Origin of the sequence: Streptomyces sp. NPDC020807, assembly GCF_040641575.1 — a bacterium.
Classification (GTDB): domain Bacteria; phylum Actinomycetota; class Actinomycetes; order Streptomycetales; family Streptomycetaceae; genus Streptomyces.
Window position 1 is genome coordinate 452890 of the sequence record NZ_JBFADU010000001.1, and the last position, 54595, is coordinate 507484.

The 54595-nt window shown below is 70.8% G+C and carries 59 protein-coding genes, 1 tRNA gene and 2 pseudogenes (2 of these 62 running past the window's edge); 35 read left to right on the forward strand and 27 right to left on the reverse strand.

Annotated elements, in window-relative coordinates:
* The 4 genes from AB0G79_RS02175 to AB0G79_RS02190 form a co-directional block, all read right to left on the reverse strand.
* A protein-coding gene (locus AB0G79_RS02175) for a hypothetical protein (RefSeq protein ID WP_360798689.1) crosses the window boundary here: on the reverse strand, positions 1-211 show its start. It extends 230 nt beyond the left edge of the window; the window shows 211 of its 441 coding nt (coding positions 1-211); it begins with the start codon at positions 209-211; its stop codon lies beyond the left edge, outside the window.
* A gap of 350 nt (positions 212-561) precedes the next feature.
* Positions 562-1122, reverse strand: a complete 561-nt coding sequence (locus AB0G79_RS02180; RefSeq protein WP_360798692.1) for a DUF5994 family protein — start codon at positions 1120-1122, stop codon at positions 562-564.
* 188 nt (positions 1123-1310) lie between these two features.
* Positions 1311-2522: a PP2C family protein-serine/threonine phosphatase gene (locus AB0G79_RS02185; RefSeq protein WP_360798695.1), complete on the reverse strand. Its 1212-nt coding sequence runs from the start codon at positions 2520-2522 to the stop codon at positions 1311-1313.
* Positions 2523-2658: 136 nt separating this feature from the next.
* Positions 2659-2931 (reverse strand): hypothetical protein, encoded by a 273-nt coding sequence (locus AB0G79_RS02190; protein WP_200424869.1) that lies wholly within the window; start codon positions 2929-2931, stop codon positions 2659-2661.
* A 227-nt stretch (positions 2932-3158) separates the two neighbouring features.
* Here AB0G79_RS02190 and AB0G79_RS02195 point away from each other — a divergent pair, with 227 nt between their 5' ends.
* Together AB0G79_RS02195 and AB0G79_RS02200 are read left to right on the forward strand one after the other, a co-directional pair.
* Positions 3159-3683: a DUF5994 family protein gene (locus tag AB0G79_RS02195; RefSeq protein WP_360798698.1), complete on the forward strand. Its 525-nt coding sequence runs from the start codon at positions 3159-3161 to the stop codon at positions 3681-3683.
* Positions 3684-3923: 240 nt separating this feature from the next.
* A complete protein-coding gene (locus AB0G79_RS02200) occupies positions 3924-4265 on the forward strand; it encodes a hypothetical protein (RefSeq protein WP_360798701.1) in 342 nt (113 codons plus the stop codon).
* Between the two features lie 313 nt (positions 4266-4578).
* On the opposite strand, the gene AB0G79_RS02205 is transcribed toward AB0G79_RS02200, so the two are convergent.
* Entirely contained in the window at positions 4579-4800 is a 222-nt protein-coding gene (locus AB0G79_RS02205) for a hypothetical protein (protein ID WP_360798704.1), read from the reverse strand.
* Between the two features lie 449 nt (positions 4801-5249).
* Here AB0G79_RS02205 and AB0G79_RS02210 point away from each other — a divergent pair, with 449 nt between their 5' ends.
* On the forward strand, positions 5250-5906 hold the full coding sequence (locus AB0G79_RS02210; protein ID WP_360798707.1) for a hemolysin III family protein: 657 nt from the start codon (positions 5250-5252) through the stop codon (positions 5904-5906).
* A 207-nt stretch (positions 5907-6113) separates the two neighbouring features.
* Here AB0G79_RS02210 and AB0G79_RS02215 read toward each other — a convergent pair whose 3' ends face one another.
* Positions 6114-6452 (reverse strand): MerR family transcriptional regulator, encoded by a 339-nt coding sequence (locus AB0G79_RS02215; RefSeq protein ID WP_360798710.1) that lies wholly within the window; start codon positions 6450-6452, stop codon positions 6114-6116.
* A gap of 924 nt (positions 6453-7376) precedes the next feature.
* Here AB0G79_RS02215 and AB0G79_RS02220 point away from each other — a divergent pair.
* Both AB0G79_RS02220 and AB0G79_RS02225 read left to right on the forward strand, forming a co-directional pair.
* Positions 7377-7766, forward strand: a complete 390-nt coding sequence (locus AB0G79_RS02220) for an ATP-binding protein (protein WP_360798713.1) — start codon at positions 7377-7379, stop codon at positions 7764-7766.
* 474 nt (positions 7767-8240) lie between these two features.
* Positions 8241-8600 carry a hypothetical protein gene (locus AB0G79_RS02225; RefSeq protein ID WP_360798716.1) on the forward strand — a complete coding sequence of 120 codons (360 nt, stop codon included), beginning with the start codon at positions 8241-8243 and terminating at the stop codon, positions 8598-8600.
* A 729-nt stretch (positions 8601-9329) separates the two neighbouring features.
* On the opposite strand, the gene AB0G79_RS02230 is transcribed toward AB0G79_RS02225, so the two are convergent.
* From AB0G79_RS02230 to AB0G79_RS02245, 4 genes are all read right to left on the reverse strand, one after another.
* Entirely contained in the window at positions 9330-9638 is a 309-nt protein-coding gene (locus tag AB0G79_RS02230; protein ID WP_360798719.1) for an SCO5918 family protein, read from the reverse strand.
* Positions 9639-9686: 48 nt separating this feature from the next.
* Positions 9687-10091, reverse strand: a complete 405-nt coding sequence (locus AB0G79_RS02235) for a CBS domain-containing protein (protein ID WP_360798722.1) — start codon at positions 10089-10091, stop codon at positions 9687-9689.
* A 46-nt stretch (positions 10092-10137) separates the two neighbouring features.
* Positions 10138-11658: a DEAD/DEAH box helicase gene (locus tag AB0G79_RS02240; RefSeq protein WP_360798725.1), complete on the reverse strand. Its 1521-nt coding sequence runs from the start codon at positions 11656-11658 to the stop codon at positions 10138-10140.
* Positions 11659-11968: 310 nt separating this feature from the next.
* The gene (locus AB0G79_RS02245) at positions 11969-12172 is read right to left on the reverse strand and encodes a cold-shock protein (RefSeq protein WP_200430022.1); all 204 of its coding nucleotides are present in this window, start codon (positions 12170-12172) and stop codon (positions 11969-11971) included.
* Positions 12173-12888: 716 nt separating this feature from the next.
* On the opposite strand from AB0G79_RS02245, the gene AB0G79_RS02250 reads away from it, so the two are divergent.
* A complete protein-coding gene (locus tag AB0G79_RS02250) occupies positions 12889-13449 on the forward strand; it encodes an N-acetyltransferase (RefSeq protein WP_360798728.1) in 561 nt (186 codons plus the stop codon).
* 44 nt (positions 13450-13493) lie between these two features.
* Here AB0G79_RS02250 and AB0G79_RS02255 read toward each other — a convergent pair whose 3' ends face one another.
* Together AB0G79_RS02255 and AB0G79_RS02260 are read right to left on the reverse strand one after the other, a co-directional pair.
* Positions 13494-14207: a DHHA1 domain-containing protein gene (locus AB0G79_RS02255; RefSeq protein WP_360798731.1), complete on the reverse strand. Its 714-nt coding sequence runs from the start codon at positions 14205-14207 to the stop codon at positions 13494-13496.
* Positions 14207-14716 (reverse strand): annotated as a pseudogene (locus AB0G79_RS02260) (hypothetical protein); the annotation flags it as partial. The gene AB0G79_RS02255 and the pseudogene AB0G79_RS02260, both read right to left, overlap by 1 nt.
* Before the next feature lie 581 nt (positions 14717-15297).
* Here AB0G79_RS02260 and AB0G79_RS02265 point away from each other — a divergent pair.
* Positions 15298-15720 (forward strand): STAS domain-containing protein, encoded by a 423-nt coding sequence (locus tag AB0G79_RS02265; RefSeq protein ID WP_360798734.1) that lies wholly within the window; start codon positions 15298-15300, stop codon positions 15718-15720.
* A gap of 457 nt (positions 15721-16177) precedes the next feature.
* Here AB0G79_RS02265 and AB0G79_RS02270 read toward each other — a convergent pair whose 3' ends face one another.
* The 5 genes from AB0G79_RS02270 to AB0G79_RS02290 form a co-directional block, all read right to left on the reverse strand.
* Positions 16178-16450, reverse strand: a complete 273-nt coding sequence (locus AB0G79_RS02270) for a hypothetical protein (protein WP_360798737.1) — start codon at positions 16448-16450, stop codon at positions 16178-16180.
* A 37-nt stretch (positions 16451-16487) separates the two neighbouring features.
* Positions 16488-16754 carry a hypothetical protein gene (locus AB0G79_RS02275; RefSeq protein ID WP_360798740.1) on the reverse strand — a complete coding sequence of 89 codons (267 nt, stop codon included), beginning with the start codon at positions 16752-16754 and terminating at the stop codon, positions 16488-16490.
* A gap of 105 nt (positions 16755-16859) precedes the next feature.
* The gene (locus tag AB0G79_RS02280; RefSeq protein ID WP_319009454.1) at positions 16860-17069 is read right to left on the reverse strand and encodes a hypothetical protein; all 210 of its coding nucleotides are present in this window, start codon (positions 17067-17069) and stop codon (positions 16860-16862) included.
* 4 nt (positions 17070-17073) lie between these two features.
* Positions 17074-17628, reverse strand: a complete 555-nt coding sequence (locus AB0G79_RS02285) for a DUF5994 family protein (protein WP_360798743.1) — start codon at positions 17626-17628, stop codon at positions 17074-17076.
* Between the two features lie 217 nt (positions 17629-17845).
* On the reverse strand, positions 17846-19051 hold the full coding sequence (locus tag AB0G79_RS02290; protein WP_360798746.1) for a PP2C family protein-serine/threonine phosphatase: 1206 nt from the start codon (positions 19049-19051) through the stop codon (positions 17846-17848).
* A gap of 653 nt (positions 19052-19704) precedes the next feature.
* On the opposite strand from AB0G79_RS02290, the gene AB0G79_RS02295 reads away from it, so the two are divergent.
* From AB0G79_RS02295 to AB0G79_RS02315, 5 genes and pseudogenes are all read left to right on the forward strand, one after another.
* Complete coding sequence (locus AB0G79_RS02295) at positions 19705-20214, forward strand: DUF5994 family protein (protein ID WP_360798749.1); 510 nt, start codon at positions 19705-19707, stop codon at positions 20212-20214.
* Positions 20211-20405, forward strand: a pseudogene (locus tag AB0G79_RS02300) (PRC-barrel domain containing protein); the annotation flags it as partial. The gene AB0G79_RS02295 and the pseudogene AB0G79_RS02300, both read left to right, overlap by 4 nt.
* A 325-nt stretch (positions 20406-20730) precedes the next feature.
* A complete protein-coding gene (locus tag AB0G79_RS02305; protein ID WP_360798752.1) occupies positions 20731-21237 on the forward strand; it encodes a hypothetical protein in 507 nt (168 codons plus the stop codon).
* Positions 21238-21323: 86 nt separating this feature from the next.
* Complete coding sequence (locus tag AB0G79_RS02310; RefSeq protein ID WP_240495383.1) at positions 21324-21623, forward strand: tail fiber domain-containing protein; 300 nt, start codon at positions 21324-21326, stop codon at positions 21621-21623.
* Positions 21620-22297: a 2OG-Fe(II) oxygenase gene (locus AB0G79_RS02315; RefSeq protein ID WP_360798755.1), complete on the forward strand. Its 678-nt coding sequence runs from the start codon at positions 21620-21622 to the stop codon at positions 22295-22297. Before AB0G79_RS02310 ends, AB0G79_RS02315 begins: the two co-directional genes overlap by 4 nt.
* A gap of 59 nt (positions 22298-22356) precedes the next feature.
* Here the strand turns inward: AB0G79_RS02315 and AB0G79_RS02320 are convergent.
* Positions 22357-22427: transfer RNA gene (locus AB0G79_RS02320), tRNA-Gly, on the reverse strand.
* Between the two features lie 163 nt (positions 22428-22590).
* On the opposite strand from AB0G79_RS02320, the gene AB0G79_RS02325 reads away from it, so the two are divergent.
* The 3 genes from AB0G79_RS02325 (at position 22591) to AB0G79_RS02335 (ending at position 23924) form a co-directional block, all read left to right on the forward strand.
* Positions 22591-22770: a hypothetical protein gene (locus tag AB0G79_RS02325; RefSeq protein ID WP_360798758.1), complete on the forward strand. Its 180-nt coding sequence runs from the start codon at positions 22591-22593 to the stop codon at positions 22768-22770.
* A gap of 68 nt (positions 22771-22838) precedes the next feature.
* Positions 22839-23414 (forward strand): dCTP deaminase, encoded by a 576-nt coding sequence (gene dcd / locus AB0G79_RS02330; protein WP_360798761.1) that lies wholly within the window; start codon positions 22839-22841, stop codon positions 23412-23414.
* 12 nt (positions 23415-23426) lie between these two features.
* Entirely contained in the window at positions 23427-23924 is a 498-nt protein-coding gene (locus AB0G79_RS02335) for a phosphoribosyltransferase (RefSeq protein WP_360798764.1), read from the forward strand.
* A gap of 79 nt (positions 23925-24003) precedes the next feature.
* Here AB0G79_RS02335 and AB0G79_RS02340 read toward each other — a convergent pair whose 3' ends face one another.
* Both AB0G79_RS02340 and AB0G79_RS02345 read right to left on the reverse strand, forming a co-directional pair.
* Entirely contained in the window at positions 24004-26631 is a 2628-nt protein-coding gene (locus AB0G79_RS02340; RefSeq protein ID WP_360798767.1) for a GH25 family lysozyme, read from the reverse strand.
* A complete protein-coding gene (locus AB0G79_RS02345; RefSeq protein WP_360798769.1) occupies positions 26628-27170 on the reverse strand; it encodes a hypothetical protein in 543 nt (180 codons plus the stop codon). Before AB0G79_RS02345 ends, AB0G79_RS02340 begins: the two co-directional genes overlap by 4 nt.
* Positions 27171-27379: 209 nt before the next feature.
* On the opposite strand from AB0G79_RS02345, the gene AB0G79_RS02350 reads away from it, so the two are divergent.
* The 3 genes from AB0G79_RS02350 to AB0G79_RS02360 all read left to right on the forward strand — a co-directional run bounded on the left by AB0G79_RS02350 (position 27380) and on the right by AB0G79_RS02360 (position 30752).
* A complete protein-coding gene (locus AB0G79_RS02350) occupies positions 27380-28513 on the forward strand; it encodes a peptidoglycan DD-metalloendopeptidase family protein (protein WP_360798772.1) in 1134 nt (377 codons plus the stop codon).
* 197 nt (positions 28514-28710) lie between these two features.
* Positions 28711-29976 carry an ATP-binding protein gene (locus tag AB0G79_RS02355; RefSeq protein ID WP_360798775.1) on the forward strand — a complete coding sequence of 422 codons (1266 nt, stop codon included), beginning with the start codon at positions 28711-28713 and terminating at the stop codon, positions 29974-29976.
* A 35-nt stretch (positions 29977-30011) separates the two neighbouring features.
* Entirely contained in the window at positions 30012-30752 is a 741-nt protein-coding gene (locus tag AB0G79_RS02360; protein ID WP_360798778.1) for a LuxR C-terminal-related transcriptional regulator, read from the forward strand.
* 6 nt (positions 30753-30758) lie between these two features.
* On the opposite strand, the gene AB0G79_RS02365 is transcribed toward AB0G79_RS02360, so the two are convergent.
* Positions 30759-31625 (reverse strand): Yip1 family protein, encoded by an 867-nt coding sequence (locus tag AB0G79_RS02365; protein ID WP_360798781.1) that lies wholly within the window; start codon positions 31623-31625, stop codon positions 30759-30761.
* Positions 31626-31799: 174 nt separating this feature from the next.
* On the opposite strand from AB0G79_RS02365, the gene AB0G79_RS02370 reads away from it, so the two are divergent.
* The gene (locus AB0G79_RS02370) at positions 31800-32372 is read left to right on the forward strand and encodes a hypothetical protein (protein WP_360798784.1); all 573 of its coding nucleotides are present in this window, start codon (positions 31800-31802) and stop codon (positions 32370-32372) included.
* Between the two features lie 83 nt (positions 32373-32455).
* Here AB0G79_RS02370 and AB0G79_RS02375 read toward each other — a convergent pair whose 3' ends face one another.
* Both AB0G79_RS02375 and AB0G79_RS02380 read right to left on the reverse strand, forming a co-directional pair.
* Positions 32456-34714, reverse strand: a complete 2259-nt coding sequence (locus tag AB0G79_RS02375; protein WP_360798787.1) for a heterodisulfide reductase-related iron-sulfur binding cluster — start codon at positions 34712-34714, stop codon at positions 32456-32458.
* A 150-nt stretch (positions 34715-34864) separates the two neighbouring features.
* Positions 34865-35344, reverse strand: coding sequence for a sugar transferase (locus tag AB0G79_RS02380; protein WP_360798790.1), 480 nt, complete (start codon positions 35342-35344; stop codon positions 34865-34867).
* Positions 35345-35647: 303 nt separating this feature from the next.
* On the opposite strand from AB0G79_RS02380, the gene dnaK reads away from it, so the two are divergent.
* The 4 genes from dnaK to AB0G79_RS02400 are packed head-to-tail and all read left to right on the forward strand — an operon-like array spanning position 35648 to position 39797.
* Positions 35648-37489 carry a molecular chaperone DnaK gene (gene dnaK, locus AB0G79_RS02385; protein ID WP_360798793.1) on the forward strand — a complete coding sequence of 614 codons (1842 nt, stop codon included), beginning with the start codon at positions 35648-35650 and terminating at the stop codon, positions 37487-37489.
* A complete protein-coding gene (gene grpE, locus AB0G79_RS02390; RefSeq protein WP_360798796.1) occupies positions 37489-38142 on the forward strand; it encodes a nucleotide exchange factor GrpE in 654 nt (217 codons plus the stop codon). The genes dnaK and grpE overlap by 1 nt, the downstream gene beginning before the upstream one ends.
* A 28-nt stretch (positions 38143-38170) precedes the next feature.
* A complete protein-coding gene (dnaJ, locus tag AB0G79_RS02395) occupies positions 38171-39346 on the forward strand; it encodes a molecular chaperone DnaJ (protein ID WP_360798799.1) in 1176 nt (391 codons plus the stop codon).
* Between the two features lie 4 nt (positions 39347-39350).
* On the forward strand, positions 39351-39797 hold the full coding sequence (locus AB0G79_RS02400; RefSeq protein ID WP_360798802.1) for a helix-turn-helix domain-containing protein: 447 nt from the start codon (positions 39351-39353) through the stop codon (positions 39795-39797).
* 67 nt (positions 39798-39864) lie between these two features.
* On the opposite strand, the gene AB0G79_RS02405 is transcribed toward AB0G79_RS02400, so the two are convergent.
* Together AB0G79_RS02405 and AB0G79_RS02410 are read right to left on the reverse strand one after the other, a co-directional pair.
* Positions 39865-40335 carry a hypothetical protein gene (locus tag AB0G79_RS02405; RefSeq protein WP_360798805.1) on the reverse strand — a complete coding sequence of 157 codons (471 nt, stop codon included), beginning with the start codon at positions 40333-40335 and terminating at the stop codon, positions 39865-39867.
* Positions 40336-40338: 3 nt separating this feature from the next.
* A complete protein-coding gene (locus tag AB0G79_RS02410) occupies positions 40339-41346 on the reverse strand; it encodes a helix-turn-helix transcriptional regulator (RefSeq protein WP_360798808.1) in 1008 nt (335 codons plus the stop codon).
* 184 nt (positions 41347-41530) lie between these two features.
* Here AB0G79_RS02410 and AB0G79_RS02415 point away from each other — a divergent pair, with 184 nt between their 5' ends.
* Positions 41531-41689: a hypothetical protein gene (locus tag AB0G79_RS02415; protein ID WP_360798811.1), complete on the forward strand. Its 159-nt coding sequence runs from the start codon at positions 41531-41533 to the stop codon at positions 41687-41689.
* Positions 41690-41692: 3 nt separating this feature from the next.
* Positions 41693-42013, forward strand: a complete 321-nt coding sequence (locus AB0G79_RS02420; RefSeq protein ID WP_360798814.1) for a (2Fe-2S)-binding protein — start codon at positions 41693-41695, stop codon at positions 42011-42013.
* Between the two features lie 110 nt (positions 42014-42123).
* Here the strand turns inward: AB0G79_RS02420 and AB0G79_RS02425 are convergent, their stop codons facing one another.
* Positions 42124-42528 (reverse strand): TIGR03618 family F420-dependent PPOX class oxidoreductase, encoded by a 405-nt coding sequence (locus tag AB0G79_RS02425; protein ID WP_360798817.1) that lies wholly within the window; start codon positions 42526-42528, stop codon positions 42124-42126.
* 115 nt (positions 42529-42643) lie between these two features.
* Between AB0G79_RS02425 and clpB the strand changes: the two genes are divergently transcribed.
* Together clpB and AB0G79_RS02435 are read left to right on the forward strand one after the other, a co-directional pair.
* A complete protein-coding gene (clpB, locus tag AB0G79_RS02430) occupies positions 42644-45229 on the forward strand; it encodes an ATP-dependent chaperone ClpB (protein WP_360798820.1) in 2586 nt (861 codons plus the stop codon).
* 120 nt (positions 45230-45349) lie between these two features.
* Positions 45350-45883 carry a YbjN domain-containing protein gene (locus AB0G79_RS02435; RefSeq protein WP_360798822.1) on the forward strand — a complete coding sequence of 178 codons (534 nt, stop codon included), beginning with the start codon at positions 45350-45352 and terminating at the stop codon, positions 45881-45883.
* Positions 45884-45976: 93 nt separating this feature from the next.
* Here AB0G79_RS02435 and AB0G79_RS02440 read toward each other — a convergent pair whose 3' ends face one another.
* Entirely contained in the window at positions 45977-47158 is a 1182-nt protein-coding gene (locus AB0G79_RS02440; protein ID WP_360798825.1) for a pyridoxal phosphate-dependent aminotransferase, read from the reverse strand.
* Positions 47159-47342: 184 nt separating this feature from the next.
* Between AB0G79_RS02440 and AB0G79_RS02445 the strand changes: the two genes are divergently transcribed.
* The 8 genes from AB0G79_RS02445 to AB0G79_RS02480 all read left to right on the forward strand — a co-directional run.
* Positions 47343-47510, forward strand: coding sequence for a hypothetical protein (locus AB0G79_RS02445; RefSeq protein WP_360798828.1), 168 nt, complete (start codon positions 47343-47345; stop codon positions 47508-47510).
* Between the two features lie 258 nt (positions 47511-47768).
* On the forward strand, positions 47769-48287 hold the full coding sequence (locus tag AB0G79_RS02450; RefSeq protein ID WP_360798831.1) for a DUF2617 family protein: 519 nt from the start codon (positions 47769-47771) through the stop codon (positions 48285-48287).
* A gap of 75 nt (positions 48288-48362) precedes the next feature.
* Positions 48363-50054 carry a polyamine aminopropyltransferase gene (locus AB0G79_RS02455; RefSeq protein WP_360798834.1) on the forward strand — a complete coding sequence of 564 codons (1692 nt, stop codon included), beginning with the start codon at positions 48363-48365 and terminating at the stop codon, positions 50052-50054.
* A gap of 79 nt (positions 50055-50133) precedes the next feature.
* Positions 50134-51036 (forward strand): SRPBCC domain-containing protein, encoded by a 903-nt coding sequence (locus tag AB0G79_RS02460; protein WP_360798837.1) that lies wholly within the window; start codon positions 50134-50136, stop codon positions 51034-51036.
* A gap of 35 nt (positions 51037-51071) precedes the next feature.
* Positions 51072-51857, forward strand: coding sequence for an aldose 1-epimerase (locus AB0G79_RS02465; RefSeq protein WP_360799174.1), 786 nt, complete (start codon positions 51072-51074; stop codon positions 51855-51857).
* A 36-nt stretch (positions 51858-51893) separates the two neighbouring features.
* Positions 51894-52433: an orotate phosphoribosyltransferase gene (gene pyrE, locus AB0G79_RS02470; protein ID WP_360798840.1), complete on the forward strand. Its 540-nt coding sequence runs from the start codon at positions 51894-51896 to the stop codon at positions 52431-52433.
* Positions 52434-52654: 221 nt separating this feature from the next.
* Positions 52655-53677 carry a class II fructose-bisphosphate aldolase gene (fbaA, locus tag AB0G79_RS02475; RefSeq protein ID WP_360798843.1) on the forward strand — a complete coding sequence of 341 codons (1023 nt, stop codon included), beginning with the start codon at positions 52655-52657 and terminating at the stop codon, positions 53675-53677.
* 66 nt (positions 53678-53743) lie between these two features.
* Positions 53744-54595: the 5' portion of a MalY/PatB family protein gene (locus AB0G79_RS02480; protein ID WP_360798846.1), read on the forward strand. Its footprint extends 375 nt past the window's final position; 852 of the gene's 1227 nt are visible here — the first part of the coding sequence; it begins with the start codon at positions 53744-53746; its stop codon lies beyond the right edge, outside the window.

Sequence of the window (54595 nt, forward strand, 5' to 3'; positions counted from 1 at the left end):
CGAGATCACCGTCGGGCCTGCCTTCGTGGAGGAAGCCCGCGATCTCGATCAGCAGGTTCGCGTTCCCGTTGATGGAGTCCGTGTTGTAGTCGAGCGTTCCGCCCGTGGTGGCACCGCCCCGATCCACGGGAAGCTGGTTGAGCCGCATGGCGGTCGGGCCGCCTAAAGACACATCGGCCTTCGCCCGGGCCCATTCGTCATCGAACGACACGCGTCCCCCTGCGGTTGTCGGTCTCTTGTACGAGTGACCGGCGAGGCTACCAAGGATCGCGGCCAGACCGTGGTGCGGAGGTGGCGCAGGGCGCCCTGAGAGGTCTGGACAACGACGAAGCCCCAGGTCTCTGACCTGGGGCTTCGTAAGAAGAGCGGATGACGGGAATCGAACCCGCGCCATAAGCTTGGGAATCACCGGCGCCGTCTCGATCATCTAGCGCCTGACCTGGGGAAACGCGCCCTTGCGGCGGCTTTCCGCCGGCCCGGTGGGCACCCGTTTCGACCGCTGTTCACCGCCACCAAGGGCACGGATGGGGCACGGGATCGGAGGGCGGGCCGCAGCAGGTGTCATCTCCGCACGCCGTGGGGCAGGTAGATCATGCGTGCCCCGACGACGGGGTGGGGGCGGAGCCGGGGCTGCGGGGAGGCGCCACCGTCCGTCTCCCAGGCGTCCTCACGGACCCCTGCCTCCCGCAGGAGACGACCTGTCTCGTGCTCCTCGGACATCAGGGAGCCGGTGGTGTGGATGTTGCCAGGGGCGGACGCGGCGGCCATCAGGCGCGCGGCGGAGGAGGGTTCGGTTTCCGGGGGGACCACGAGCAGGTCGCAGCGGCCGAGGTTGTACGAGAGCAGGATCATCGTGTCGGGGGCCTGGCCGGCGAACCAGCCCACGTGCACGGCGTAGCCGCCGACGGGGACCTTGCGCAGGGCGACCGGCCAGGGGGCCGGGTTCGCGGTGATGCGCGTGACGCGTCCGAAGCGGTCCCGCAAAGCCTCGACCAGGGGAAGCAGCTCGGTGGCGAGCTCGCGGGAATACGGCCACCAGGCGCCGTCCAGCAGTCCGGCCATGGAGGTGTTCGGGGTCAGGGCCAGGCGGGCCTGGCGGGTGGGAGCGGTGGTGCTGGTCATGAGACCGGGACCCGTCCCCGGGGCGCCCGGGGCGCCCCGGCCTAGTGAGCGCCGGGAACGACGTCCGCGTGAGAGCGGGTGTACGAGGTGCTCCCGGTACCTCCAACGTACTCCGCGCCGGAGCCGGACGGGGCGGCGGACCGGGCCGCTCTTTCGGCGGGCGGGGCCGCCGGAGAGCCGGGTCCCCGTCACCCGCGTCCGCGCCACTCGACGAGGACGAGGGTGGCGTCGTCGGTGGTGGCCCCGCCGCGGGCCCTTCTGAGCGTGTGGGAGAGGTCGCGTGCCACGGCCCGTACGTTCCGGTCGGCCCGGTCCAGTCGGTGGACCCGGTCGATCAGCTGGTCCTCGCCGAACTCCTCCTGTCCGCTCTCGTGTTCCTCGATCAGGCCGTCGGTGAAGCAGAGGATCCGGTCCCCGGGTTCGAGCGCCACCTCGCTGACCTGCGGCTGGTCTCCGCCGAAGCCGACGGGGAGGGTGGTGGGGCTGTCGAGGCGGCGTACGACGCGGTGCTCGCGGATCAGCATGGGGGCGGGATGTCCGGCGTTGACCCACTGGAGGCGGCCGGTGCCGGTGTCGAGCCGCAGCATCTGGGCGGTGACGAAGTGGTCGGGGGCGAACTGCTCGGCGACGGCCCGGTCCATGAAGAGGTAGATCTCGGAGAGTTCGACGCTGGTGCGGCGGGCGTGCCGGTACGCGCCGATGGTGACGGTCGCCATGGTCGCCGCGTCCAGGCCGTGGCCCATGGCGTCGATCACGGCGAGGTGGAGGACGTCGCCGTTCAGGGCGTAGTCGAAGCTGTCGCCGGCCACGTCGTAGGCGGGTTCCAGGACTCCGGCGACCGCGACGCGGGGCATCGTCATGGCCAGCGGTGGCAGGAGCGACCACTGGATCTCGGCGGCGACGCTCATCGCTTCGCCCCGGCGGGTGCGGAAGAAGAGGTCGGTGTAGCCGTTCTTGGTCCGGATGGCGTCGGCGGCCAGGGCCGCGAGCCTGCGCAGGAGGCGGCGGGCGTCGTCGTCGACCGCGTCCAGCGTGACGGCCAGGACACCGGCCTGGTCGCCCCCGTCCAGCAGCGGGACGTGGACCCGCACCCCCTCGACCACCGGCACCTCGACCGGACGCGAGGTGAGGAAGCAGCGACCGGCCGCCGAACCGTCGATGGGCAGGGGCCCGCCGTCCTCCAGCCCGTCCCCGGCCAGGGGGACCAGATTCTGCTGCCCGTAGTCCTGGAGCAGGATCCGCACCTCGCGGCCCCCGATCCGTGCGATCGCGTCGGCGAGGGCCGATCCGACCCGGTCGGGCGGCAACGCGTGGGCGTGGTCCAGGAGCCCGCCCAGCAGCATCTCCCCGAAGCTCTCCGAGCGGTCGGGGTGCCCGTCCTCGTGTGGTCCGACGGTCATCCGGGGGGGCCTCCAGGCGGGCGGGGCAACGCCCTCGTCCGGTGCCGGCGGGCCGATCCGTCGACATCGCGGTGCGACTTCCAGGATGCTCCGCGGCGACCGGGGCCGCCACGCACGCCGTAGGCTCCGCCCCTGGTCAGGATTCCTGGGAGTGGGGCCCCGTGCCGCTCGGGGGCCTGCTGGTGGCCAGCCAGGAACGGGCCGGTTCGGCGGTGCGGGCGGTGTCGACGGTGAGGTGGAGGCGGGTCCCTCCGCCGGGGGCGGGGTAGCTGCGCTGCTCCTCACCGGCGAAGCAGTGACGGAGGACATCGGCCACCATCCGGGCGGCGTCCGGGGTGGCGGCGACGATGCGGACTTCGGCGTACCCGGGCGGCGGCAGGGCTTCGGCTTCCGGCTCGTTGCGGTCCAAGGCGGCACCGTCCTTTCCCGTCGAAGGCAGGGCTGGTCAGGTCCCCGTACGTCCACGGTACGTCCGAAGACCCGCACCGACCGGTCCCCCGGCGGGGAGCGGCGCGTCCGTGGGTCCTCCCGGAGTACGGTGAAAGAACGGGGCCGTCGCCCCGCTCACCGGCCCGGCGTCCGCCGTGGCACCGGTCCGGGCGGCATCGGCGCCACCCGTGGACGGGCGGACCGGCCATGACCGACGCATACACCCCCTCCCCGCTGCGGCGCCTCCTGCCGTACGAGATCCACCGGGCCGTAGGACCCGGCACCGCGCTGCTCCGGCTGGAGACGACAGGGTCCCGACAGAGCCTCCTCGACGGCGCGTGGTGGCCGCGCTCGCGCGACGTCGAGCGGGAGGTCCCCCCGCTGATCACCGCCCTGACAGAACACCTCGGGCCCGTCACCCGAGTCGGCCTGGACGCCTCCGCCTGGAACGGCATCCCCACTCGCCTGACCGTCGACGACCGGGTCGTGCACCTCGACTCCTTCCCCGTCGGCGACGACACCATCCTGATCACCCGCGGCGACAACGACCACTTCTCCCTCATGGTCGTCCCGCCCGACACGACACCCGAGGCCGCCCGCACGGCCATGGCCCGCGCCGTCCACGCCGACAATGTCACCCAGGCCGCCGAGATCCTCCTCGCCGAACTCCCCCACACCGCGGCCCGGTCGGCCGGCACCGCCCCGGACAACAAACAAGCTCCAGGTCGCTGACCTGGGGTTTTGCTGTGGAGCCGATGGCGGGAATCGAACCTGAGCCAAAAGCTTAGGAATCAGCGACGCCCGGCTCGATCATCTGGGGTCTGACCTGTGGAAACGTCTTTAGTACGGCGTTGCTCGCCGATCCCGGGACACCCGTGTTGACCGCTGTTCGCCGCCCTGAAGGGCACGGATGGGGCACGCTGCCAGAGCCTGGAAGCGATCTACGTCGGCACCAGCACTGACAAGCCGGCCATGGCCGCGATCCCGGTCGGTTCTGCCATGCGCCGCTGTCTGGTGTTCGTTCGCTTGGACGGCGCGACGGTGAGACCGGGGCAGCTGGCCGCCCCCGAGCTTCCCGTCCGACCGGGGAGATGCCCCTCGTGTCGCTGTTTCCCGGCCCTGATCATCGTCGCGATCGCGCTCGGCATCATCGGTGCCGGCGTCGACGGGCTCCTCTTCCTGCTCTTCATCGGCATCATGCTGTTCGTGGCCGACCTCATCCATGCCGCCATGCGCATGCGCCGCTCACCGCCGCCTCGTCTGGTGACGCATCAGAGTCCGGGCCCGCACGGAGCCGCTCGGCGCACGCCGTAGATGGAGACGGAAACGGATACGCCTCGTCGCCCGACGCCGAAGCCGTCGTCACGGGTGGGGGCTAGCCTGCCTCGCGTCGAGCCGCACTCGTGCCAGAGGCGGACACTTGCGCGTCCTCGTCAAACAGGAAGGCTTCGATCTCCCCGAAGTCGGGCTCCTGGAAGAGATGTGTGGTGGGGTGCGGCGATGCTGCGGCGGCGCAGGGGGACGTCTCCACCGGAGCGGAGAACGGCGAGGTCAGGTCGATGAGAGGGGTCTTCTTTCTTGCGGGTCCGTGAGCGGATCTGGTGTGCCGTGACCGGGTACGGCGGTCCTACAGCTTGCTCATCTTGGCGTACGGACTCAGGATCCGCTCTTGCGTCGAACCGAAATCCACGAGCGCCGCTATCCCGCCCTCGATGCCGGTGACCCGGCCGAGGCCGTGCACGTCGTGTGTGACCTGGTCGCCTACGGCGAACTGCTTGGGGGGCGGCGTAACCGGGGCCTTGAAGGGGCTGGTGGGCAAGAAGCGCTTCGGTGCACTGGGCTTTGTCATTGCTGCCAGTATGCGCCCACGCGCATCAGTTGTGGCTGTTCATGTCCGCAGCACGTGGTAGCCGAGAAGGGGCTCGCCGAAAGGGTCCGCACAGGGCCCGTGCTGAGTGGGCTGCGCCGGTGGCGGACATGACGTCCGTGACGGGTCCGTGCCAGGAGGTGAGCTGCTCAAAGGACGGACAGGTGCCGGCAGTGCTCGGTGGCTCGTCGAATCCCCGACTTCCACGGACCCAGTCCTTTGCAGGCAGCCAGGACCGGAATCGCGACGCGACCGGACGGACCCTGTGCGATGAGGTGGGCCCCTGGTAGCCCCTTCGGGCCGATTTCTAGCATGTGCCCATGGTTGCGAGAGAAACTCCGCGGTCCATTTCAGGACGGGATGCAGTGTCCCGAGACGGCGCCGACGTCACCTGTCCTGCCTCCCCGCCGACGGGAGAAGGAAGGGAGTCCGTGGTGGAGCGGGCGGCCGACCTGGTGGAACCGATCAAGCCGAGACTACGGGGCTGGCTCCACGCCGGCATGGTGCCCGCGTCGCTGGCGGCGGGCATCGTCCTCATCTGCCTGGCAGGAACACCGCAGGCCGTGCTCGCGTGCACCGTGTACTCCGTCACGGCCTGGCTGCTGTTCGGGACCAGCGCCGTCTACCATCTCGGCACCTGGGGAACACTCGGTGAGGCCATTCTGCGCCGCCTCGACCACGCCAACATCTTCCTGATCATCGCCGGCACGTGCACCCCGCTGGCCGTGCTCCTGCTCGCCCGCGACCAGTGGTCCTTCCTGCTGTGGATCGTGTGGACGGGCGCTCTGGTCGGTATCGCCTTCCGCGTCCTGTGGGTCGGAGCGCCCCGCTGGCTGTACACCCCCTCCTACCTGGCCCTGGGCTGGGCGCCCGTGCGCTACCTGCCCGACTTCCTCCACAACGGCGGGGTGGCCGTCGTCTCCCTGATCGTGGCCGGCGGGCTTCTCTACAGCGCGGGGGCGGTCGTCTACGCCCTCCAGCGCCCCGACCCCTCGCCCCGCTGGTTCGGCTTCCACGAGGTCTTCCACGCGCTGACCGTCGCGGCCTTCACCGCCCACTACACCGCGATCTTCCTTGCCGCCTACTGACCACGATGAGCGGGGCGTCATGGTTGAGTGATCCGAGGTCCTCGCGGTGTGAGCACCCCCTCCTGTCTGCCGGGAAGGAGGCGGCAGGCCCTGCCTGCCCCGGTCACGCTCGCGGTGTGCCTCACTCCTGGAGACCGACCGACTCGTCCTGCGGGTGTTCACGGCGCCGGCGCATCGTCGGCCGGTGTCGACGGCGGTCGAACCCCCTCAAGCCACGGCCGATGGGTGGGCCGTTTCGGTGGCGCGGCGGTATTCGGCGTTGATGCGCTGGGCTTCTTCGAGCTGGTCCTCGAGGACGATGATGCGGCAGGCGGCCTCGATCGGGGTTCCCTGGTCGACGAGTTCCCGGGCGCGGGCGGCGATGCGCAGCTGGTAGCGGGAGTAGCGGCGGTGGCCGCCCTCGGAGCGCAGCGGGGTGATCAGCCGGTGCTCACCCAGGGCCCGCAGGAAGGCGGGGGTGGTGCCGAGCATTTCGGCGGCCCGGCCCATCGTGTAGGCGGGGTAGTCGTCGTCGTCGAGTCGGTCGTACGAGTCATCTGCTGTCATCTGCACCTCTCTCTGGAACGCGTGGAGGGGCCCTGGTGCCGTACTGGCACCAGGGCCCCGAAGGAACTTCTACACCACATGCCGACCCTGATATCGCGTCGGCCTTCTGTGTCCGCGTACCCGACCTGTCTGCTGCCGGGGCTGCGGGGATCGAGGTTGCTTGACCGGAGACCACCTCACTATCGATGTCCTGCGGTACCCGGACTCAAGACTTCCGTCCGGGCGATCCTGATGGTGCTTCGTTCCTCCGTTCATCCCTCGGTGATCAACTACCTACCACTGGGGTACTGCGTACTGCTGGTACTGCTCTACTGCGGGTACTGCTGGTGATGCGAACTGCTCAGTGGCCTGTGACGGCGCCACTCTTCGGCAGCCAGCCCCGTTTGCCCGTCCTGCGTCTGCTCTGGCTTGGAACCCCACTGCCGAACTTCCCGGTGCGCGCGCCCGCAGCCGACGCCTTCACCAGGGGTACCGCTCCATTACTTCACTGCTGGGAACTGCACACTCACGGGTACCGCACATGCCATGACCGCGGTCCCGCGCGGCGGCCCCTGATCACTGCGGGCCACCCGGTCCGGCCGCCAGTCCCGTCGCCGTCCTGCAACAACCCTGGCTTCGAAACTCCGCCGCCGCACCGTCCTGCGAACTGCAACTACCTGTACTGCGGGTACTGCTTGCCGGCAGTTCGTCTCTGCCAGGCCCTGCTGTCCTTCTCGGCTACGGAAGAAACCATAGCGACGCCACTACCCAATGTCTACTCTGGCCAATGTAGATTTTCGTGTGCTCGGCAGCGAGGTAATCGGCTTCGGAGAGTGACGCAGGTCGGGCGCAGAGCGGTCGCGCCTGGTTGCCAGCCGCTTCTGGGGGCAGATGCGGCGGGCGGGGAGGAACGGGCATGCGTGATCGGCTGACCAGAGGAATCCGATGGAAACGATGAGCGTCGACATCGCGATCGACCACCCTTCGGGTTCCATCGCTTGGGCGCGTGACAGGGCCCGGTCCTTCCTCGACGGGCTCATGCCGGCGCTCGCGTCCGAGGCCGCCGACACCGTGGTCCTGGTGGTCTCGGAACTCGTCACCAATGCCCTGCGGCACGGCGGCGGCATCTGCGTACTGGACTTGGCCGCCCGTCCGGACGGCATCGAGGTGGCCGTGCACGACCCCAGCCCCCATGCCCCGCGCATGCGTACCCCCGACCTCAAGGGCGGAACTGGAGGCTTCGGGTGGCCCATGGTCAACCGGCTCGCCACAGCGACCTCGGTGACTTCCCGGGCCTCTGGAGGAAAGACCGTAAGCGCCTCCTCCCCGCGGTAGACCGCCCCCTCTCTTCTGGTCTGGTGCAGCCTGGTGCAGGGACCGGCGTCAGTGCGGCGCAGCCGGAGAGGGAGGCGAAGGTGTCGGGGCCGGCGACGGACGGGGGAACCGTCGCGGGCACGGGGCGCAGGTCAGGAGCTTGAAGGCCATGACGTCCGTGCGTCGTCCCGGGACGGAGTGCATCAGGAACGGCCGCTGTCGTGCCGAGGCGGCAGCGTTCAGGAGACGCTGTACGGGCCGGGAGCGTTCGACGGACCTGAGCCTGCGTTCCTGCCTGGGCACCGGTCGCGGTCGGCGAGGAAGCCGGAGTCGCACAAGACGACCTGGGTGGTTTCCAGGACGGAGCCGGTGCAGCTGTCGCCGGCGGCCGGGTCCCGTAGAGCTGCCTCTGAAGGGAAAGCGGTGGCGGCCCTTCTCTCCGGAAGGCATGACCCGTGGAGAGGACGGGACGAGCCGTGAATAGTATCGGCTCTCATGGCGAAGCTTGACGAGCTGCTCGTGGACGTTGCCACCCTGGTGGAGTCCGGGCAGAGCAATCAGATGTCCTTGACGGTGGTCGCCGGTGGCACGGTCATCACCGGCCGACTGGCGCCCGAAGCGGTATGGAGGCAGCGGGTCTCGGAGGTGCTGGCGGACTCCGATCGCCTGGGAGAGTTCTCCGCCGTCTTCACCGCACCCACCCGGAAGGACGGACTGCCCACCCATCTGCACTTCCACCTGGCGCGGATCCTGCAGGGCACGGTGGGGATCCCGGAGACGGGCGGGATGTACCGCGTCTCGATCGCGGACGTGAGCGCCTGGACCGTGGGCGACTTCAGCTACTCCGATCACTGACCCCGTACCGCTTCATGAACCACCTGCCGGGATCTGGCGAGCGCTGTTCCTGGAGCGCCGGCTCACCCGGCTCGACGTCCACGTCGATGCCCTTCGTCTGGTCCCGCCCCTCGACAAGGACGTTGTTCCCTGTTGCGGGCACCGTAGGAGGCCGGCCCGGGACGCTCGGGGTGACCCTCCGACCGATGCTCATTCCGCAGCCTCCCAGGATCAGACTCTGTCTGGTTGCACGCCTGTTCACCGTGCGCGCCTGATCCCCTGCTGTGTCCCAGGGGTGAAGAATCGCCCCAATGACCCATGCGGATGATTATTGGACGTCCTCCGGCCGCGACGCGCAGGCGGGCAGCGGCAAGCGCAGGGCTGCACCACGCCTCCCGGAACAAGCAAGGCGACAGTTCTTCCGCGGACCGGCACACGCCCGGGGCCAGACCTCTGTGGAAGCGGCGGATCATGACACGCCCCTGTACGCGCGGCTCGCCGAGGAATGGGCTGGTCGGGGCGCCACCGTGCCCTGCCGTCCCGACCCGCTGTGGCAGCGTCTGGCTTCTTCTGAACACCTCAGGCAGGAGACGGACCGCACCTTGCGCCAGCTCCACCTGGCAAGTGAGCCCGGCGCTCGACCGCCGAGCCATTTCTGAAACCCATGCCACGAGGGAGGGGCCTGATTGGCACATGTGCCGGTCAGACCCCTCCCTCGTCAAGCGGGTGCCGGCACCCGCTGATCCCCGGTCAGACGGCCGGGGAGCCGAGCATCGCGGAAGCATGCCGACGGGGGTCGAGGCTGTGGGCGGGCGCGGTGTTCTGGGGGAGGCTGCGGCAGGTGAAGCCGAGCTTGGCCATGGCGCGGAGGACTTCACCGGCGGTGAAGTCGCGGCGGTCCTGGCGGGTGATGACCTGGCCGACCTGCTTGGCGGGGTAGGTGCGGCGGCCGATGATCACGGACTCGCCAACGGCCGGCTCGGGCTTGATGCCCTGCATGGACTGCAGGACGCCGCTCTTGGTGAGGTCGAAGGGGAAGCGGGCGATGACACAGCGCATGATGCCTCACAGGAATGGGGAGGGACGGTTGAGCCGTGGCGAGGCGGTTCAGCGAGCCAGGGCGAGGACGCCCAGGGCGCAACCTTGTTCGTCGACGACGGGCAGCGCGTCGAGCCGGCGGCGGCGCATCGCGTGTTCGGCTTCGGCCGTCGGGGTCAGGGGCGAGGTGAACAGCCCCCGGTCACCGGGTACGGCGCGCAACCGGATCTGGTCGTCGTAGGCGGCGCTGTCGCAGACGGCGATGAGCTGGGCCCGGGTGACCAGCCCGGTGCACAGGCCGTCCTCGTCGCAGACGATGAGATGCCCGGTGCGCGCACTGGCCATCACGGCCAGGGCCACTTCGACCGTCATGTCATCGCAGACCTGTGGTCCGGCCACCTCCATGACCTCGTGGACCGTCTGAGGTCTAGAACTGGTACTCGATGAGCCGGGCTGCATCCGGACCAGCGTCACAATATGCCTCCTGCAGAGATGGGCGAATTTCCGGATCACATGGTTCTCAGGCCGCCGCCACGGGGGAGGCGGGCCGACGGGCGCCGCCTCGCCGGGCGGCCGAGGCGGAGCTGCGCCGGCCACGGGACGAGGATGTGCTGCGCTTGGGGCGCTCGGGCGCCGGTGCCGTGATGGTGACCGGGATGCCGGAGGGTGCCTGGGCGCCGGTGATCCGGATCAGCTCTGCCTCACCCGAGCGGACCTGGCTGGTCTCGGGCACGATGCCCGCGTCCTGCATGAGGCGGGTCATGCCACGGCGCTGCTGGGGCGTGACGAGGGTGACGACGCTGCCGGACTCGCCTGCACGCGCGGTGCGGCCGCCGCGGTGGAGGTAATCCTTGTGGTCGGTGGGCGGGTCCACGTTGACGACGAGGTCGAGCTGGTCGACGTGGATTCCGCGGGCCGCCACGTTCGTGGCGACCAGCACGGTCACGTGTCCGGCCTTGAACCAGGCCAGGGTACGGGTGCGCTGCGACTGCGTCTTCCCGCCGTGCAGGGCGGCGGCCCGCACGCCGCTGCGGAGGAGGTCCTCGGTGAGCCGGTCCACGGCGTGCTTGGTGTCCAGGAACATGATCACCCGGCCGTCACGCGCCGCGATCTCGGTGGTCAACCGCTGCTTGTCGGCGCCGTGCACGTGCAGGACGTGGTGCTCCATCGTCGTGACCGCGCCCTGGGAGGGGTCGACGGAGTGGACGACGGGGTCGGTGAGGTAGCGGCGGACCAGGAGGTCGACGTTGCGGTCCAGGGTCGCGGAGAAGAGCATCCGCTGGCCCTCGGGCCTGACCTGGTTCAGCAGCGCGGTGACTTGGGGCATGAAGCCCATGTCGGCCATCTGGTCGGCCTCGTCCAGGACGGTGATCGCGACCTGGTTCAGCCGGCAGTCCCCGCGGTCGATGAGGTCCTTGAGGCGTCCGGGGGTGGCCACGACGACCTCGGAGCCACTCCGCAGCGCGTGCGCCTGCCGGCCGATCGGCATGCCGCCGACGACGGTGGCCAGGCGCAGCTTCACGGCGCGGGCGTACGGGGTGAGGGCGTCGGTGACCTGCTGGGCGAGCTCCCGGGTGGGGACCAGCACCAGCGCGAGCGGCTGACGAGACTCGGCGAGCTGTCCGGCGGTGCGGGCCAGCAGGGCCAGGCCGAAGGCGAGGGTCTTGCCGGAGCCCGTCCGGCCGCGGCCCAGGACGTCACGGCCCGCCAGGGAGTTCGGCAGCGTCGCGCCCTGAATGGGGAAGGGGATGGAGACGCCCTGCGTGGTGAGCGCGTCCAGCAGGTTCTTCGGCATGTCGAGATCGGCGAACGCCTCGACGGCGGGCAGCGCTGGAGTGATCGTCTTCGGCAGGGCGAACTCGCCCTGTACCGGGGCGGGCCGCCGACCCTGACCTCCCGAGCGGCGGGGAGCACCCGAGCGGCTCGGGGCGGACGACACACCGAAGCGGCTGCCCCGGGTCGAACCGGAGGTGGAGCGGAACGCGGGAGCGCCGGTGCGGCGGGTGCGGGAAGAGCGGTTGTTCGTACGTGTGGGGTTCATTCAGAACCTTCCTTGATACGGCACGCATCAAGGAGTTCCGCAGCGTAAGGGCAGCACGCGGAATCACAGGTACGGACCGAATGTAATTCGAGAAGCGAAAGCGAACGTGGCGCACGGAAAACTCGTGGCGACGCGGCTGAAAAGGGGATGCGCGCGGAACTTTGTTCGGGGCGTCGAGGGGTAGGGCTCTGAAGAGCGGGTCACGTACCTTTAGGTGGCTTTCCGGCAGGAGGAATCACTGCGGAAATGCATGCAGCTGGGGCCCGCACCCCGAGGGATGCGGGCCCCAGCTGCAAGATGTGCGTCAGCGTCAGACGGTGACGATGTTCTCGGCCGTCGGGCCCTTCTGGCCCTGCGCGATGTCGAAGGTGACCTTCTGGCCCTCCTGCAGCTCGCGGAAGCCCTGGGCGGCGATGTTCGAGAAGTGGGCGAACACGTCAGCGCCGCCACCGTCCTGCTCGATGAAGCCGAAACCCTTTTCCGCGTTGAACCACTTTACGGTGCCAGCAGCCATGTCGTATCTCCTTGGGGCAGTACAGCGGCACCCGTACCCTACGGACGCCGTGTCGCCGCGATGATGCCCTGCCCGGAAAATGACCGGAAATATAAAGCGCTTCCGAGCGGCGCGCGGCCGTCGGGAGCGCTCGAAGTTTTTTTGGGTACCAAAACTGCAACTGAGATAGACAGTAGCACGTCCTCGTAGTCTTTGGGCGTCGAATATTTCTCCCGTGCGTCGCTGGGAAAAACCCTCTCCGCGAGGGACGTTGAAATCTCAGGTCGCGAACACAGGTATTCGTGTACTCCGAGTACGGCGTTTCGGAAGAGAGGCGGCCGGCGGTCGGATGGTGACCGGCTTGTCCAGGGTCGTCGTGGCGCTGACGAGTCTCGGGCGGGGAGAGGCCGCCGGCGAGGGTCGAGCGCGGCGCACACGCATGGGCAGGACCTCGCGAGCCGTGGTGTCGTTGCCCTGACGCCTGGTCTTGAAGCTTCCTCGCTGGCCGACGACTCGATCCCGCTCCGGGCGAGGGCACGGGTGGCACGGGGGTGATGCGGTCAATGACATGGGCGTTCTGCCCTGGACCGTACGGCACATGGTCTACCTCTTCGCGTGGGCATCCCAGCGGCCAGCGTAGTGAAGTGGGCCGGGTGAGCTGGGCAATGATGTGTCTGTCGGCGACGTACCCGCAGTTCAGCAGGTGGTGCAGCCTTGTCCGGTCGATACTTGATCACGTGGATAGAACACCGGTGGGCGGGCGAACGCGGCGCGGCAGCCGTGAGCCGATCGTGCTTCGGTTGTTCGCCGAGGGCGACTCGATTGCAGACCTGACGAGCCTGCTTCACCGCGCCTATTCGGGCCATGCGGCCGAAGGCCGAGTCTTCTTCGCCTCGTACCAGTCGGTGGAAGACACGGCCTACAGGCTGGGCAGGGGCGAGTGCTGGCTGGCTCTGCAAGCGGGTGGGCTCGTGGGCACCGTGACGGTGGCGGCTCTCCATGAGGTCCCGAAGGGGTATCCGGATCCGGCGGGGTCGGGGTCGTTCTGGCAGCTGGCCGTGGACCCTTCCTACCGGGGGACGGGGCTGGGGCAGAGGCTGCTCGCCTTGGCGGAGGAACGCATTGCCGCGCTCGGGTCCTCGCGGGTGGTGATCGATACGTCCGTCGAGGCGGTGGACCTGGTCGGCTGGTATCGCAGGCGTGGCTACGTGCCCGTCGGGTCCTGGCGGTGGGCCGTGACGAACTACGAGAGCGTGGTGCTCCTGAAGGAGCTGGGGCCGGGCGTACCCGGTCTGTGATGTGGATGGCTGGTGCCGCTTGCGGCGGCACCAGCCCCCGGACGTTACGGGGCGAGGACTCGGGTAGCGTCCTGGGCGGCGAGCGTGAGGGCCTCGTCGAGGGCTTCGGTTCGGCGGCCTCCGGCGCTGGCGATCGGGCCCTTGCCGCCGGCTCCGCCGCCGACCGCACGTGCGGCCGGGATGAGGATGTGGCTGGCGTCCGTGCCGGTGTCGTGGAGGCTGCGGGTGACGGCGGCGGCCAGGAGGGCCTTGCCGTCGTGCTCGGTGCCGAGGACGACGACGGCGTGATCGGCGTCGAGGAGGCCGGCGGTGTGCTGGGCGAGCGTTCGGAGCTCGTCCGGGCCGAGGCCGGTCACCTTTTCGGTGATGACCCGACCGCCGACGACCGCGCGGGCGGAGGCGGCGAGCTGCTGGGCGCGGTCTTGCAGCTCGGCCTCGCGGAGGCGGCTGAGTTCTCGTTCGGCGGTGGCGAGGGTGTCGAGGCGCTTGCGGAGGGTGTCGGGGGCGTCCTGGGGGCGGGTGCCGAGGAGGGTGGAGAGTTCTTCGAGGAGGCGACGTTCGGTGTCGTAGTGGTCGAGGGCGTCGCGGCCGGTGAGGGCTTCGATGCGGCGGAGGTTGGAGCCGATGGAGGCTTCGCCGACGATGCGGACCGGGCCCGCGTTGGAGCCGTGGCCGATGTGGGTGCCGCCGCAGAGCTCGCGGGAGAAGTCGCCGATGTCGACGATGCGGACGTGGTCGCCGTACTTCTCGCCGAACACCACAGGTCTGGAATGCCGAGGCGACGTTCGATCACAGCCGAGGCGTCGGAAAGCTCGTGCTCGGAACCGTCGATGCAGTCCTCGCCGAACTGCTCCGCCAAATAACCGTTGTTCTCGAAGTCGGTGATGATCCGTGCGAAGTCACGCCGGGCATCTCGAGCGGTGCTTCCGTCGACAGACACGCCGCGTCCATGCCGCTGAGGCCAGTACGGTCGGGGTGCGACCGCGGGCCGTATCTCCGAAGCACGGCTGACGAGCTCGGAGAACCAGGCCTCTCGGGTGTCTGCCTTGGGCCAGGCGCCCTGCGGGGAACTCCAGCCGTCATGGGGAGTCTCGGCTTCCTGGAAGTCCGTCACGGCTGTCGACCCGACCAGGGCCTCGGTGAGGAGCCATTCCACGCGTTCCTCCCAAGAGGACCGGGAGCTCTGGGGCTTCAGTATGTGTTCCCCTTCCGACACGAACAGCGATGTCGGCCACACCAGCTCGTAGTTGCTCAGATCCACGATCACGGCGTCATCATCACCCAATCGCACGTACGGCGGGGTGGGCTTCGACTCATGCGGTGGCCACCCAGCGCCCTGACTTCATGCGCCTATGGCACGCGAATGGCACGACGCCCCCGACAGGTCTAGACAACAGAGAAGGCCCAGGTCTCTGACCTGGGCCTTCTCGTAAGAGCGGATGACGGGAATCGAACCCGCGCTATAAGCTTGGGAATCACCGACGCCTCGGCCGCCAATATGGCCTCTGACCTGCGGGCAAGCATCTTCGCAGGGTGTTCCGAGGGGTTCCGCCCGCACCCCTGGTGACCGCTGTTCACCGCCGTGAAGGGCACGGATGGGGCACGCGACGGGTCTCCGGTCGAAGTCCACGGTCCATCGAGCTCTCGAGTCGGCAGGGTGCCCGGAGAGCCGCTCCCACTCGGGGCTCGGTCGCGGCGATTGCGGAGGACAGCGGTCGCATCATGGGCGTCCGCCTGCCTCGTTCGGGTGGAATCTTTCCCCCTTGTCGGGGATCGGTGCTGGTCACATGGGGTGAAAGGGTCGCGTGGCTCGTTCCCCGTCCCCGGGCGGGAGGTGTTGATGGGGACGTGAGTACTTCAAGCGCCGCACCGATACTGTCCGCCGCTCTCGCCGCCCCCGCTCGTCCCGTCGTGCACGACTCGGGCGCGGACACCGCGCCCGGTGTCATAGTCGTCGACTCCTGCACCACCCTCGGCACCACCCTGGTCCTCCGCCTCGCCGGAGAGATCGACCACTTCAGCGCCGCCCCGCTGCGGGCACTGCTGGCCTCGGCGGCCGACGACGGCTGCACCGGGCTCGTCCTGGACGCCTCCCGGGTCACCTTCTGCGACTCCGGCTTCCTGGCCGTCCTCGACTGGTGGCCCCGGCAGGGGCGCCGTCTCAGACTCGCGAACCCCTCCCGGGCCGTTCAGCACCTTCTGGACGCCGTTGTACCGGTACGACGGCAGCGGGCCCATGCAGGCTCCCTGACGGCGGCAGGCCGGTCATGACGTTCCTGCTCCTGACCTGCGTCCCGATGCTCACAGCGGTTCTCCTCGCGCACGGGGAACCGCGCGCACCACGGCACCGCCGTCCCGCCCCGCCTCCGCGACCCGCACCTCGCAGGACTCTGGTCCACTGCCGCCTGGCACCCCCGCTCCTCTGCGCCATGCAGTAGACGACGGAAGGGGTCGGGGCCCGCGACAGCGCGCGGGCCGCGACGGCGCATCTCCGGGCCGGCGCTGACTGTCGTCGCGAGGACGACGGGCGCCGACGTACCGGCCGGTGCCACGTCCGAGACGCCGGGTGCGCGGGCCTGGCGGCGGTCGTCACAACGGCCCCGGCGCATTCACTCCGTCGGGGCCGCCCTTCCGGATCGTCACACGTGAGCGTGCTCGATCCATGTTCAATCGTACGACTTCTCGGCCGGGCGGGCCGGGCGAGAGCGGGACGTCGGGGTGGTCCGGCTCACCCGCGCTCTTGTTCCTCGGTCTCCATGCGGAGGATTCCCTGGTGGGTGAGGGAGACCATCGCGGGTGTGTTGCCCGGTTCCCAGTCGACGGTGATCAGGCCCTCGCCGGTGAGGTAGGTGCAGGCGGCGGCCAGGTCTTCCTCCGGGATGCGCAGGTCGTTGCGCAGCTTCCGTCCCGTGATGCCGAGGAGGCGGTTGCCTTCGGTGGCTTCGTAGAGGGCGGTCAGGACCCGGTCGCGGTACCCCTGTCGCTGGTGGAGTGTGGCCATGACCGAGTCCTTTCGTCGTGTGAAGGTCCGATTCCGCTCAGACTTCGTCGGCGTGGGTGCCGGTGAGAGGGGACGATCTGCTGGTGGTGAGCCAGGAGCGGGCGGGCTCTGCGGCGGTTTCGGTGTCGACGGTGAGGTGGAGCCGGGTGCCGCCGTCGAGGACGGGGTAGCTGCGCTGTTCCGTCCCGGCGAACGAGCGGCGGATCACCTCGGCGACTGCGCGGGCGGCTTCGGGGGTGGCGGCGACGATGCGGATCTCGGCCTGTCCGGCCGAGGGCAGGGCCGCGGTGTCGGTGCGGTACAAGGGGCGGGTCCCTTCATGGGTGAGCGAGAGGCCGGCGGGTGGGTTGTCCCGGATGTCGGGTGCCCCACCCGCGGTCTTCGGTCGGAGGAGTGGTCTCTGGAGCGGTCAGGGCCAGGTGCCCATGGCCCTGCGGCGGGCTGCTTGCTCTGTCGGCGTGCGGGGGCTGTGACCGGGCGGTCGGAAGATGGCCGGGAAGGGGTCGCTGTAGTGGCGGGCGGCGATGCGTGCGTCGTGCTGGGCGTTGAGCCGGTGGACGATGCGCGTGCCGAGTGTGATCAGCACAGCGGCGGCCACGAGCGCGATCAGGGTCTCCATGTCGTCACCACCGCGTGTTCTTCGGCAGCGGAATCATCCGCGCGCCGACGACCGGGTGCCGGAGGGGCGGCAGGGCGGCTCCTCCGTCCGTCTCCCAGGCGTCCTCGCTGCTGCGGGCGTCGCGCATGCGGCGGCCGGTCGCGGCTTCGTCGGACATCAGGGCGCCAGCGGTGAGGACGCTTGCGGGGACGGCGGCGGCCGCCATGAGCCGGGTGGCCGCGGCGGGTTCGGTCTCGGGCGGTATCACCAGCAGGTCGACGCGGCCGACGGTGTAGGAGAGCAGGATCATCTTGTCGGGATCCTGTTCGGTGAACCAGCCGACGTGCACGGTGTGGCCGGTGACGGCGACCTTGTGCGGGACGACGGGCCAGCGGGTGGGGTTCACCGTGACCCGTGTGATGCGTCCGAAGCGCTCTTCCAGCGCGTCGACCAGGGGCGGAAGCTCAGCGGCGAGGTCACGCGAGCGGGGCCACCAGGCGCCGTCCAGGAGACCGGCGAGTGTGGTCTTCGGCGTCAGCGAAAGGCGCGCCGAATGCGAGGGTGCGAGGGTGGTGGTCATGATCGCGGACCCGTCTCCGGGCCGCCCTGCAGGGCGGCCCAGTGTCTTGATCGCCGGAAACGACGTCCGCATGGGAGCGGGTGTTCGAGTTACTCCCGGTACGTTCAGCCTACTCCGCGCCGGGGGCGGACGAGTGGTGTCCGTCCGGCCGATTTCCCGGGCCGGGAGCATCCGCCCGGTCGGCGTCGGTGACCCCACCTCGCGGCACGTCCCCCCGTCACCCGCGCCACTCGACCAGGAGGAGCGTGGCGTCGTCCGAAGTGGCCTCGCCACGTGCCCGCTTGAGGGTGTGGGACAGGTCCCGCGCCACCGCGTGCACCTCCCGGTCCGCCCTGTCCATCTGATTCACCCAGTTGATCAGCTGGTCCTCGCCGAACTCCTCCTGTCCGCTCTCGTGTTCCTCGATCAGGCCGTCGGTGAAGCAGAGGATCCGGTCCCCGGGTTCGAGCGCCACCTCGCTGACCTGCGGCTGGTCTCCGCCGAAGCCGACGGGGAGGGTGGTGGGGCTGTCGAGGCGGCGTACGACGCGGTGCTCGCGGATCAGCATGGGGGCGGGGTGCCCGGCGTTGACCCACTGGAGGCGGCCGGTGCCGGTGTCGAGCCGCAGCATCTGGGCGGTGACGAAGTGGTCGAGGGCGAACTGCTCGGCGACAGCCCGGTCCATGAAGAGGTAGATCTCGGAGAGTTCGACGCTGGTGCGGCGGGCGTGCCGGTAGGCCCCGATGGTGACGGTCGCCATGGTCGCCGCGTCCAGGCCGTGGCCCATGGCGTCGATCACGGCGAGGTGGAGGACGTCGCCGTTCAGGGCGTAGTCGAAGCTGTCGCCGGCCACGTCGTAGGCGGGTTCCAGGACTCCCGCCACGGCGACGCGGGGCATCGTCATGGCCAGCGGTGGCAGGAGCGACCACTGGATCTCGGCGGCGACGCTCATCGCTTCGCCCCGGCGGGTGCGGAAGAACAGGTCGGTGTAGCCGTTCTTGGTCCGGATGATGTCGGAGCCCAGGGCCGCGAGCCTGCGCAGGAGGCGGCGGGCGTCGTCGTCGACCGCGTCCAGCGTGACGGCCAGGACACCGGCCTGGTCGCCGCCGTCGAGCAGCGGGACATGGACCCGCACCCCCTCGACCACCGGCACCTCGACCGGACGCGAGGTGAGGAAGCAGCGACCGGCCGCCGAACCGTCGATGGGCACGGGATCGCCGTCCTCCAGCCCGTCCCCGGCCAGGGGGACCAGATTCCGCTGGCCGTAGTCCTGGAGCAGGATCCGCACCTCGCGGCCCCCGATCTGTACGATCGCGTCGGCGAGGGCCGATCCGACCCGGTCGGGCGGCAACGCGTGGGCGTGGTCCAGGAGCCCGCCCAGCAGCATCTCCCCGAAGCTCTCCGAGCGACCGGGAACCCCGTCCTCGTACCGTCCGACGGTCATCCGGGGCCTCCAGGCGAGCGGCGGGGCGACACTGTGGACCGGTGCCGACGGGCCGATCCGACGGCATCGCGGTGCGGCTTCCAGGATGCTTCGCGGAGGCCGGGGCCGCCATGCGCATGCGCCGACTCCGGCTGCCCGGTCGGGGTCCCTCGGCGTGGGGCCCGGTGCCCCGCTGGGGACAGCCGGTGGTCAGTCAGGCCCGGCCCGGCGGTGCGGGTGGTGTCGACGGTGGGACGCAGGCGGGTGCCCTTGCCTGGGGCGGGTCAGCCGCACCGCTGACCGTCGGCGAGACGGTGGCGCAGGGTGTCGGCCACTCTGCGGGCGGCGTCCGTGGAGGCGGAGACGATCCGGACTTCGGCGTCCCCGGCGGCGACGGCTCCGGCGTCCGGCTCGTTGCGGTCCAGGACGTCGCCGTCCTTCCCTCCCCCCCCCCGGGCCTGCCCGGGCGACCGAAGTCAGGCGAGTACGCCCCCATACGTCCACGGTACGTCCGGAGCCCGGGAGCCGATCGGTTCCACGACGGAGAGCTGCGCGTCCGCGCGTCCTCCCGGAGTACGGTGAAAGTGCGGGGCCGTCACCCCGCCCGCCGGCCCGGCGTCCACTGTCGCACCGACCCGGCGGAAGCGGCACCAACCGTGGACGGGCGGACCACCATGACCGACGCGAACGTTTCCCCCCACCACGTCCCGGCGCCCCGGCGCCTCCTGCCGGACGAGATCCACCGGTCGGTCGGGCCGGGCACCGCGCTGCTCCGGATGGAGACGACCGGGTCCCGGCAGAGCCTTCTGGACGGCGCGTGGTGGCCGCGCTCACGTGACGTCGAGCAGGAGCTCCCGTCGCTGCTCACCGTCCTGACCGAGTACCTCGGGCCCGTCACCCGGGTCGGCCTGGACGCCTCCGCCTGGAACGCCATCCCGACCCGCCTGGTGGTCGACGACCGGGTCGTGCACCTCGACTCCTTCCCCGTCGGCGACGACACCGTCCTGGTCACCCGCGGCGACAACGACCACTTCTCCCTGATGGTCGTCCCGGCGGACACACCACCGGAGGCCGCCCGCGCGGCCATGGCCCGCGCCGTCCACGCCGACAACATCACGCAGGCCACCGAACTCCTCGGCGCCACGCTTCCCCCGCCGGCGACCGAGCGGGGAGGGGCGGCATGATCCGGGCAGCGGACATCCGCGAACGACGCAACCAGGACGTGGTGGACCCCGGGGACCGCGGGATCGGCGAACTGGAGTCCGTCTACGTCGACACCAGCACCGACGAACCGGCCACGGCCACGGTCCGTGCCGGCCTCCCCACCCGGCAACGCCCGGTGTCCGTCCTCCTGGAGGGAGCGACGGCGGGGCCGGTGCGTGGGGGACGCCCGCGGCGGGAGACCACGGGGCACGTCGGTTCAGGACCGGTGCTCAGGGTGGCCCCCCGTCGGCCGGTATGAATCGTCCGCGTTCGTCACGGCGCCGTCGGCGATTCATCAGATGGTGCGTAATCGTGTTCATCGGGCACCCACGCCGGACGGGTGTGGCTACGGTCGTTCGCGTCGTCCCACGGGGGCGGCATCGGTCGAGTGCCGCATGCGCCAGGACCGTCCCGGCCTTCCACGCCGGTGCGGAGCGCGCCCGAGCGGCTCCCAGGGAGTGGACATGGGTTCTGTCGGTCGTAGGACCGTCGCGGTGATGGCAGCCGCTCTGGCGTCGATGGGGGCGGGAAGCGGTGTCGCCGCGACCGCGACCCCCTCGTCGCCCGCGCCGTGCAGCGGCGCGGAATGCCCCAGCCTCAAGCCGGTCAGGCTCACGACCAGCCAGGCCACCTTGAACGTCACCCAGATGCAACTGGAGAACATCCACGCGATGGCTTCCGACGCCATCACCGGGGAGCCCATCCGGGGAGCGAAGATCGTGTTCGCCACCGTCGGAGGCCGGACGCTGGGGGCCGCCTTCACCGACTACGACGGTGTGGCCTCGATCACCGCCCCGGAGAACCTGGGTCCCGGAACCCTTCAGGAGCTGCTCGGCGGCTACGAAGCCGCACTCGTCGGCGACGGCGTGCACGCTCCCGTCGGGGCCCACGGGGCGATCACCGTCGGTACCGACCAGGGGCCCGGGGTGCCGGGCTCCCCGTGTTCGCTCTGCAGTGACCGTGGGCTCAAGCAGGACGTGGTCCCGGTCGACTGGAGCCGGTGACGATGCGGATCCTCAGCAGGCGGCCCCGGGCGGCCGGCGACGCTTCTCCGGACCCTTCCGCGGCAGGTCCACGGGACAGCATCGTCGTGTCCCCGGTCGGCGCGGTCAACGGCTTCGCCGTCCTGGACGCCGTGGCCGCGCTGCCGGTCGGCACCTGGCGCTACCTCTGGGAGCCCGAGGGTGTCCGTCACCTCGGGCCGATGGCCCAGGACTGGCACGCCGCTTTCGGTTTCAACCCGGACGACACCAGGATCCCCGTCGTCGACGGCCTCGGCGTGTCCTTGGTCTGCATCCAGGCGCTCCAGCGCCACGTGGAGGACCTCAGGGCCGAAGTCGCCGTGCTGCGCGAGGCCGTGGCGGGCACTCCGTCCGGGGCGGGGCGATGACGACGCAGGGTCTGTCGCCGGTGTCCACGGATGCGATCTGGCGGCTCCCGGTGACGGTCTGCCGCATCACCGGGTTCCTGGGCGAGAGGACGGCCGGCCTCCTGCTGGAGCGTGCCATCGCCTCCACCGGCGACCGGCTCAAGCCGTCCCTGGTCCGGGACCGGGAGCTGGCCCCTGACCTGCGCAGATCCCGGTCTTGCTCCGACTTTCAGGCACCCGAGCTACTGGCGGCCATCGACGACGTACGAGAGGCAGTCGAGCACGTTCTGGGAGTCGACTGCCGCCGCACCGAGCCCAGTTACGGTCTCAACGTGCACAACGACGGTGACTTCTACGGGCCGCACCAGGACACCAGCGTCGCGTACTCCCCCCGCCGTCTGCTCACTTTCGTGTACTACCTGCACCGCACGCCCCGGCCGTTCGGGGGCGGCGAGCTGCGCGTCTTCGACGCCGCCCTGCCGCTGCACACCGAGACCACCGGGGAGTGGGAGGAACGTACCTGGCGGGACTGGGAGCCCGAGCACGACAGCATCGTCTTCTTCCTGCCCACCGCCTGGCACGAGGTACGCCCGGTCGTATGCCCCGGAAAGCAGCACGAGGACAGCCGCTTCGCCGTCAACGGCTGGCTGTGCGCCCCCGACCCGACGCACCGCGGGGGCGACGACTGCCGGTGAGCAGCGGCCCCGAGAACAACGACGAAGCCCCAGGTCGCTGACCTGGGGCTTCGTTCAAGAGCGGATGACGGGAATCGAACCCGCGCTATAAGCTTGGGAAGCTCATGTTCTACCATTAAACTACATCCGCGCAGCGGCCGGATGAACCGTGCCGCATCGTTGCACACTGTACCCCATGGGCCACTTGAGGCGAAGTTCACGCCGTCGCGTGTTTCGGAGTGCCGCCTGGAGGGCGTCCTGTTGATCCCCTAATGTGGCTGCTCGTCCACCGTATGTGTAGGGGAAGGGACTTGATGGGTTCCATGGAGCGCACCGTCGTCCGCTGTGCCGAAGGGCACGTGTTCAGTACCGCCTCGTTCCCGCTGCAGCAGCTCGGGGCCGGGCGGATCGGGCCCGGGCGGCTCATTCGGTGTCCGCGGTGCGCGCGGTTGCGGCACGCCGTCCCCGTGGTGACCGGTGGCGCCGAGGGCTGAGGCCGGCGGCCGGGGCGCGGCGCCCTGCCGATTGGGGCAGGTCCGCGCCCTCTGCGTATCGTAAGAGCGTGCTTCTCTCAGACAAGGACATCCGGGCCGAGATCGAATCCGGACGGGTCCGCATCGACCCGTACGACGAATCCATGGTGCAGCCCTCGAGCATCGACGTGAGGCTTGACCGCTTCTTCCGGGTGTTCGAGAACCACCGCTACCCCCACATCGATCCCGCCGTCGAGCAGTTCGACCTGACGCGTGAGGTCGAGCCGGAGGGCGACGAGGCGTTCATCCTCCACCCCGGCGAGTTCGTGCTGGCCTCCACCTACGAGGTCATCACCCTGCCGGACGACATCGCGTCCCGCCTGGAGGGGAAGAGCTCCCTGGGGCGCCTCGGGCTCGTCACGCACTCCACCGCCGGGTTCATCGACCCCGGGTTCTCGGGGCACGTGACCCTGGAGCTGTCGAACCTCGCGACGCTCCCCATCAAGCTGTGGCCGGGTATGAAGATCGGGCAGCTGTGCATGTTCCGGCTGAGCTCGCCCGCCGAGTTCCCGTACGGCAGCGAGCGGTACGGCTCGCGGTACCAGGGCCAGCGGGGGCCGACGGCCTCCCGCTCCTTCATGAACTTCCATCGGACCCAGGTGTGAGGCGGTAGCGGCATGAGTGAAGTACGCGAGAACCTGACGTACGAGGGCTTCGGCAACGCCGTCCGCGAGCTCGCCCAGACCATCGCCGACGACGGCTACGAGCCGGACGTCGTGCTCTCCATCGCCCGCGGCGGCGTCTTCGTCGCCGGTGGTCTGGCCTACGCGCTCGACTGCAAGAACATCCACCTGGTCAACGTGGAGTTCTACACGGGGGTCGGGACCACGCTGGAGATGCCCGTCATGCTCGCGCCGGTCCCGGACGCGATCGACTTCAGCGACAAGAAGGTGCTCATCACCGACGACGTCGCCGACACCGGCAAGACGCTGAAGCTCGTCCACGACTTCTGCGTCGACCACGTCGCCGAGGTCCGCTCCGCCGTCATCTACGAGAAGTCCCACTCCCTCGTGAAGTGCGAGTACGTGTGGAAGAAGACCGACGAGTGGATCAACTTCCCCTGGTCGGTCGAGCCGCCCGTCGTGAAGCGGGAGGGGCAGGTCCTCGACGCCTAGGACCTGCCCGGCGGGAACCCCCGGCGGGAACCCCCGGCGAGAACCCGCCCCCCTTCAGTGCCTGGTCACCTGAGTCGGCTCAGGTGACCAGGTTGTTCAGGGCCGCGTACGTGTTCGATCCCGGCACCCCGTCCAGCGGGCCGCCGTAGCCGCCCACCTGCGCCAGGCTCTGGAGGGCGATGTACGTCCCCGTGCCGGGGACGCCGTCGATCAGGCCCGCGTAGCCCCAGCCGCGCAGGCACGCCTGGATCCCGGCCCAGCTGAACGAGCCGAGGACGCCGTCGACCGGTCCCGTGTAGCCGCCGACCGCCGCCATCCGCTGCATCGCCGCGTACGTGTTCGTCTCCGGGAGGCCGTCGATCGGGCCCGTGTAGCCGAAGCGGCGCATCACGGTCTGGACGCCCTTCCAGCTGTTCACGCCCATGACGCCGTCGACCGTGCCCGTGTAGCCGCCCGCCTTCGCCAGGGTCTGGAGGCCCTTGTACGTGTTGGTGGCCGGCGCCCCGTCGAGCGGGCCCGTGTAGCCGTACCCCTTGACGACCGTCTGGACGCCCTTCCAGGAGTTCACTCCCATGGCGCCGTCGACCGGCCCCGTGTAGCCGCCGCCCTTGGCGAGCTTCTGGAGGATCGTCGCGTTGGCCGCCGAGATCGGGCCGGGGCCGTTGCCCGTCACGCTCAGGTACGACCGGAGGCCCGCGTAGGTGTTCGCGCCGGGGACGCCGTCGATCGGGCCCGTGTAGCCGTAGTCGGCGGCCAGGCGCTGGAGGCCCTTGTACGTCTCCGGGCCGGGGACCCCGTCGACGGGACCGCTGTAGTAGCCCCGGGACAGGACCGTCTGGACGCCCTTCCAGGAGTTGATCCCCATGGCGCCGTCCACCGGGCCCGTGTAGCCGCCGCCCTGCGCCACCTGCTGGAGCGTCTTCGCGTCCGCCGCGGAGATCGTCACGGTCCCGGTGCCGTTCGCCTGCGCGAGGTAGTTCCGCAGGCCGGTGTACGTGTTCGGGCCCATGACGCCGTCGACCGGACCGGTGTAGCCGCCCGCCTTCGCCAGGTTCTGCAGGCCCTTGTACGTGTTCGTGCCGGGGACGCCGTCGATCGGGCCGCTGTAGAGGCCCAGCTGGGTGAGGAGGGCCTGGACGCCCTTCCACGAGTTGACGCCGAGGACGCCGTCGATGGGGCCCGTGTAGCCGCCGAGCTCGGCGATCCGCTGGAGGGTCACGCCGTCGGTGAGCGAGATGCCGCCCGTCCCCGCGTCGGGGACAGGGTTCGCGCCGGGCGGCGGCAGGACGGCCGTCCCGAAGGCGTCCGGCTTCGCGTGGTTCAGGTCGACGGTGACGCCCTTCACGGACCCCGCGTCACTGAACTGGTGGATCGCCCAGCCCGGATACGCCGTGCCGATCCGCGGGCTGCCCGCCACGGCGCCGTAGTCCGCGATCCACAGCTTCGCGCCCGTCGCGATGGTCTGCGTCCAGGACCGGGACTGGAGGAGCGACGAGTACGTGTAGAGGAACGGGGTCGTGCCCAGGCGGGCCTTCACGATCCCGATGAACTCCGCCGTCTGCGCGTCCGTCCACACCGGGCTGCCGTCGACGCCCTCGACGTCGATCATCAGCGGCTCACCGGCGCGGTAGTCCCTCAGATGGGTGAGGAAGTACTCGGCGTCGGTGGACGCCTGCCCCCAGCCCGTCATCCAGTAGTGGCCGACCAGGAACCCGGCCGCCCGTGCCGCGTCGACCTGCCGGACGTAGTACGGCGAGGTGTAGGGGAGGTGGGTGCCGTCGTTCGAGCCGCCGGACTTCACCACGCAGAAGCGGAACCCGGCGCTGCGCGCGGCCAGGAAGTCCAGGTTCGCCTGGCTGGTGCCGACGTCGATGCCGTGGACGACGTCCGTCGGCGCGGGCGTGGGCGCCGGGCCGGGCGCGGGCGGGGTGGTGGTCGACGGGTGGGCGGCGAGCCAGGCGGAGACGCCGAGGATCGTGTTCGGGCCGAGGAGGCCGTCGATGGGCCCCTGGTAGCCGCCGTCCCGGGCGAGGGACTGGACGGCCTTGTACGTGTTGGTTCCCGGCAGGCCGTCGACGGGGCCCGTGTAGCCGTACCCCTTGACGGCGGTCTGGACGCCCTTCCACGAGTTGACGCCCATGATGCCGTCGACGACGCCCGTGTAGCCGCCGCGCTTCGCGAGGTTCTGCAGCACCTTCTGGTCGGCGGTGGTCAGGGTGTACGAGCCGCCCGTGCCGCCGCCGGAACCCGGCTGCCCGAGGTCGGCCATCTTCGCGCCGCAGTTGTCCAGCGTCCAGCCGAGGTAGTGGAGGCCGGCGAGCGAGTTGTAGCGGGCGATGGACTGGGTGCCGATGTGGTAGCCGCCGGGGGCGAAGTCCTCCCCGCCGGACAGGTGGCCCGTCGCCATCAGGACGCGGGTGCCGCCGCCGTCCAGGTCGAGGGCGACGTGGCCGGGCCTGGGTGAGTTCGGGTCGTCCTCCCACCAGTGGAAGGCCCCGCGGGGGGCCGCCGACCAGTCGGAGTTGCCCGCTCCCGACGCCACCCAGGCGTCGTACGCCGTCCCGCGCGAGTCGGTCAGGTCGCAGGCCCGGAACATCAGGGACTGGCACATCTGGGACCAGTTGTAGCCGTTGTCGAAGCCCGACGCGCCGCCGTCGGTGGTGTGCTGACGGGCCCACGACTCGGCCCCGGCGACCGTTCTCGTCATCGCGTGCCCTTCCCGGCGCGGGCGACCGTCAGCCGCGCGGTCGCGAGGATCGTCTCCGTACCCACCAGCTGTGCCCGCAGGACGGACTCGCCGGCCGTGGCCACGTCGCCGTGGCGGAGCCACCGGTCGAGGAGGACCGCGCCGTGCGCGTCCGTGTCGAGGTCCAGGTAGCCGAGGCGCTCGGGGGTCTTGTGGCCCTCGGACACCTCGAACCAGAGGCTCGACCGGACCGTGTGGAACGAGCTCAGGGAGAACCGGACGCGGCCGCCCGCCCACGGGAGCCCGTCGGTGCCGGTGAGCGCGAACAGCACGCCGGAGGCCGGGGCGCCCGCGAGGGTCCATGTGAACCCGGGTGCGCTGAAGGCCCCTCGGGGGTCTCCCGTCGTGCGGGGCGCGCCGGGCGCGCCCGCTGCCGAGGCCGTACCGGCGGCGCCGCCGACCACCGGGACCAGGGCCGGCAGCAGTGCGCCGGCCGTGCGCAGGAGGGACCGCCGGGACGGTCCTCGCGCTTCGTCGTCAACCCACTCGGGTTCGGACACCTGACCAGCCACCTGACCGACCTCCTGCCGCTCGTCTGACCTCGGACGGGACAAGATCACCGCTTGTCGAGGGGGGCGACAACCCAACGAATCCGCGGAACCGCGGGGCCGACTCCGCGGATTCGTTGGGTTGTCGGGGGACGGCGCCGATCGGTGGGATGAGCGGGTCGTGATCTTCCCGAAGCCATCGACGAACCCAGGGAGAAGCGTTGACCGAGTACGAGGCAGGGGCGCACCGCTGCGGCGGCCATGACGCCCCGGACGTCCCCCAGGCCCCCGCGGGCCTCAGCCGCCGCACGCTGCTGCGCGGCGCGGTGGTCGGAGGCGGCGCGTTGACCGTCGGCGGGCTCGTGCTGCCCACGAGCGCGTACGCCGTGCCCGCGATCTACAACCCGTTCACCTCGTACGCCGTCACCGGCCCCTGGGACCCGCCGTACCACAACGGCATCGACTACGGCATGGCCGTGGGCACCGCGCTGCCCGCCTGCGGAGCCGGAACGATCGAGAACATCTACGACAACGGCACCGGCGGCCACACCGTCACCATCTACCACGCCGAGGGCTACCGCAGTCAGTACATGCACCTCTCGCAGTTCCGGCTGAGCAACGGCGCGAGCGTCGCCGCCGGGACGGTCGTCGGCTGGTCCGGCGGTGCCGCCGGTGCCCCCGGCTCGGGCAACTCGACCGGCCCGCACCTGCACTGGCACATCTACAACCCCGCCAACGACCGGATCAACCCGCTCTCCGTCGTCGGTGGCGGCAGCCCGCCCCCGTCCTCCAGCTCCAGCGGCATGACGCTCCAGAAGATCGCCGGCGCCGGCGGCTACACCGGCGTCCTCGACGGCGCCCCGGGGACCAACACCTGGATCGGCGTCCAGTGGGTCGTCACCGGTTACGGCTACACCGGTCCGCTCGACGGGGTGCCCGGGAAGAACACGTACATGGGGCTCCAGCGCCTCGCCAGGAGGGGCGGCTACACGGGCACCATCGACGGTGTCATGGGCGTCAACTCGTGGAAGGGCGTGCAGAACATCTGCAAGCGCTTCGGCTACGGCGGTCCGATCGACGGTGCCCCGGGGACGAACACGTACGCGGCCATGCAGCGGATCGCCAAGCTCGGCGGCTACAAGGGGCCGGCCGACGGCGCGCTGGGCGTCAACTCGTGGATGGGCCTGCAGAGGCTGTTCACCGGCTACGGGTACACCGGCCCGATCGACGGGGTGCCCGGCAAGAACACGTACATGGGGCTCCAGAACCTGGCGAAGCTCGGCGGTTACAGCGGCCCGGTCGACGGACTCCCGGGCGACTACACCTGGGCGGCGCTGGCCACGCTCGTCTCCTGAGCCGTCGGGGGGCCTTTCCGGAGGCCCTCCGGCGATCCACCCGGGGGCGTCCCCGGTGATCTTTCCGACTCTTCGGGATCTTCGGGTTCCGTCGAAAGCAGGGCCTCTTTCGAGGCCCTGCTTTTTGCCGTGCCCCTCAACTATCTTCGGCGTTGCGTGTCGCGTCAGCGGGCTTTTCCGGAGCGCCGAGGAGGACGATGAGAAGCCTTAGCGGGCTGTGGCGGGTCGCCGAACTCCCCACGACCAGGGCGGGCGTCGAGCGGGCCTTCTCGTACTTCACCGCCGGGGTGAGGCTCGGGACCGTCGCGCAGATGGTGCCCGCCGTGCAGCTCGGGGCGGCCCGGTCGCCGCACGACGTCGGCTACCTCGTGTGCTGGGGCGCCGCCGCCCTCGCGGCGGTCGCGGTGAGCGCCGTGACGCTCGTACGACGACGGCCGCTCGGCACGACCGCGGCGGTGCTCGACTTCGCGCTCGCCTGCGCCCTCCTCGTCCTCGGCCCGCTGGTGCTCGCGCCCTGGGACCGCTTCGGCACCTGGACCGCGTTCCAGCCGGGGTACGCGCTGTCCGTCATCATCACCGCGGGCGGGGTGCGCGGGACCGCCGTCTGGGTGCTCGGCCTGTGCGCGGTCTCCGTCGGGTACGGGGCCTACCTCGGCGGCGACGTCGGGAGCGAGATGAACTCGACCGTCGTCGGCAACATCCTCACGTACGTCGTGTACGCGCTGGTCACCCGCATGTTCTTCGGCTACACCCGCCGTATCGCCCGCGACGCCGACGCCTCGCGCGCGCGTGCCGCCGAGCTGGCGCGGCGCGAGGAGGAGCGGCGGGCGCAGGTGATGATGCACAACGGCGTGGCCGTGATGCGGCTCCTCACCGAGCAGGGGGACGCCGTCTCGCGGGCCCGGCTGGTCGTCCAGGCCGAGGTGGAGCTGCGGCGGATGCGGTCGTACCTGCGCGGTACGGCGGCCGGAGGCGGGGAGACGGGCGCCGCCGCCGACGGCGAGGGGCCGTCGACCGGGCTCGTGCCGGTGGTCAGGCGGGTGTGCGAGCGGTTCGCCGACCTGAACATCGACGCCTCGCTCGACCTCGGCGCGGGGCTGCGGATCCCCGCCGCGCAGGCGGAGGCGCTGGAGCGCGCGCTCGGGAGCCTGCTGCTCAACGTCCGGGCGCACGCGCGCGCGTGCGAGGTCGTCGTGCACCTCGACGCGGCGGGACCGGAGGCGGCCTGGACGCTGACCGTGCACGACGACGGCGTCGGGTTCGACCCGGTGCCGGCGACCTTCGGGGTCGGACTGCGGGAGGTCGTCGTCGGCGAGCTGCGGCGGCGGGGTCTCGCCGTCGCGATCGCGTCCGCGGTGGGGGAGGGGACGACGGTGACGGTGAGGTCGCGCCCCGTTCCGGAGGCGCGGACGACGGGGCCGGGCCGGCCGACCGCACGGGCCGCCTTCGCGGACGCGCCGTGACGGCGGCGGCGGCGGGACCGCCGGCGGGGCAGCCGGTGAGGCCGCAGGTGAAGCCGGCCGTCGCGGTCGTCGACGACGCCTCGCTGATCCGCGAATCGATCGGCCCGCTGATGCCGGGCCTCGACGTGGTCGCGGCGGTGCCGACCGTGGAGGAGCTGGTGCGGCGCGCCCCGGCGGTGGACCTCGTGCTGCTCGACCTGCACCTGGCCAACCTGGAGCGGCAGCCCGACGCCCGGCAGGGCGTCGCCGCGATCCGCACGCTGACCCGGCGCGGCTACCGGGTCTGCGTCTACAGCCAGGAGGAACGCCGGTTCGTGCTCGCCGCGTGCGTGGCCGCCGGGGCGAGCGGCATCGTCTCGAAGGCGCTGCCGCGCGCCCGGGCGGAGGAGCTCTTCCTCGACGTCGCCGCCGGCGGCACGGTCGTTCCCCAGCAGGTCGTCGGCATCCTCGAAGTGCTCGTGCGGCGGGACTGCATCACGGTCCTGAGCGAGCGCCAGCGGCAGATCCTGCACGGGCGCGCCCGCGGTCTGAGCTACGCGCAGGTCGCGCGGGAGCTGTTCGTGAGCGAGTCGACGCTGCGCGGCTACTGGTTCGACCTGACCCGTTCGCTCGCGGACGGTCTGCGCGGCCTCACCCCGGGCGAGATCGAGCACGCGCTCGGGCTCGCGCCGGGGGACCTCCTGGAGTTCTGGGTGGAGACGCCGACGGCCCCGGCGGAGGAACCGTCGGGGCCGTCGGCCCGCAAGGAGTGGTGGCGCATCGGCCGCGGTCGATAGGTCCCGCTACAGCGTGCCCAGCTTGATCAGGCTGAGCAGGGCGACCAGCTGGATCGCGGAGGCGCCGAGCGCCTTCGGCCACGGCAGGTCGTGGGAGCGGCTCACCATGAGGGTGAGGAGGGCGCCGAGCGCGAGCCAGGTCAGCCAGCCGATGACCTGGACGACGACGTTCTCGCCGCCGAGGAAGAGGGCGAAGACGAGCCGGGGCGCGTCCGTGATCGACATGATCAGCATCGACAGGCCCACGGTCGGCTGCCAGGAGCCGTCGCCGCCGAGCTGCCGGGCGAGGGTGTGGGTGACGGCGCCGAGGATCAGTCCGCCGATGACGAAGCCGACGGCGGTCATGAGGACGTAGGGGATCGCCGTCGACAGGGTCGCGTTGATCGCCTCCTCGCGCGCCTTGTCGAACCCGAAGATCGCGAGGAGCCCGTACAGGAAGGTGACGATCAGCGCCGGTCCCCAGACGGCGTGGTCGCGCATCTGGAGGAAGGTGTCCGCGGGCCGGGTGACGATGCCGGTGAGCAGCGCCTTCCAGGGGAGGCGGGGGCCGACGGGGACGGGCGGCTGCTGGTAGTGGCTGCCGTACGGGTCGTCCACGCTGAACATCTGCGTGTGCCCCGGGTCGTTCGCCGTGCCCCCGTACTGCGGGTGCTGCGGGTGGTTCTGCTGGTGGTGCTGCTGCTGCGGGTCGCCGAAGTACTCGGGCTCGCCGTAGGCCTGCTGCTGCCACTGCTGCTGCTGCTGCGGGTGCTGCTGCTGCGGGTACGGCGGTGGGGCCGCCTGGTACCCGTAGGGCGCCTGCTGCTGCGGGTGCTGCTGCTGATGCTGCGGGGGGCGGTTGTCCCGGCCGCGTCCGTTCCTGAATCCAGCCACGCCCCGAACGTACCCGCTCGGGCTGTGACCGCGCTCCTCCCGCCGGGCCTTGCCACTGAGCTGTGACATCCCTTAGGGGATGACGCCGGACCAATGTTACGAATCCGACGTATCACCTCAATGTGCTGCTCGTAGCGTCGGTGGAGTCAGAGACCCGAGCAAGGAGCTCTTCCGATGAGCATCACCCGTCGAACCGTCCGTACCGCCGCCGTCGCCACCGGGGCCGTGGCCGCCCTCCTCGTCCCGGCCGCCGGGGCCGCCTTCGCGGCCGACGGGCCCGCCGACGGCCCCGGGCCGGCCGCGTCGAGCGACCAGTCGGTCTTCTGGCGGAACGTCGACCTCGCCGACGGATCGCTCGCCAAGGTCTACCAGGACGGCCCCGGCCGCTTCTCCGCCGAGATCTACGGGGGCGGGTCGCTGCTCGACACGCTCGTCAGCAAGGACGGCAAGCCCGCGTACGGCGAGAACAACGGCCTCCACGTCGTGCTGCGTCCCGACGGCACGGTCGGCTCCTGGCTGGACAGGGCCCCGGCGCCGAAGCCCGACCCGAAGCCCGTCCCGAAGCCGAAGCCCGCGCCCGAGAAGCAGGTCCACCGCAACACCACCAAGGTGGTCAAGCTCCCCGACGGGCACACCGCCACCTTCTTCGCGGGCAAGGACGGCCGCCCGTACGTGAAGATCACCGTCCCGGGCGGCAAGAGCTGGACGTACAACTTCGGCGGCACCCTCGTGAACCACCACCGCTGACGCGAGAAGGGCCGCCCCGCGCGCGATGCGCGGGGCGGCCCTTCACCCGTCCACGGGATCCACCGGATCACCTGATCACCGGATCAGACGGCCGGCTCCGGTTCCTCGGCCGCGGCCTCGGGCTCCGGGTCGACCGGGGCCTTCACCGACTCCAGGAGCAGCTGCGCCACGTCGACGACGGTGACGGACTCCTTCGCCTTGCCCTCGTTCTTCTTGCCGTTGACCGAGTCGGTCAGCATGACGAGGCAGAACGGGCAGGCGGTCGAGACGATGTCCGGGTTGAGGGAGAGGGCCTCGTCGACGCGCTCGTTGTTGATGCGCTTGCCGATCCGCTCCTCCATCCACATCCGGGCACCACCGGCGCCGCAGCAGAAGCCGCGCTCCTTGTGGCGGTGCATCTCCTGCTGGCGCAGGCCCGGGACGGCGGACATGATCTCGCGCGGCGGCGTGTAGACCTTGTTGTGACGGCCCAGGTAGCAGGGGTCGTGGTAGGTGATGAGGCCCTCGACCGGGGTCACCGGGATCAGCTTGCCCTCGTCGATGAGGTGCTGGAGCAGCTGGGTGTGGTGGATGACCTCGTACTCGCCGCCGAGCTGCGGGTACTCGTTGGCGATGGTGTTGAAGCAGTGCGGGCAGGTCGAGACGATCTTCTTCGCTGACTTCGGCTTCTTCGTCGACTCGTCCTCGTCGTCCTCGCCGAACGCCATGTTCAGCATGGCGACGTTCTCGGAGCCGAGCTGCTGGAACAGCGGCTCGTTGCCGAGGCGGCGGGGGGAGTCACCGGTGCACTTCTCGTCGCCGCCCATGATCGCGAACTTCACGCCCGCGATGTGGAGCAGCTCGGCGAAGGCCTTGGTGGTCTTCTTGGCGCGGTCCTCCAGGGCGCCGGCGCAGCCGACCCAGTAGAGGTAGTCGACCTCGGACAGGTCCTCGATGTCCTTGCCCACGATCGGGACCTCGAAGTCGACCTCCTTGGTCCACTCGACGCGCTGCTTCTTCGCCAGGCCCCAGGGGTTGCCCTTCTTCTCCAGGTTCTTGAGCATCGTGCCCGCCTCGGACGGGAACGCGGACTCGATCATCACCTGGTAGCGGCGCATGTCGACGATGTGGTCGATGTGCTCGATGTCGACCGGGCACTGCTCGACGCAGGCGCCGCAGGTGGTGCAGGACCACAGGACGTCGGGGTCGATGACGCCGTTCTCCTCGGCGGTGCCGATGAGGGGGCGCTCGGCCTCGGCGAGGGCGGCGGCGGGGACGTCCTTGAGCTGCTCCTCGGTGGCCTTCTCGTCGCCCTCCATCGTCTTGCCGCCGCCCGCGAGGAGGTACGGCGCCTTGGCGTGCGCGTGGTCGCGCAGCGACATGATGAGGAGCTTCGGGGAGAGCGGCTTGCCGGTGTTCCAGGCGGGGCACTGCGACTGGCAGCGGCCGCACTCGGTGCACGTGGAGAAGTCGAGGATGCCCTTCCAGGAGAACTGCTCGACCTGCGAGACGCCGAAGACGGCGTCCTCGGCCGGGTCCTCCCAGTCGATCTCCTTGCCGCCGGTGGTCATCGGCTGGAGCGCGCCGAGGGCGGTCCCGCCGGTGGCGTCGCGCTTGAACCAGATGTTGGGGAAGGCGAGGAAGCGGTGCCAGGCGACGCCCATGTTGGTGTTCAGCGAGACGACGATCATCCAGATGAACGACGTGCTGATCTTCACCATGGCGGTGAAGTAGATGAGGTTCTGGAGGGTCGCGACCGACAGGCCCTTGAAGGCGAGGACGAGCGGGTACGAGGCGAAGTACGCGGCCTCGTAGTGGTCGACGTGGTGGATCGCGCCTTCCAGGCCGCGGAGCACGTAGATCGCGAGGCCGATCGTGAGGATCACGTACTCGACGAAGTACGCCTGGCCGGCCTTGGAGCCGGCGAAGCGGGACTTGCGGCCGGCCCGCGAGGGCAGGCTGAGCAGGCGGATCACGATGAGGACCGCGATGCCGAGGATCGTCATGACGCCGATGAACTCGATGTAGAGCTCGAAGGGCAGGAACCCGCCGATGACCGGGAGGGTCCAGTCGGCCTCGAAGAGCTGGCCGAAGGCCTGCGCCAGGGTCGGCGGGAGCGTCAGGAAGCCGACGGCGACGAACCAGTGGGCGAAGCCGACGATGCCCCAGCGGTTCATCCGCGTGTGTCCGAGGAACTCGCGGACCAGGGTGACGCTGCGCTGGTACGGGTTGTCGGTGCGGGTCCCGGCGGGGACAGGCTGGCCGAGCTTGAAGTACTTGACGAACTGGCCGATGGCGCGAGCGAGCAGGGCAACGCCGACCACGGTCAGCGTCAGCGACACAATGATCGCGGCGAGTTGCATGACGGGCTCCTCGGGCGGGCCCGCCCAGTGCCTGGCAGTGCCGGACAGTGCCTGAGTCGAGCCTTACTAAGCGGTAACTTATCTAGTCCGTGCTGAGATTACCGGGTCGCGGCGCCGCGCTGTAGCGGAGCTCACGGTGATCTGTGTCGCTCAGGCAAACCTTGCCGCGCGACGCCTGCGGACTGCAGGAAGCGTACGCGCCAGGATGGTGAGGTCCATCCCGAGCCAGTGGTGGTCCACGTAGTGGAGGTCGAGGAGCTCCCGCTCCTCCCACGGCAGCTCCGAGCGCCCGCTGATCTGCCAGGGCCCGGTGAGCCCGGGGCGCACGGAGAGCCGGCGGCGCCCCTCGCCCGCGCACTCGCGGTGGGTCGGGGCGAGCGGGCAGGGTCCGACGAGCGACATCCGGCCGGTGACGACGTGGAGCAGCAGCGGCAGCGCGGCCAGCGGGCTCCTCGTGCGGAAGGTCAGCATCGTGAAGGGCCGGCCGCCCAGTCCCGCCACCCTCCGGCGGCGCAGGACCGGGCCGTCGCCGCCGAGCGAGACCGACAGCGCGGTGCCGACGAGCAGCGGCGCGAGCACGAGGAGGAGGAGGGCACCGCCCGTCACGTCGAACGCGCGCTTCCCCGTCATGCGGTCACACCCTCCGGCGGTAATCCTGGAGATCCAGGGATGCGGGGATCCGTGACGCGGGCATCCGTGGCGCGGGCATCCGTGATGCGGGCTCCGTGGTGCGGGAATCCAGGGATCCAGGGATTTGTCCGGACTCTCTCACGCGTGTCCCGTCATGCCCGGGAACGACGCGGGTGATGCACTCGTTGAGCGAGTGGGCCGACGAAGAGTTGAGTCGACTCGGCTCAAGTCTGTTGACGCGAAGAGCGTCGTCGTGCATCCTTGAGTCAGATCCACTCAAGTCAGTCAGCTGGAGGAACCGAAATGGCACGTGCGGTCGGCATCGACCTGGGCACGACTAACTCCGTCGTCAGCGTTCTCGAAGGCGGCGAGCCCACCGTCATCACCAACGCCGAGGGTGCCAGGACCACGCCGTCCGTCGTCGCCTTCGCGAAGAACGGCGAGGTGCTCGTCGGCGAGGTGGCCAAGCGTCAGGCCGTCACCAACGTCGACAGGACCATCCGGTCGGTCAAGCGCCACATGGGCACCGACTGGAAGATCGACATCGACGGCAAGAGCTTCAACCCGCAGCAGATGAGCGCCTTCATCCTGCAGAAGCTGAAGCGCGACGCCGAGGCGTACCTGGGCGAGAAGGTCGTCGACGCGGTCATCACCGTCCCGGCGTACTTCAACGACTCCGAGCGCCAGGCGACGAAGGAGGCCGGTGAGATCGCGGGCCTCAACGTCCTGCGCATCGTCAACGAGCCGACCGCGGCCGCCCTGGCCTACGGCCTCGACAAGGACGACCAGACGATCCTCGTCTTCGACCTCGGTGGCGGCACCTTCGACGTGTCCCTCCTGGAGATCGGCGACGGCGTCGTCGAGGTGAAGGCCACCAACGGTGACAACCACCTCGGTGGTGACGACTGGGACCAGCGCGTCGTCGACTACCTGGTGAAGCAGTTCGCCAACGGCCACGGCGTGGACCTGTCCAAGGACAAGATGGCTCTCCAGCGTCTCCGCGAGGCCGCGGAGAAGGCGAAGATCGAGCTCTCGTCCTCGACCGAGACCACGATCAACCTGCCCTACATCACGGCCTCCGCCGAGGGCCCGCTGCACCTGGACGAGAAGCTCACGCGCGCCCAGTTCCAGCAGCTGACCTCGGACCTGCTCGAGCGCTGCAAGGTGCCGTTCCACAACGTCATCAAGGACGCGGGCATCGAGCTGCGCGAGATCGACCACGTCGTCCTCGTCGGTGGTTCGACCCGTATGCCGGCCGTCGCCGAGCTCGTCAAGGAGCTGACCGGTGGCCAGGACGCCAACAAGGGCGTCAACCCGGACGAGGTCGTCGCCATCGGCGCCGCGCTCCAGGCCGGTGTCCTCAAGGGCGAGGTCAAGGACGTCCTGCTCCTCGACGTGACCCCGCTGTCCCTCGGCATCGAGACCAAGGGCGGCATCATGACCAAGCTCATCGAGCGCAACACCACGATCCCGACCAAGCGGTCCGAGATCTTCACGACGGCCGAGGACAACCAGCCGTCCGTGCAGATCCAGGTCTACCAGGGCGAGCGCGAGATCGCGGCGTACAACAAGAAGCTCGGCATGTTCGAGCTGACCGGCCTGCCGCCGGCCCCGCGTGGCGTCCCGCAGATCGAGGTCGCCTTCGACATCGACGCCAACGGCATCATGCACGTGACCGCGAAGGACCTGGGCACGGGCAAGGAGCAGAAGATGACCGTCACCGGCGGCTCCTCGCTGCCGAAGGACGAGGTCGACCGCATGCGCCAGGAGGCCGAGCAGTACGCGGACGAGGACCACCGCCGCCGCGAGGCCGCCGAGTCCCGCAACCAGGGCGAGCAGCTCGTCTACCAGACGGAGAAGTTCCTCAAGGACAACGAGGACAAGGTCCCCGGCGACGTCAAGGCCGAGGTCGAGACCGCGCTCACCGAGCTGAAGGAGAAGCTCAAGGGCGAGGACACCGCCGAGATCCGCACCGCCACCGAGAAGGTCGCGGCCGTCTCGCAGAAGCTCGGCCAGGCGCTGTACGCCGACGCCCAGGCGGCCCAGGCCGCGGGCGGCGACGCCGGCCAGGCCCAGGCGCAGGACGACGACGTCGTCGACGCCGAGATCGTGGACGAGGACAAGCCGAAGGGCGGCGCTGCCTGATGTCGGAGGAGACCCCGGGCTTCGAGGAGAAGCCCGACGTCCCCACCGACGGCACGCCCGAGGAGCCCGAGACCGCCGCTGCCGCCGACTCCGCCGACAAGGCGGGGAAGGCGGCCCCGGCCGGGGACGCTACTGACGTAGCCGTACTGGCGCAGCTGGACCAGGCCCGCAAGGCGCTCGACGAGCGCACCGGCGACCTCCAGCGGCTCCAGGCCGAGTACCAGAACTACCGCCGCCGCGTGGAGCGGGACCGGGTCACGGTCAAGGAGATCGCCGTCGCGAGCCTCCTGTCCGACCTGCTGCCCGTGCTCGACGACGTCGGCCGGGCCCGCGACCACGGCGAGCTCGTGGGCGGGTTCAAGTCGGTGGCCGAGTCGCTGGAGACCGTCGTCGCCAAGATGGGTCTGCAGCAGTTCGGCAAGGAGGGCGAGCCCTTCGACCCGACGATCCACGAGGCCCTGATGCACTCGTACGCGCCGGACGTCACCGAGACGACCTGCGTCGCGATCCTGCAGCCGGGCTACCGGATCGGCGAGCGGACCATCAGGCCCGCCCGCGTGGCCGTCGCCGAGCCCCAGCCGGGCGCGGCGAAGGCGGAGGACTCGGACGGCGACACCGACAAGTCCGCCACGTCCGAGAAGGACAGCGAGTAATCGAGCACGTGCGTAGGGAGGGACGTCGATGAGCACGAAGGACTTCGTCGAGAAGGACTACTACAAGGTTCTCGGCGTCCCCAAGGACGCGACCGAGGCCGAGATCAAGAAGGCGTACCGGAAGCTCGCCCGCGAGAACCATCCGGACGCCAACAAGGGTGACACCAAGGCCGAGGAGCGCTTCAAGGAGATCTCCGAGGCCAACGACATCCTCGGCGACCCCAAGAAGCGCAAGGAGTACGACGACGCCCGCGCGCTCTTCGGGAACGGCGGCTTCCGGGCCGGCGGGCCCGGCGGCGGCTCGTTCAACTTCGACCTGGGCGACCTCTTCGGAGGCGCCCAGGGCGGCGCCGGAGCCGGTGGCTTCGGCGGCGGCGGGATCGGGGACGTCTTCGGCGGCCTGTTCAACCGCGGCGGCGGCCCGGGTGCGCGCACCCAGCCGCGGCGCGGGCAGGACATCGAGTCCGAGGTGACGCTCAGCTTCACCGAGGCCATCGAGGGCGCGACCGTACCGCTGCGGATGTCCAGCCAGCAGCCGTGCACGGCCTGCTCCGGCACCGGCGACAAGAACGGCACGCCCCGGGTGTGCCCGACCTGCGTCGGCACCGGGCAGGTCTCGCGCGGCAGCGGCGGCGGCTTCTCGCTGACCGACCCGTGCGTGGACTGCAAGGGCCGCGGCCTCATCGCCGAGAACCCCTGCGAGGTCTGCAAGGGCAGCGGGCGGGCCAAGTCCTCCCGCACCATGCAGGTCCGCATCCCGGCGGGCGTCAGCGACAACCAGAAGATCCGGCTGCGCGGCAAGGGGGCGCCGGGCGAGCGCGGCGGTCCCAACGGCGACCTGTACGTCGTCGTGCACGTCGACGCCCACCCGGTCTTCGGCCGCAAGGACGACAACCTGACCGTCACGGTGCCGGTCTCCTTCGTGGAGGCGGCGCTCGGCGGCGAGGTGAAGGTGCCGACGCTCGGCGGCCCGGCGGTCACGCTCAAGCTGCCCGCGGGCACGCCGAACGGCCGGACCATGCGGGCGCGCGGCAAGGGAGCGGTCCGCAAGGACGGCACCCGCGGCGACCTGCTGGTGACGGTCGAGGTCGCGGTGCCGCAGGAGCTGGACGACAAGGCACGTGAGGCCCTGGAGACCTACCGCGAGGCGACCGCCTCCGAGGACCCACGGGCGGAGCTGTTCCAGGCAGCGAAGGGAGCCTGACCCGATGGACGGACACCGACGCAATCCTTTTGAACTGACCGACGAGTCGCCGGTGTACGTCATCTCGGTGGCGGCCCAGCTGTCCGGTCTGCACCCGCAGACCCTGCGGCAGTACGACCGGCTCGGCCTGGTCTCCCCGGACCGCACGGCGGGCCGGGGGAGGCGCTACTCGGCCCGCGACATCGAGCTGCTCCGCCAGGTGCAGCAGCTGTCGCAGGACGAGGGCATCAACCTGGCCGGGATCAAGCGGATCATCGAACTGGAGAACCAGGTCGCGGCGCTGCAGAGCCGGATCGCGGAGCTGTCGGCCGCGGTCGACGGCGCGGCGGCGGCGATGCGGCAGCGCGAGGCGCAGGTCCATGCCTCGTACCGCCGTGACCTGGTGCCGTACCAGGACGTGCAGCAGACGAGCGCGCTGGTCGTCTGGCGCCCGTCGAAGCGCGGCGAGTAGCTCCCACGCTCCCGGCCGTCGCGAGGGGCCCCGTCCACACCTGTGGACGGGGCCCCTCGCGCGTTCCCTACGGGAGGAACTCGCCCACGATCTCGCCGACCGTCTCCCACCACGGCGAGGCGCCCGTCCCGAACGCGGCGGCCAGGGCGGTGCCGAGGGCGCGGTCGCGGGGCGTCGGCGCGGTGTCCCACCGGTCGATGACCCGCCCGTCGCCCGAGCAGAGGAGGCGGCCGAGCCGCCGCCCGTCGCGGGTGAGGCGGCTGTAGTCGTGCCCGCAGGGCACGAGCCGGTACTCCACGCCGTCGGAGGTCAGGACGTCGACCCGGTACGAGTGCCGCAGCATCCGCCCGCGGGCCGGCTCGATCTCCGCGGGCTCCCCGTCGATGCTGAGCGCCAGCTGGGCGGCCTTGCGGGTGCCGATGGGGGTGTGGGAGTCCGGACGCGTCCCCGGGGCCCGTAAGAGCTCCACGACGGGCAGCCCGTACCCCGACACCCGGAGGGTCCCGCCGGGCCCGTCCAGATCCACCTGCACGTACATCCGTCAGCCCCCCGGCTGGTCGTCGCCCGCGTCCTCGCGGTCGAGTATCCCCGACCGTGCGATCAGATACCCGAGCTGCGCCCGGCTCCCGCTCCCGAGCGCGGCGGCGAGCTTGGCGATGTGCGCGCGGCAGGTCCGCACGTTCATCCCGAGCCGGCGGGCGATGGCCTCGTCGACGTGGCCCTCGACGAGGAGTTTGGCGATGGAGCGCTGGATGCCGCTTATCCCCTCCCGCGGCTGGGCGTTGGGCACCTGCTCGCCGAACGGGGTGGCCCGGGCCCAGGACTGCTCGAAGACGGACGCGAGGTACTCGACGAGGCCGGGGTGGCGCAGTTCGAGGGCGACCTGGCGGTCCTGGCGCGCGGGTATGAGGGCCACGGAGCGGTCGATGATGATGAGCCGCTCGATGCTCTCCTCCAGGGTGCGGACCTGGAGCCGGGACATGCCGGCCTGTTCGAGGTAGACCTGCATGCCGGGGCTGTGCCGGGCCGTGTGCTGGTAGAGCGTCCGGACGTGGACGCCGCGGTCGAGCAGCGGCTGGACGCGGTTGAGCGCGGTGCTCAGGGTGTGCTCGCTCCGGGCACCGCCGGGCTGGACGGTGAGCAGTTCCTGCGTGCATTCGGCGGTGGCGCGGCCCAGGACGGCGTCGATGCGGTGGATGCCTTCGAGAACCGTGATGGCGTGGGTGGTCGAGGGGTCCTGCGCGCTGATGGCCATGAACTGCTCGAAGGTGCGGGAGAGCCCCGTGGCGAGAATGCGCCGGTCCTGGATCTCGCGTTCCAGCGGGTGGACGAGCCGGGCGAGTGCGGCGGTGGGCGGAACGGGGCGCAGCCACGCGGGGTCGTCGGGATCCGGGTGGAGAAGGTCGAGGTCCATGAGGCAGGGAGTGGCTTCTGCCTCGCTCCGTGTGATTCGTCCGATGCGCAACGCCCGTGCGTACAAGTCCGTTCCGGCTGCACACAGGTCGACATGCCCGTGAGGATGTGTCTCGTCTATATGGTTCTGCGGCATTTGCACACCCCCCAGGATCCTGCATTTCAGGAACATGATGCATGTCCCAGGTGGTGTGAGCGCAAAGAGTGAGCCATCGTCTAGTACGCGGGGGAGAGGAAACCAACAAGTGAGGTCGAAGCCGCTCATGTCCAGGAAAATGCTTCGCTCGATACTTGCATCCGTCTTTATAGGGGCGGCGGCAGTGGGAGCGCTGGCCGTCAGCGACCCGGTGTGGGACAGCGAGCCCGCGAAGGTCGTCGCGGCCCCGAACGACCCGGTGTGGGACGTCGCGCCGGCGGGCCAGTCCGACCCGGTCTGGGATGTCGCACCCGCCCGCCAGTCCGACCCGGTCTGGGACTGAGACATGAGCGCCCCACCAGACGATCGCCGTTTCCGCCGGGAGATGGCCACCGCCTACCGGTCCGGTTGGCACTTCGTCGATCTCGCCACGGCCATCCCCCGACGTGGCGACTCGCTGAAGGTCACCGTTCTCGGAGAACCGATCGTCATCGCGCGTGAGGAGGACGACGACGTGCGGGCGTACCGCTGCCTCCGTCGTCCCCGCGGCGCCCCGCAGCCGATCCGCTGTGCCATCCGGTACGGCATGATCTTCGTCAACCTCGACCGCAGGGACCACCAGCTGGTCGAGCCCAGAACCATCACCGTCACCCCCCGCAGTGCCTGAGCGATTCCCCCGTCGTTATAGATCGCTCCGGCACTTCCCCCACACAGCGGCGCCATCGCGGACCTGAAACGCGATGGCGCCGCTGTGCTTTCCGGTGCGGCCGGTACGGGTCAGGCGCGGCCCATCGCCCGCGTGAGGGCGATCTCGATGACGACGCGGTCCGGGTTGGGCGTCGGCGTGCGGCCGTACCGGGTCGCGTAGCGGTCGACCGCGTCGGCGACGACCTCCGGCTCCGTACGGATGCGGGCCACGCCCTCCAGCGTCGCCCAGCGCCCCTTGTCCACCTGGCACACCGCCACGCGCGCCCCGTCCGCGCCCGCCGCGAGCACGTTCGCGACCTTGCGGCTGTGCTTGTTCGTGATCACCCGCGCGTACCCGCCCTCGGGGTCGTACGTGACGCCGACCGCCACCACGTGCGGGGTGCCGTCCGGGCGCGGGGTCGTCAGGGTGCACATGTGGTACTCGCGCCAGAAGCTGAGGTACGAGTCGGAAGGGTTCCTCGGGTCAGTGGCCATGCCCGAAAGATACCGCGTCCTGCCGACACCTTGAGCGGAATAGGCTCAACTTTGTGTACGTTGGAAGAGTCATAGAAGACATCCGACCCGTACCGCACAGGAGGAGCACCGCACCGTGGACGTCGAACTGACCAACCGAAGCCGGGACGCGATCAACGCGGCCACGAGCCGCGCCGTGTCCGAGGGGAACCCGGACCTCACCCCCGCGCACCTGCTCCTGGCCCTCCTCGCCGGTCAGGACAACGAGAACATCACCGACCTGCTCGCCGCCGTCGAGGCCGACCAGGCGGCCGTGCGCTCCGGCGCGGAGCGGCTGATCGCCGCCCAGCCGAGCACCACGGGATCCACGGTCGCGCCCCCGCAGCCCAACCGCGACTTCCTCGCCGTCATCGCCGACGCCGACAGGCGCGCCAAGGAGCTCGGCGACGACTTCCTCTCCACCGAGCACCTCCTCATCGGCCTCGCCGCCAAGGGCGGACCGGCCGGTGAGATCCTCGACCGGCAGGGCGCGAGCGCTTCGAAGCTGCTCGACGCGTTCGAGAAGAGCAGGGGAGGACGCCGGGTGACCACACCCGACCCGGAGGGGCAGTACAAGGCGCTGGAGAAGTTCGGCACGGACTTCACGGCCGCCGCGCGCGAGGGCAAGCTCGACCCGGTCATCGGCCGGGACCACGAGATCCGCCGCGTCGTGCAGGTGCTCTCCCGCCGCACCAAGAACAACCCGGTCCTCATCGGCGAGCCCGGCGTCGGCAAGACCGCCGTCGTCGAGGGCCTCGCCCAGCGGATCGTGAAGGGCGACGTGCCCGAGTCGCTCAAGAACAAGCGCCTGGTCTCGCTCGACCTGGGCGCCATGGTCGCGGGAGCCAAGTACCGAGGCGAGTTCGAGGAGCGGCTGAAGACCGTCCTCTCCGAGATCAAGGAGAGCGACGGCCAGATCATCACCTTCATCGACGAGCTCCACACGGTCGTCGGCGCGGGCGCCGGCGGCGACTCCGCCATGGACGCCGGCAACATGCTGAAGCCGATGCTGGCCCGCGGCGAGCTCCGCATGGTCGGCGCGACGACCCTCGACGAGTACCGCGAGCGCATCGAGAAGGACCCCGCCCTGGAGCGCCGCTTCCAGCAGGTCCTGGTCGCCGAGCCGACCGTCGAGGACACCATCGCGATCCTCCGCGGCCTGAAGGGCCGGTACGAGGCCCACCACAAGGTGCAGATCAACGACTCCGCCCTGGTGGCCGCCGCGACCCTCTCCGACCGCTACATCACCTCCCGCTTCCTCCCCGACAAGGCCATCGACCTCGTCGACGAGGCCGCCTCCCGGCTCCGCATGGAGATCGACTCCTCGCCCGTCGAGATCGACGAGCTCCAGCGCTCCGTCGACCGGCTCCGCATGGAGGAGCTGGCCCTCAGGAACGAGACGGACGCGGCGAGCAAGCAGCGCCTGGAGAAGCTGCGCCGCGACCTCGCCGACCGCGAGGAGGAGCTGCGCGGCCTCACCGCCCGCTGGGAGAAGGAGAAGCAGTCCCTCAACCGCGTCGGCGAGCTGAAGGAACGGCTCGACGAGACCCGCGGCCGCGCCGAGCGCGCCCAGCGCGACGGCGACTTCGACACCGCCTCCAAGCTGCTGTACGGGGAGATCCCCGGCCTGGAGCGGGAGCTGGAGGAGGCCACCGAGGAGGAGCGGGCGGCCACGAAGGACACGATGGTCAAGGAGGAGGTCGGTCCCGACGACATCGCGGACGTCGTCGGCGCCTGGACCGGCATTCCCGCCGGCCGCCTCCTGGAGGGCGAGACGCAGAAGCTGCTCCGCATGGAGGAGGAGCTCGGCAAGCGTCTGATCGGCCAGTCCGAGGCCGTCAGGGCCGTCGCCGACGCCGTGCGCCGCACGCGCGCCGGGATCGCCGACCCCGACCGCCCGACCGGTTCCTTCCTCTTCCTCGGCCCCACCGGCGTCGGCAAGACCGAGCTGGCGAAGGCGCTCGCGGACTTCCTCTTCGACGACGAGCGGGCCATGATCCGCATCGACATGTCGGAGTACTCCGAGAAGCACTCCGTCGCCCGGCTCGTCGGCGCGCCTCCCGGCTACGTCGGGTACGAGGAGGGCGGTCAGCTCACGGAGGCGGTCCGCCGCCGCCCGTACAGCGTCGTGCTCCTGGACGAGGTGGAGAAGGCCCATCCCGAGGTCTTCGACATCCTGCTCCAGGTCCTCGACGACGGCCGGCTGACCGACGGCCAGGGCCGGACGGTGGACTTCCGCAACACCATCCTGATCCTGACCTCGAACCTCGGCAGCCAGTTCCTGGTCGACCCGCTCACCTCGGACGAGGTGAAGAAGCAGCAGGTCCTGGACGTGGTCAGGGCCAGCTTCAAGCCGGAGTTCCTGAACCGCCTCGACGACCTGGTGGTCTTCTCGGCGCTCGACCGGGCTGAGCTCGGCCGGATCGCCCGCCTCCAGATCGACCGCCTCGCCCGGCGGCTCGCCGACCGGCGGCTCACCCTGGACGTCACCCCGGAGGCCCTGGAGTGGCTCGCCGAGGAGGGCAACGACCCGGCGTACGGAGCCAGGCCCCTGCGCCGTCTCATCCAGACGGCGATCGGCGACCGGCTCGCGAAGGAGATCCTGGCGGGCGAGGTCACGGACGGTGACACGGTCCGCGTGGACCGCTTCGAGGACGGCCTGATCGTCGGCCGGGCGGGCTAGGGACTGTCCGGCCCCCGGGGGTGTTCTTGTCCGCCGGCAGCGGATCGCCGCCGGCGGGGCTCCCCCGAACCGGCCGACATGAGAGAGGATGGCGAGCATCCGTACGAAGGGAAATACACGGTGAGCATCGACCCGTCCTCGATTCCGAATTTCGGGGGCCAGCCCCAGCCTCAGGCCGCAGGACCGGCGGGCCCCGTCGTCCCCGACCAGGACCTCGTCAAGCAGCTCCTCGACCAGATGGAGCTCAAGTACGTCATCGACGACGAGGGTGACCTCGCGGCTCCGTGGGAGGAGTTCCGCACGTACTTCATGTTCCGCGGCGAGGACGAGCAGCAGGTCTTCTCCGTGCGGACGTTCTACGACCGCCCGCACTCGGCCGACGACCGCGCCAAGGTCCTCGACGCGATCGACGACTGGAACCGCCGCACCCTGTGGCCGAAGGTCTACACCCACCTGCACGAGGAGGAGGACGGCTCCGCCACCCTCCGCCTCATCGGTGAGGCCCAGATGCTGATCGGCACCGGCGTCGCCCTGGAGCACTTCGTGTCCTCCACGGTCAGCTGGGTCCGCGCCTCCATCGAGTTCGACAAGTGGGTCGTGGAGCAGTTCGGTCTGGCCGCCCCCGAGGAGAAGACCGAGGGCGACGAGGCCTGAGCCTCCCCCCTCCGGCTCCAGCGGAGCTCCGAGAGCCCGGCCCCCCACCGCCGTACGCGGTGGGGGGCCGGGCTCTCGCGCGTGTGCGGCGGCTCAGCCCGCCAGGGCCTTGAGGCGGGTCACCGCCTCCTCCAGGACCTCCGTCTTCTTGCAGAAGGCGAACCGCACGAAGGGCGCGCCCTCCTCGCGGTGGTCGTAGAAGACGGCGTTCGGGATGGCGACGACGCCGGCGCGCTCGGGCAGCGCGCGGCAGAAGGCGAAGCCGTCGGTGGCGCCGAGCGGGCGGATGTCGGTGGTGACGAAGTACGTGCCCGCCGGGCGGTAGACCGCGAAGCCGGCCTGCGCGAGCCCCTCGCTCAGCAGGTCCCGCTTGGCCGCCAGGTCGGCGCGCAGGCCGTCGAAGTACGCCGCCGGGAGCCGGAGCGCCTCGGCGACCGCGTACTGGAACGGGCCGGCGGAGACGTACGTGAGGAACTGCTTCGCCGAGCGGACGGCGGAGGTCAGGGCGGGGCTCGCGGTGGTCCAGCCGACCTTCCAGCCCGTGAAGGAGAAGGTCTTCCCTGCCGAGCCGATGGTGACGGTCCGCTCCCGCATGCCGGGCAGGGTCGCGATCGGGATGTGGGCGGCGTCGTCGAAGACGAGGTGCTCGTACACCTCGTCGGTGACGACGAGCAGGTCGCGTTCGACGGCGAGTTCGGCGATCGCGGTGAGCTCGGCGCGGGTCAGGACGGTGCCGGTGGGGTTGTGGGGGGTGTTGAGGAGGATGAGGCGGGTCTTGTCGGTGACGGCGGCCCGCAGCTCGTCCAGGTCGAGGACGTAGGAGCCCTCGTGGGGCCGGAGGGTGACGGGGACGCGGGTGCCGCCGGCCATGGCGACGCAGGCGGCGTACGAGTCGTAGTACGGCTCCAGGGCGACGACCTCGTCGCCGGGCTCGACCAGGGCGAGCAGCGCCGCCGCGATGGCCTCGGTGGCGCCCGCCGTGACGAGGACCTCCGTGTCGGGGTCGTACGCGAGGCCGTACCGCTCGCGCTGGTGGTCGGCGATCGCGGAGCGCAGCTCGGGGACGCCGGGGCCGGGCGGGTACTGGTTGCCGCGGCCGTCCCGCAGTGCGCGGACCGCGGCCTCGCGGATCTCCTCGGGGCCGTCGGTGTCGGGGAAGCCCTGGCCGAGGTTGATCGACCCCGTCGCGGCGGCGAGCGCGGACATCTCGGCGAAGATCGTCGTCCCGAACTCGGCGAGCCGGCGGTTCAGCAGCGGTCGTGTCATGACGGTCATCCTGGGGGGAAGCTCTGGACTTCCTCAAGTGCGCTTTGGCGGGGGTGTGGCGGGGGGATCCCCCCGGCATGAACAACGTCGCTCTCTTCATCATCGGGATCGCCGCCGTGATCGCGTTCGTGGTGGCGGTCGTCTCGCTCGCGCTGCGGCACTCCGCGCCGGTCCGCCGCCGGAACGACAGCTGGTGGGCCCCGTCCTCGTCGAGCTCCTCGTCGTCGAGCTCCTCGTCCTCCTGCTCGTCCTCGTCCTCGTCCTTCTCCTGCTCGTCCTCTTCTTCCTCCTCCTCGTGTTCGTCCTCCTCGTGTTCGAGCTCCTCCTGCTCCTCGTCCTCGTGCAGTTGAGCGGCACGTGACGTTGGCATTCCGGCGCATCTTGTCGATCGAATCTGATTGAACAAGTGAACTGTGGTCTCCCCGAAGGGGTTGGAAACCACGGCAAGTTGGGTAAAAACGCTGCGAGTCGCCCGGGGTCCGTGGTTCTCTCGCTCCTGACAGAGACAGCCCTCGGACCGTGTGTGGAACCGAGCCGGCGATCCCCCCACTCCTCCCGTTGGACCCTCTCCCGGGGCGCCCCCGGCCCACCCGTCAAACCGTGTTTGCGGAGCCGATCCATGCTCACCACCCTGAAAACCACCTACACCGACACCCGCGCGGCCGACCTGGCCTGGGCCCTCGGGCGCGAGCCGCTGCCCGCCCTCGCCGTGCTCGACCTCGAACTCACCGGCGCCAAGCTCCAGTTGCGGCTGCTCGGCGCCTCCCATCAGGTCCTCCTCGAAGAGGACGGGGGCAGCTGCTCCGAGACCGTCGCCTGCATGCCGGGCAGCAGCACCCCCCTCCCGCTCGGGGTGTCCAAGCGCGTCGGCGAATGGGAGTACGAATTCGCCGCCCGCGTCGAGACGCTCTCGCACGGCTCGTTCGCTGGCCGGGCGCAGGAGTTGCTCGCCCTCGTCGCCGACCACCCGAACGGCCTCGCGGGCACCTTCCCCGGCTCCCCGCACGCCTTCACGGCGATGCTGGCGCAGCGTCACGAGGGCCAGGTGCGGTGGCGCACCTGGCACGCCTACCCGCAGGAGGGGCAGTTGGTCGTCACCAGGACCCGTATCGGCGCACGTATGCCGGCGGTGCTCTGATACGCCCCTCCGGTGCTCCAGGTGCACTCGTGTGGGTGACAGGGGGCACGTAAGTCGTGACGTAGCGTTACGTTCATGATCGAGCCGACCGTGACCATGCCACCCACCAGGGTGCGCCAACCGCCCGCGTGGCGGCGCGAGCGGCCGGGGCGACGGAAGCGGTCGACCGGGCCGGGCGACGCGGTGCGGTTCCCGGTCCTGGCCGTGGTCTTCGTCTGCGCCGCCTGCGGCCTGGTCTACGAGCTCGAACTGGTGGCCCTCGCCTCCTACTTGATCGGCGACTCGGTCACCCAGGCCTCCGTCGTCCTCTCCGTGATGGTCTTCGCGATGGGCGTGGGCTCCCTCCTCGCCAAACGGCTGCGCTGCCGCGCAGCCGTCGGCTTCGGCCTGGTCGAGGGCGGGCTCGCGCTCGTCGGGGGCTGCTCGGCCCTCGTCCTGTACGCGGCCTTCGCCTGGCTCGGCGAGTCGCGGTACGTCGTCGTGGCGTTCTCGCTCGCCATCGGCGTCCTCATCGGCGCCGAGATCCCGCTCCTCATGACCCTCATACAGAGGGCCCAGCGCGGGCGGCGGGCCGGCCCGCGCGCCGAGCAGGACGACGCCGCGGGGACCGTCGCCGACCTCTTCGCCGCCGACTACGTCGGCGCGCTCGTCGGCGGTCTCGCCTTCCCGTTCCTCCTGCTGCCCTGGCTCGGCCAGCTCACCGGCGCGCTCGTCACCGGCGCGGTGAACGTCGTCGCGGGCGGCGGGCTCGTCCTGTGGGTCTTCCGCCGCGACCTGACGGCCCGCTCCCGCGCCCTCCTCGTCGCCGTGAACCTGACGGTCCTCGCCGTCCTGGCCACGGCGACCGTCCTCGTCGACGACTTCGAGGAGGCCGCGCGCCGGGCGGTGTACGGCGACCGGGTGCGGGTCGCCGTCCACACCGAGCTCCAGGAGGTCGTCGTGACCGGCGGTCGCGAGGGGCCGCCCGACCTGTTCCTCGACGGCCGCCTGAGGGTCGCGGGCCGGGACGAGTACCGGTACCACGAGGCGCTCGTCCACCCGGCGATGGCCGGACCGCACGCCCGCGTCCTGATCGTCGGCGGCGGGGACGGCCTCGCCGCCCGCGAGGCCCTGCGCTACCCCGACGTCCGCTCCGTCACCGTCGTCGAGCTCGACCCCGGGGTCGTCCGCCTCGCCCGTACGGACCCGGCCCTCGCCACGCTCAACGGCCAGGCGTTCCGCGACCCGCGCGTGCGGGTGGTCCACGCCGACGCGTTCAACTGGCTCAGGGACGCCGCCGACGGTGTGCAGGAACGGTACGACGTGGTGATCTCCGACCTCCCGGACCCGGGCATCACCTCCAGCACCAAGCTGTACGCGGAGGAGTTCTACGGGCTCGCGGCCCGGGTCCTCACCCGCTCCGGGCGGGTCGCCGTCCACGCGGGCTCGGCCACCGACCGGCCCCACACCTACTGGACCGTGGACGCCACCCTGCGCGCCGCCGGCTTCGCGACCCGCCCGTACAGCGCGAGCGGCCGCACCCCCGGCTTCGCCGCGGGCCCCGACCGCGCCGACCGCACCGGCGGTACGGAGCGGGGTCCCCACGACTGGGGCCTCCTCCTGGCCGTGCCGGGCACGCGCCCGCCCGCCCTCGCCCTCCCGGCCGACGCGCCCCGGCTGCGGTCCCTCTCCGCCGGGGGCCTGACGGCGGCGGCGCGCCGCGCCGAACGGACCCGGGGCGCGGAGCTGCCGCCCTCGACGCTGGTGCACCCGCGGTACGGGCGCTGAGGGGACGGACGTGCCGGGGCGCGCGGGCCCCGGCGCAAAGAGGCGACGTCGCGCCCCGGCCTGAGTAGGCTCGCTTTCCATGGACCACGAGGTGTTCGTTCCGGTACCGGCCGAGGCCCTGCGCGCGACGCTCACGGACCCCGCCCGGGTGGCGCGCTGCGTCCCCGGCCTCCTGCGCGACGCCGACGCCGAGGCGGGGCCGCTCGCGGGCCGCTTCAAGGTCCGGGTCGGCTCCCACACCATCACCTACCGGGGCGCCGTGAAGGTCGTCGAGCGGGACGGTGCCATCACCTACGAGGGGCAGGGCACCGAGGCGCGCGGCAAGGGCTCCGGCGAGCTGTCCCTGACCGTCGTCCTCACTCCGGTGGACCAAGGGACGAGCCTGAGCTTCACCGGAGCCCTGACGGCGGTCGGCCGGCTCGCCGAGGCGACCGAGGAGGCCCGTGCCACGACCGCCGTCCGGCTGATCGACAGGTTCGTCGAGGCGGTCGCCGAGGAGGCGGAGCGCACGGCCGGGTCCGTGGCGGGCGGAAGCGTGGACGGCGGGCCGGACGACGGAGCGGTCGGCGAGTCGCACGACCGGCCGGCCGGCGCGGTGGACGACGGCGTGGACGACGACGTCGTGGACGACGACGGCGTGGACGACGGCGTCGACGAGCCGTCCGGCCCGGGCGCCGGCATCGGCCTCGGCGGGCCCGACCCGTCCTCACCCCTCGACCCGCTGATCGACGAGGACTTCGGTCCCGTCCCCGTCGGGTTCCCCTCCCCGCAGCCCGCCGCCGAGGCCGCCCACGCCCGGCGGACGATGATCGGCCGGAGCGCCGAGGAGGTCGACCACGCCCCGCCGCGCGGCCGGTACGCCCCCGTCCCCGCCCCCGAGGCCGGCGGCGCGGGCGCCACCCTGCGCTGGGTCGCCCCGGCCGCCGCACTCGCCCTCGCCTCCGCCGTCGTCATCGGCCGAGCCCTGCGTCGCAGGCGCTGAGCCGCATCCCGACTGGATAGGGTCGGGGGGTGAGCATGAAGACGCGACTGACGGCGGGCGACGCCGAGTTGACCATCAACCCCGAGCACGGCTGCTGGATCGAGAGCCTGCGCGTCGGCGGCACCGAAGTCCTGCGCCAGGGCGAGCGGTTCGGGAGTTTCCCGATGGTGCCCTGGTGCGGACGGACCGAGAACGGCGTCTTCCGCAACGGCGCGACCACCCATCAGCTCCCCCTCACCGCACCGCCGCACGCCATCCACGGCACCGTGCGGGACGTCCCGTGGAAGACCGTCCGCGCCACCGCGACCGAGGCCGTCTTCACCTGCGAGCTCGGCGATCCGTGGCCGTACACGGGCACGGTCACGCAGGTCCTGGAGCTGGCCGAGGACTCCCTCACCCTCCGCTTCGGCGTCGAGACCTACGACGACTCCTTCCCGGCGCAGGCCGGCTGGCACCCCTGGTTCCTGCGGAACCTCGGGCAGGGCGGCCAGGACGTCCGCGTCGACTTCACCCCGGCCTGGCAGGAGGAGCGCGGCGCGAACCACCTCCCCACCGGCCGCCGCATCGATCCGCTCCCGGGCCCGTGGGACGACTGCTTCGGCATGCCCGAGGGCGTCGACGTCACCCTCACCTGGCCGGAGGAGCTGGAGGTGAAGGTCAGGAGCCGCGCCGAGTGGGTCGTCATCTACGACGAGCAGGCGGAGGCGGTCTGCGTCGAGCCCCAGTCCGGCCCGCCGAACGGCCTCAACACCCACCCGCGTCTCGTGACTCCGATCGACCCCCTGGAGGTCGAGTCGGTCTGGAGCTGGCGGCGGCTGTGAGCGGCGGTTCCCCGGGCGCCCCTTAAGCTGCTGACCATGACTGACGTACGCGCTGAGCTGCTCCAGCAGATCAAGGACAAGGCCGTGGTGCACGGCAAGGTGACCCTCTCCTCGGGTCTGGAAGCCGACTACTACATCGACCTGCGCCGGATCACGCTGGACGGCGAGGCCGCGCCGCTGGTGGGTCAGGTCATGCTCGACCTCACCGCCGAGCTCGACTTCGACTGCGTGGGTGGCCTGACGCTCGGCGCCGACCCGGTCGCGACCTCGATGCTGCACGCTTCGGCCGCGCGCGGTCAGCGCCTCGACGCCTTCGTCGTCCGCAAGGCGCAGAAGGCGCACGGCATGCAGCGCCGCATCGAGGGCACGGACGTGAAGGGCCGTCGCTGCCTCGTCGTCGAGGACACCTCGACGACCGGCGGCTCGCCGCTCACCGCCGTCGAGGCCGTCCGCGAGGCGGGCGGCGAGGTCGTCGCCGTCGCCACGATCGTCGACCGGGGCGCGGCCGGCGCCATCGCCGAGGCGGGTCTCCCGTACCTCACGGGCTACCAGCTCGGCGACCTCGGCCTGGCGTAACCGCCGCGAAGTCGTGACTTAGGTCCCGGGACCCGGTTGACACGGTCCTGACCTGCGTATTTGCCGAAGGGCGGGGTGTTTCACGTGAAACACCCCGCCCTTCGTGCTGTCCGGCCCGTGGGAGGTCGGGCGAGAGTCTGAAAGGATGGGGTCGACGATGACGTCGCCCCCAGGTCAGGGACAGCAACGCACACACCCCGCACATCACAAGGAGCGGACGAATGCCCATCGCAACCCCCGAGGTCTACAACGAGATGCTCGACCGGGCGAAGGCTGGCAAGTTCGCCTACCCGGCCATCAACGTGACCTCCTCGCAGACCCTCCACGCCGCTCTGCGCGGCTTCGCGGAGGCCGAGAGCGACGGCATCATCCAGATCTCGACCGGTGGAGCCGAGTTCCTGGGCGGCCAGTACAACAAGGACATGGTCACGGGCGCCGTTGCCCTGGCCGAGTTCGCGCACATCGTCGCCGCGAAGTACGACATCACGGTCGCGCTGCACACCGACCACTGCCCGAAGGACAAGCTGGACGGCTACGTCCGTCCGCTGCTCGAGGTCTCCGCCGAGCGCGTCGCCCGTGGCGAGAACCCGCTGTTCCAGTCGCACATGTGGGACGGCTCCGCCGAGACCCTCTCCGACAACCTGGCCATCGGCCAGGAGCTGCTGGCGAAGGCCGCCGCCGCCAAGATCATCCTTGAGGTCGAGATCACCCCGACCGGTGGCGAGGAGGACGGCGTCAGCCACGAGATCAACGACGAGCTGTACACCACCGTCGACGACGCGATCCGCACCGCCGAGGCCCTGGGCCTGGGCGAGAAGGGCCGCTACCTGCTCGCCGCCTCCTTCGGCAACGTGCACGGCGTCTACAAGCCGGGCAACGTCGTCCTGCGTCCGGAGCTCCTCAAGGACCTCCAGGCCGGTGTCGCCGCGAAGTTCGGCAAGGCCGACCCGTTCGACTTCGTCTTCCACGGCGGCTCGGGCTCCACGGCCGAGGAGATCGCCACCGCGCTGGAGAACGGCGTCGTGAAGATGAACCTCGACACCGACACCCAGTACGCCTTCACCCGCCCGGTCGTGGACCACATGTTCCGCAACTACGACGGTGTCCTGAAGGTCGACGGCGAGGTCGGCACGAAGTCCACCTACGACCCGCGCACGTGGGGCAAGCTGGCCGAGGCCGGCATGGCCGCCCGCGTCACCGAGGCGTGTGCCGCGCTGCGCTCCACCGGCACGAAGCTGAAGTAAGGCCGTAAACGAAGGGCCCGGTACCGCTCAGGTGCCGGGCCCTTCGTCACGTCAGGAGGGACGACCGTGGGGTACGACTTCGACCGCGCCATAGACCGGCACGGCACCGCGTCCGTGCAGTGGGACGGACTCGCGGACCGCCTCGGCGTCCCGGAGCTGCTCCCCTTCACCATCTCCGACATGGACTTCGCCTCCCCGCCGGAGGTCCTCGCCGCGCTCCGCGACCGCGTCGACCACGGCGTCCTCGGCTACACGGACTGGCGGCTCGGCGAGTTCCGCGAGGCGATACGGCACTGGTACGCCACGCGGCACGCGACCGCGATCGACCCGGAGTCCCTGGTCTACGCCCCCTCGGTGCTCTCCCAGCTCTCGCAGCTCCTCCGCATGTGGACCGCACCCGGCGACGGCGTCGTCGTCCACACCCCCACCTACGACGGCTTCCGCAAGGTCGTCACCGGCCTCGGCCGCGAGCTGCGGGGCGTGCCGATCGGCGACCCGGAGGCCCTGGAACGCGAGCTCGCCCGCCCCGACAGCCGGATGCTGCTGCTCTGCTCCCCGCACAACCCGACCGGCCGGGTGTGGACGGAGGAGGAGCTGCTGGCCTTCGCCGAGCTGGCCGAGCGCCACGGCGCGGCCGTCGTCAGCGACGAGATCCACGCCGACTTCGTCACCGAGGGCCACCGGCACGTGCCGTGGACCCGGATCGCCGAAGAGGTCGGGGCGACCGGCCGGGGGCACCGCTGGGCCCTGGTCACCTCCGGCACCAAGGCGTTCAATTTCCCGGCGCTCTCCGGCTCGTACGGGATCGTCGGCGACCCCGACGAGCGGACGGCGTTCATCCGGCGGATGGAGACCGGCGAGGGCCTCGCCTCCCCGGCCGTCCTCTCCCTGACCGCCCACGTCGCCGCGTACCGGCGG

Bases quoted from the DNA above. Each gene is read 5' to 3' on its own strand.
- AB0G79_RS02450 (WP_360798831.1), top strand. From the start codon at position 47,769: ATGCTCACCACCCTGAAAACCACCTACACCGACACCCGCGCGGCCGAC.
- AB0G79_RS02215 (WP_360798710.1), bottom strand. From the start codon at position 6,452: ATGACAGCAGATGACTCGTACGACCGACTCGACGACGACGACTACCCC.
- AB0G79_RS02325 (WP_360798758.1), top strand. From the start codon at position 22,591: ATGGGTTCCATGGAGCGCACCGTCGTCCGCTGTGCCGAAGGGCACGTG.
- AB0G79_RS02185 (WP_360798695.1), bottom strand. From the start codon at position 2,522: ATGACCGTCGGACCACACGAGGACGGGCACCCCGACCGCTCGGAGAGC.
- AB0G79_RS02240 (WP_360798725.1), bottom strand. From the start codon at position 11,658: ATGAACCCCACACGTACGAACAACCGCTCTTCCCGCACCCGCCGCACC.
- AB0G79_RS02205 (WP_360798704.1), bottom strand. From the start codon at position 4,800: ATGACAAAGCCCAGTGCACCGAAGCGCTTCTTGCCCACCAGCCCCTTC.
- AB0G79_RS02295 (WP_360798749.1), top strand. From the start codon at position 19,705: ATGACCGACGCGAACGTTTCCCCCCACCACGTCCCGGCGCCCCGGCGC.
- AB0G79_RS02460 (WP_360798837.1), top strand. From the start codon at position 50,134: ATGGACCACGAGGTGTTCGTTCCGGTACCGGCCGAGGCCCTGCGCGCG.
- AB0G79_RS02370 (WP_360798784.1), top strand. From the start codon at position 31,800: ATGAGCATCACCCGTCGAACCGTCCGTACCGCCGCCGTCGCCACCGGG.
- AB0G79_RS02270 (WP_360798737.1), bottom strand. From the start codon at position 16,450: ATGGCCACACTCCACCAGCGACAGGGGTACCGCGACCGGGTCCTGACC.
- AB0G79_RS02245 (WP_200430022.1), bottom strand. From the start codon at position 12,172: ATGGCTGCTGGCACCGTAAAGTGGTTCAACGCGGAAAAGGGTTTCGGC.
- AB0G79_RS02425 (WP_360798817.1), bottom strand. From the start codon at position 42,528: ATGGCCACTGACCCGAGGAACCCTTCCGACTCGTACCTCAGCTTCTGG.
- pyrE (WP_360798840.1), top strand. From the start codon at position 51,894: ATGACTGACGTACGCGCTGAGCTGCTCCAGCAGATCAAGGACAAGGCC.
- AB0G79_RS02305 (WP_360798752.1), top strand. From the start codon at position 20,731: ATGGCAGCCGCTCTGGCGTCGATGGGGGCGGGAAGCGGTGTCGCCGCG.
- AB0G79_RS02380 (WP_360798790.1), bottom strand. From the start codon at position 35,344: ATGACGGGGAAGCGCGCGTTCGACGTGACGGGCGGTGCCCTCCTCCTC.
- AB0G79_RS02405 (WP_360798805.1), bottom strand. From the start codon at position 40,335: ATGTACGTGCAGGTGGATCTGGACGGGCCCGGCGGGACCCTCCGGGTG.
- AB0G79_RS02195 (WP_360798698.1), top strand. From the start codon at position 3,159: ATGACCGACGCATACACCCCCTCCCCGCTGCGGCGCCTCCTGCCGTAC.
- AB0G79_RS02220 (WP_360798713.1), top strand. From the start codon at position 7,377: ATGGAAACGATGAGCGTCGACATCGCGATCGACCACCCTTCGGGTTCC.
- fbaA (WP_360798843.1), top strand. From the start codon at position 52,655: ATGCCCATCGCAACCCCCGAGGTCTACAACGAGATGCTCGACCGGGCG.
- AB0G79_RS02375 (WP_360798787.1), bottom strand. From the start codon at position 34,714: ATGCAACTCGCCGCGATCATTGTGTCGCTGACGCTGACCGTGGTCGGC.
- AB0G79_RS02455 (WP_360798834.1), top strand. From the start codon at position 48,363: ATGATCGAGCCGACCGTGACCATGCCACCCACCAGGGTGCGCCAACCG.
- AB0G79_RS02200 (WP_360798701.1), top strand. From the start codon at position 3,924: ATGGCCGCGATCCCGGTCGGTTCTGCCATGCGCCGCTGTCTGGTGTTC.
- AB0G79_RS02225 (WP_360798716.1), top strand. From the start codon at position 8,241: ATGGCGAAGCTTGACGAGCTGCTCGTGGACGTTGCCACCCTGGTGGAG.
- AB0G79_RS02230 (WP_360798719.1), bottom strand. From the start codon at position 9,638: ATGCGCTGTGTCATCGCCCGCTTCCCCTTCGACCTCACCAAGAGCGGC.
- grpE (WP_360798796.1), top strand. From the start codon at position 37,489: ATGTCGGAGGAGACCCCGGGCTTCGAGGAGAAGCCCGACGTCCCCACC.
- AB0G79_RS02290 (WP_360798746.1), bottom strand. From the start codon at position 19,051: ATGACCGTCGGACGGTACGAGGACGGGGTTCCCGGTCGCTCGGAGAGC.
- AB0G79_RS02340 (WP_360798767.1), bottom strand. From the start codon at position 26,631: ATGACGAGAACGGTCGCCGGGGCCGAGTCGTGGGCCCGTCAGCACACC.
- AB0G79_RS02400 (WP_360798802.1), top strand. From the start codon at position 39,351: ATGGACGGACACCGACGCAATCCTTTTGAACTGACCGACGAGTCGCCG.
- AB0G79_RS02280 (WP_319009454.1), bottom strand. From the start codon at position 17,069: ATGGAGACCCTGATCGCGCTCGTGGCCGCCGCTGTGCTGATCACACTC.
- AB0G79_RS02285 (WP_360798743.1), bottom strand. From the start codon at position 17,628: ATGACCACCACCCTCGCACCCTCGCATTCGGCGCGCCTTTCGCTGACG.
- AB0G79_RS02355 (WP_360798775.1), top strand. From the start codon at position 28,711: ATGAGAAGCCTTAGCGGGCTGTGGCGGGTCGCCGAACTCCCCACGACC.
- dnaJ (WP_360798799.1), top strand. From the start codon at position 38,171: ATGAGCACGAAGGACTTCGTCGAGAAGGACTACTACAAGGTTCTCGGC.
- AB0G79_RS02180 (WP_360798692.1), bottom strand. From the start codon at position 1,122: ATGACCAGCACCACCGCTCCCACCCGCCAGGCCCGCCTGGCCCTGACC.
- AB0G79_RS02335 (WP_360798764.1), top strand. From the start codon at position 23,427: ATGAGTGAAGTACGCGAGAACCTGACGTACGAGGGCTTCGGCAACGCC.
- AB0G79_RS02420 (WP_360798814.1), top strand. From the start codon at position 41,693: ATGAGCGCCCCACCAGACGATCGCCGTTTCCGCCGGGAGATGGCCACC.
- AB0G79_RS02440 (WP_360798825.1), bottom strand. From the start codon at position 47,158: ATGACCGTCATGACACGACCGCTGCTGAACCGCCGGCTCGCCGAGTTC.
- AB0G79_RS02465 (WP_360799174.1), top strand. From the start codon at position 51,072: ATGAAGACGCGACTGACGGCGGGCGACGCCGAGTTGACCATCAACCCC.
- AB0G79_RS02315 (WP_360798755.1), top strand. From the start codon at position 21,620: ATGACGACGCAGGGTCTGTCGCCGGTGTCCACGGATGCGATCTGGCGG.
- dnaK (WP_360798793.1), top strand. From the start codon at position 35,648: ATGGCACGTGCGGTCGGCATCGACCTGGGCACGACTAACTCCGTCGTC.
- AB0G79_RS02410 (WP_360798808.1), bottom strand. From the start codon at position 41,346: ATGCCGCAGAACCATATAGACGAGACACATCCTCACGGGCATGTCGAC.